This window comes from Pseudomonas sp. B21-053, from assembly GCF_026016365.1.
Lineage (GTDB): Bacteria > Pseudomonadota > Gammaproteobacteria > Pseudomonadales > Pseudomonadaceae > Aquipseudomonas > Aquipseudomonas nunensis.
Genome location: NZ_CP087205.1, coordinates 5,849,700 through 5,904,839, shown reverse-complemented (window position 1 = coordinate 5,904,839; position 55,140 = coordinate 5,849,700). Strand labels below are relative to the sequence as shown.

The window sequence follows — 55,140 nt, the reverse complement described above, 5'->3', positions numbered from 1 at the left end:
TTGGCGGCTTCGATCAGGCACTTGGTCAGTTCTGGCGAGGAGAACTTGGTCAGTACCCCGTTGGCGCCGGCCAAACGGGCTTTTTCGCTGTTCATCGCGCTGTCCAGCGAGGTATGCAGCAGCACGTAAAGGTGCGAGAAATCCGGGGTTTCGCGCAGGGTGCGGGTGAAGGCGTAGCCGTCCATCTCCGACATTTCGATGTCCGAGACGATCAGGTTGATCTGCTGCGCGGTGCCTTGCAGGTCCAGCAGGCAGTCGATGGCTTCCTTGGCACTGCGCGCGGTGTGGCATTGCAGGCCGAGGTTGCGCAGGGTGTGCACCGATTGTTGCAGCGCGGTCTGGCTGTCATCGACCACCAGGATTCGCGCGTTGCCCAGGACTTCGGCGTCTTCCATGCTCAGTTCGGTCGGGGCCATTTCGATCTGCGCCGGGGCGATGCCGTGGATGACTTTTTCGATATCCAGCACTTGCACCAGCACACCATCGACCGAGGTCACGCCGGTGATGTACGAACGCACACCGCCGGAGCCGAAGGGCGGCGGACGGATGTCGGTGGTCAGGCAGTGCACGATCTTGCTCACGGCCTGAACGTGCAGGCCCTGTTTGGAGCGGCTGACGTCGGTGACGATCAGGCAGCCACCGTTGGGATCTTCCAGCGGTCGCTCGCCGATGGCGCGGCTCAGGTCGATCACCGACAACGACGTGCCACGCAGGGTGGCGATGCCTTTGACGTGGGGATGCGACTCCGGCAGCTTGGTCAGCGGCGGGCAAGGGATGATTTCACTGACTTTCAGCAGGTTGATCGCCATCAGCTTGCCGCTGCGCAAGGTAAACAGAAGAAGCGAAAGTGAATCTGCGCGGGCTTTGGTGGAGGACATAAAAACCTTCTTTGGAGAAAGGTGATGGGCGAATAAAAAGTCGCCAAAAGCTATTGATGCCGGGTTATCGACTTGTTGGGGGCAGGCTTTAGCGCCAATAAATCTCGGGTAGATCAAAGATCGCAGCCTTCGGCAGCTCCTACAGGGGAATACGATCGGCGTAGGAGCTGCCGAAGGCTGCGATCTTTGCTTATTTCATCCCCAATCGCTTGGCCATGCGCCCCAGATTCGCTCGATCCAAGCCTAGCTCACGGGCCGCGCTCGCCCAATTGTTGTTGTGGCGTTCCAGACAGGCGTTGATCAGTTGCCGCTGATAATCCTCGGTCGCCGCCCGCAAGTCACCCGAGACTAAAGGCATAGGGCTGACAGTCGGTTGCTCGGCAGGGAGCTCGACGCTGTCATGGGGCAAATCCAGGTCCGCCGCACTCAAACTGAGAATCTTCGGCCGTTCCTTGCAGTTGCCCAGCGCCTTCAATGCGCTGCGGCCAATCAAGTGTTCCAGCTCTCGCACGTTCCCTGGCCATTGATAAGCCAATAGCGCTGCTTGGGCATCGCTGTTCAGGCGCAAGCTGTTGAGGCCCATGCGCGAGCGGTTCTGTTCGAGGAAGAAACCGCTGAGCAGCAACACATCCCGCCCGCGATCACGCAGCGCGGGCACCAGCAGCGGATACACGCTCAGTCGATGATAGAAGTCAGCGCGATAGCGACCGCTGCGCACTTCTTCAGCGAGGTCGCGGTTGGTGGCTGCGATCAGCCGCACGTCCACTTGATGTTCTTTGTCCGAGCCCAGGCGCTGCAACTGACCGCTTTGCAGCACCCGCAACAGCTTGGCCTGTACGGTCAGGGACAGTTCACCGACCTCATCGAGAAACAGCGTGCCGCCATTCGCCAGTTCGAATTTGCCACGTCGGTCGCTCGTCGCCCCGGTGAACGCGCCGCGCACATGGCCGAACAATTCACTCTCGACCAGCGTATCCGGCAGCGCGGCGCAGTTGAGGCTGATGATCGGTTTGTCGGCCCGGGGCGAGGCGGCGTGAATTGCCTGCGCCACCAGTTCCTTGCCGACCCCGGTTTCCCCGGTGATCAGCACGGTCAGGTCGCTGCCGCCCACCAGGCTGATCTCTTCCACCAGGCGTTTGTGAGATTTGCTCTGGCCGATCATTTCGCGGTTCTGCTGGCCACTGGCCTGACGGTAAACCTCGGCGCGCTGGTGTTCGTCTTCCGCGCGATTGGCCAGCCGTTCGATGCGCTCGGCGGCGTTGACGGTCGCAGCGGCGAGGCTGGCGAAGGCTTGCAGAGCATCGAGTTCGATCGGTTCGAAACGCTCCGGGTCCAGCGCGTCGAGGGTCAGCAGGCCCCACGGACGCTCGTCAATAAACAGTGGGCAACCCATGCAATCGTGGACTTCCAGATGCTCGTCGAGTCCATCAACCAGACCGTCGTAAGGGTCGGGCAACTCGCTGTCAGCGGCGAAACGGGTCGGGCCGGGACTGCTCAGCAATGCTTCGAAGCGCGGGTGTTCGCTGACCTTGAAGCGCCGTCCCAAGGTGTCAGTGCTCAAGCCGTCCACCGCCAGCGGCACCAGCCATTCGCCATCGAGGCGCAGCAGCGCGGCGGCGTCGCAGGGCAGCAGGGCGCGCATGGCTTCGAGCAAGCGCCGATAGCGCTCGCCTTCGGGCAGTTCGCGGGACAGGTCCGAGACCAGCGGGAGCAGGGCAGTAAGCAGGGATTTTGCAGTCATAGTGACTCCGTGTAGTCGGTGTGACTATAAAGCAGCCTGTGTCGATATGACTACGTTGAATTCAACTATTTGATTTTTAAGCTTTTAATTGTTGGCATGGAAACTGATAAGCCTAAGGCATTCAAATCGAAGCTCAGGAGTCGCCCTAATGCTTAGCGTTCAAGACCGTGCCATCGTCAAATCCACCGTGCCGTTGCTGGAAAGCGGTGGCGAAGCGCTGATCACTCACTTCTACCGCATGATGCTCTCCGAATACCCGGAAGTCCGCCCGCTGTTCAACCAGGCCCACCAGGCCAGCGGTGACCAACCCCGCGCCTTGGCCAATGGTGTATTGATGTATGCGCGGCACATCGATCAGCTCGACCAGTTGGGCGATCTGGTGGCCAAGATCATCAACAAACACGTGGCCCTGCAGATTCTGCCGGAGCACTACCCGATTGTCGGCACCTGCCTGTTGCGTGCGATTGCCGAAGTGCTGGGCGAAGAAATCGCTACCCCGGAAGTCATTGCGGCGTGGGGCGCGGCTTACGGTCAATTGGCTGACATCCTGATCGGCGCCGAAACCAGCATCTACGACCAGAAAGAACAGGCACCGGGTGGCTGGCGCGGGGCGCGGGAGTTCATCGTCGCGGCCAAGGTCGAGGAAAGCGCGGAAATCACCTCGTTCTACTTCGAACCTGCTGACAAAGGCCCGATCCTCGCTGCCGAGCCAGGCCAGTACATCGGTATGAAGCTGATCCTGGATGGCGAAGAAATTCGTCGTAATTACTCGCTGTCCTCCCTCTCGGACAAAGGCCAATACCGCATCAGCGTGAAGCGCGAAATCGGTGGCCGCGCCTCCAACCACTTGCACGATCAACTGCATGTCGGCTCGAGCATCCAACTGTTCCCGCCATCGGGCGAGTTCACCCTGACCGCCAGCGATAAACCGCTGGTGCTGATCAGCGGTGGTGTCGGCATCACTCCGACCCTGGCGATGCTCGAAGCAGCGTTGGCGACCGAGCGGCCGGTGCACTTTATTCACTGTGCGCGTAACGGCAGCGTCCATGCGTTCCGTGACTGGATCGATGGTTTGGCCGAACGTCATCCGCAGCTCAAGCGCTTCTATTGCTACGCCGAAGATGACGGCGTGAGCCCGGCGGCGGACAAGGTTGGGTTGTTGAGTCAGGAGCAGTTGGGCGAATGGTTGCCGCAGCAGCGCGATCTGGATGCTTATTTCCTGGGGCCTAAAGGCTTTATGGCGGCGATCAAGCGGCATTTGAAAGCGCTGGGTGTGCCGGAGAAGCAGAGTCGTTATGAGTTCTTTGGGCCGGCTTCGGCGCTTGAGTAACGATTAAATACCGAGTCGCCTGCTTCGCGAGCAAGCCCGCTCCCACATGGGATTTCGGTTGAGCACAGGATTTGTGTTCACACCGGTCCCTGTGGGAGCGAGCTTGCTCGCGAAAGGCCGCACCACGGTCCCAATTCTTGCAAATCACCCAAAAATTAATCCCTTCTTAACCGGCCTGTCGTCTATTCCCCGACATCTACCGGCGCGCGCCAGGCTCTCCAAGGTCCGGGCCAGCGTGTAGACTTCCGGCAATCGATATTTAGAAGGGAAACGCGATGAGTGACGAAACGATGCGGTTGGGCCGTGAGCGGCGTTATCTGGTGCTGCTGGGCATCATCTGTCTGGCACTGATCGGCGGCGCGCTGTACATGCAAGTGGTGCTGGAAGAGGCGCCGTGCCCGCTGTGCATCCTGCAGCGTTATGCGTTGTTGCTGATCGCCATCTTCGCGTTCATCGGCGCCGCCATGCGCACCCGTCGCAGCCTCACCGTGTTTGAGGTGCTGGTGGTGATCTGTGCGCTGGGTGGCGTCGCTGTGGCGGGGCATCACGTGTATACGCAGTTCTATCCGGCGGTCAGCTGTGGCGTCGATGTGCTGCAACCGATAGTCGACGGCCTGCCCCTGGCGAAGATCTTCCCGCTGGGCTTCCAGGTCGATGGCTTCTGTGACACGCCGTATCCGCCGATCCTCGGCCTGTCGCTGGCACAGTGGGCGCTGGTGTCGTTTGTGCTGGTGGTGATCCTCGTGCCGCTGCTGGTCTCGCGTAATCGCAAGGCGCTGCGCTAACCCGCTGTACGTAACAAAAAACGCCCCGGTCCTCGTATAGAGGGCCGGGGCGTTTTGCATTTCAGAGCTCAGGTAAACAGACCGTGATGTGCGACAGCCAAGGGTGCGCAACGTGTGCGACATGTTGTCACAGCCAGAGTGTCGCAGGGCATTTCAAAGAGCTGAATTGGTGCATAGCTATGCAACGAAATCACCTCGTTTGAGCCGCTACCCATTTGTTCATCTTCATGGTGTATCAGGCAGTTTTAACAGGCTTCGGCGAATCGCCAGACCCCTTGCTTATCGGGGCTTTGAAGGGGGTAGGGGAAGGCAAGTTGCCATGAAGGCTGTCTGAACTGCGGGTCTTAGCCCCACAAATTTTGGTGTTTTTGTTGAGAATTAATTTCGATACCATGCCGAACTTTTGCAAAATCCGTTAATGATTGTTGCTGGATCGGATAAAAATTATTTCGGGATGAGACATGGTTTATGGGCGGCGACGTATCTACAATCGCCCGCACTGAATTCCCGGCGCTGCTCTCGTCTGAGCAAAATAGGGTGTCGAGAGGCTTAGCGGCTTTATGCGACTCCCAGGTGTCGGTGCCTTTCCGACTATCCGCACCAAATGGAATTGGTCTGTAACAAGGCCTTTGACCACGAATTCGAATAAGAACTCACCGCTAGCCCAGGATTTGTCGAACAGCGTCTGACGCGCGACGGGCAGCCCTTATTCAATCCAAGAAAAATGCCAACCCTTGGCAGGGTGAAGTGTTGGCGATCAAAACCCAACTGCATTGCGCAAGCTGCTTTAGAGGTCGTGAGATGAGTAAAAACAGGTACCCCAGACTACTAGGCTTATTGCCGCTGCTCGGCACGTTGCTGCTGTCAGGCTGCAACATGACCTTGCTCGACCCCAAGGGCCAGGTCGGCCTGGATGAGCGAAACCTGATCATCACCGCAACGCTGCTGATGCTGTTGGTCGTTGTGCCGGTCATCGTCATGACGTTCCTGTTCGCCTGGAAATATCGCGCTACCAACCCGGACGCGGTGTACGCGCCTAAATGGTCGCACTCCACCAAGATTGAAATCGCGGTATGGGCTGTTCCGGTCCTGATCATCATTGCGCTGGGTTACGTGACCTACATTTCGACCCACGCACTGGACCCGTACAAGCCGCTCGAATCCGACGTCAAGCCGATCACCGTTGAAGTGGTCTCCATGGACTGGAAGTGGCTGTTCATCTACCCGGAACAAGGCATCGCCACCGTTAACAAACTGGTGTTCCCGGCCAACACGCCAATCAATTTCAAAATCACCTCCGACACCGTGATGAACTCGTTCTTCATCCCGGGCCTGGGTGGCCAGATCTACGCGATGGCGGGCATGGAAACCAAGCTGCACCTGATTGCCAACCAGAACGCTGAATTCGACGGTATCTCCGCCAACTACAGCGGCGCGGGTTTCACCGGCATGAAGTTCAAAGCTATCGCCACTTCCCAGGCGGATTTCGATGCCTGGGTCAGTGATGTCAAGAAGGCACCTAAACAGCTGGAAAAAGCTGAATACGAAGCCCTTTCCAAACCAAGCCAGAACAACCCAGTCGAGCTCTATTCCTCGTTCACGCCAAACCTGTTCCAGATCATCGTCGACAAGTACGAAGGCATGAAACCGGGCGCGCCAATGCATCACGAGAAAAAAGAGCACGAAATGGCCGCCATGGAAGGGATGGACATGAGTTCGCATTCAGCTGCCGGGGCAGAGGAGTAAACGATGTTTGGTAAATTAAGTTGGGAAGCGGTCCCGTTCCACGAACCGATCGTGATGATTACCATCGCCATGATCGCGCTCGGCGGTCTGGCGGTGTTCGCTGCAATCACCTACTTCAAGAAGTGGACCTACTTGTGGACCGAGTGGCTGACGTCGGTCGACCACAAGAAAATCGGCGTGATGTACATCATCGTCGCCATGATCATGCTGCTGCGCGGTTTTGCCGACGCCATCATGATGCGTTCCCAGCTGGCCCTGGCCACCGAGGGGTCGCCTGGCTACCTGCCACCTGAACACTATGACCAGATCTTCACCGCTCACGGTGTGATCATGATCATCTTCATGGCGATGCCATTCTTCACCGGCCTGATGAACCTTGCAGTGCCGCTGCAGATCGGCGCACGTGACGTTGCCTACCCGTTCCTGAACTCCCTGAGCTTCTGGCTGCTGGTGTCCGGCGTTGTGCTGGTAAACGTGTCCCTGGGTGTCGGCGAATTCGCCCGTACCGGTTGGGTTGCGTATCCACCGCTGTCGGAACTGGGCTACAGCCCGGGCGTTGGTGTGGACTACTACATCTGGGCCCTGCAGCTATCGGGTCTGGGGACAACGCTAACCGGGGTTAACTTCCTGGCGACCGTGCTGAAGATGCGTACTCCAGGCATGAAGATGATGGACATGCCGATCTTCACCTGGACCTGCACCTGGGCCAACGTCCTGATCGTGGCTTCGTTCCCGATCCTGACCGCTACCCTGGCACTGCTGACCCTCGACCGTTACATGGATTTCCACATTTTCACCAATGAACTTGGTGGCAATCCAATGATGTACGTCAACTTGTTCTGGGCCTGGGGTCACCCCGAGGTTTACATTCTGATTCTGCCGGCGTTCGGGGTCTTCTCCGAAGTCATCTCGACCTTCTCCGGCAAGCGTCTGTTCGGCCACCACTCGATGATCTACGCTTCCGGCGCGATCTCGATCCTGGGCTTCATGGTCTGGCTGCACCACTTCTTCACCATGGGGTCGGGTGCCAGCGTCAACGCCTTCTTCGGTCTGGCGACGATGCTGATCTCGATTCCGACGGGGGTGAAGCTATTCAACTGGCTGTTCACCATCTATCGCGGTCGTCTGCAGTTCACCAGCCAGGTTCTCTGGACCCTGGGCTTCATGGTGACCTTCGCCATCGGCGGCATGACCGGCGTATTGCTGGCCATCCCGGGTGCTGACTTCGTACTGCACAACAGCCTGTTCGTGATCGCTCACTTCCACAACGTGATCATCGGCGGCGCAGTATTTGGCTACATCGCTGGTTTCGCTTTCTTCTTCCCTAAAGCGTTCGGCTTCAAGCTGCACGAAGGTTGGGGCAAGGCAGCGTTCTGGTTCTGGATCTCGGGCTTCTTCGTCGCGTTCATGCCGCTCTATGCACTGGGCTTCATGGGCATGACCCGTCGTCTGAACGCCACCACCAACCCTGAGTGGGTGCCTTACCTGCACGTAGCAATGTTCGGCGCGGTCATGATCGCCGTCGGTATTGCCTGCCAGTTGATCCAGCTGTACGTCAGTGTGCGTGACCGCAAGAAGCCAGAGAACATGTGCGAACACGGCGATCCGTGGAATGCCCATACCCTGGAATGGTCGACCTCGTCGCCACCGCCGTTCTACAACTTCGCGGTACTGCCGAAAGCGCCAGGCATCGACCCGTTCACTGAAGCCAAGGAAAACGGTACTGCGTACCAGACTCCGGCCAAGTACGAACCGATCCACATGCCAAACAACACCGCGACCGGTCTGGTCATGGGTGCTCTGTTGACCGTGTTCGGTTTCGCGATGATCTGGCACATCTGGTGGATGGCCATCTTCGGCCTCGCCGGTACCGTGATCTACTTCGTTATCCATGCTGCCCGTGATGACCAGGGCTATATGGTGCCGGTCGACGTGATCGAGCGCATCGAAGCCGAGCAGCACAAGCGTCTGGTAGCGGCAGGGAAAATCCCGGCTGGCGCCACCCGTGTTGAAACCTCGTTGGAACAGGCTTAAACCATGTCGAACTTAGTGACCAATGCTGGACACACCCATGTCGATGAACATGGGCACGATGACCATCACCACGACTCGGGCGAGATGACCGTATTCGGTTTCTGGCTCTACCTGATGACCGACTGCATTTTGTTTGCGTCGATCTTCGCGGTGTACGCGGTACTGGTTAACAACGTAGCGGGTGGCCCGTCGGGCCACGACATCTTCGAGCTGCCATACGTGCTGGGCGAAACCGCCTGCCTGTTGCTCAGTTCGATCACCTACGGCTTCGCCATGCTGGCGTTGTTCAAGGGCAACAAGAAAGCAGTGTTGGGCTGGTTGGCCATCACTTTCCTGTTCGGCCTGGGCTTCATCGGCATGGAGATCAACGAGTTCCACATGCTGATCTCCGAAGGCTACGGTCCTAGCCGCAGCGGCTTCCTGTCCGGGTTCTTCACCCTGGTCGGCACCCACGGTCTGCACGTGACCAGCGGTCTGATCTGGATGGCGATCATGATGTATCAGGTCAACAAACATGGCCTGACGTCGACCAACAAGACCCGCCTGAGCTGCCTGAGCCTGTTCTGGCACTTCCTGGACGTGGTCTGGATCTGCGTATTCACCGTTGTTTACCTGATGGGGACTCTGTAATGGCTAACGCTCATTCCCACGACAGCCACGACGCCGGTCACGGCAGCGTAAAGTCCTACGCCATCGGCTTCATCCTGTCGGTGATCCTGACGATCATTCCGTTCGGCCTGGTGATGTACCCATCGCTGCCGAAAGTCTGGACGCTGTGGATCGTACTGGCCTTCGCAGTGATCCAGGTGCTCGTTCACCTGGTGTACTTCCTCCACCTGGACCGCTCCGCCGCCCAGCGTAACAACGTGATTGCGTTTGTGTTCGCTGCGATGGTGATCGTCCTGTTGGTTGGCTTGTCGCTGTGGATCATGTTCAGCATCCACACCGTCATGATGGCGCACTGAGGAAAGTCCGGATGTCCTTTAAGCACTTTATCCAAATCACCAAACCGGGGATCATTTTCGGTAACGTGCTTTCTGTGGCAGGCGGATTTTTCCTGGCCTCGAAAGGGCATGTCGATCTGGCCATCTTCCTGGCCGCCATGATCGGCACGTCCCTGGTGGTGGCTTCCGGTTGCGTGTTCAACAACTGCATCGACCGCGACATCGACCTGAAGATGGAACGCACCAAGAACCGGGTGCTGGTCCAGGGCTTGATCTCCCTGAAACTGGCCCTGGTCTACGCGACCGTCCTCGGTATCGCCGGCGTTGCACTGTTGTACAAGGTGGCGAATCCACTGGCTGCGCTGTTTGCGGTCATCGGTTTTGTGATCTACGTCGGCTTCTACAGCCTGTACCTCAAGCGCAAGTCGGTTCACGGCACGCTGGTGGGCAGTCTGTCGGGCGCGATGCCGCCGGTAATTGGTTACGTCGCCGTGACCAACAGCTTCGACATGGCTGCGCTGACCCTGCTGGTGATGTTCAGCCTGTGGCAGATGCCGCATTCCTACGCCATCGCGATCTTCCGCTTCAACGATTACCTGGCCGCATCGATTCCGGTGCTGCCAGTGAAGCGCGGGATCCAGGTCGCCAAGAAGCACATCCTGCTCTACATCCTGGCATTCCTGGTCGCGACCCTGATGCTGACCTTCAGCGGCTACGCCGGCATGAGCTACCTCGCCGTCGCCGCGGCCATGGGCATGTACTGGTTGTACATGGCCTGGACCGGCTACAAGGCAGTGGATGACACGGTCTGGGCACGCAAGCTGTTCGTGTTCTCGATCTTCACCATTACCGCGTTGAGCGTGATGATGTCGCTGGACTTCAAAGTGCCGAGTGAGCTGTTGCTGACTTACGCGCCTTAAGGTTTAGCTGCTGAACTGAAAAGCCCCGCCTTCGAAAGAAGAGCGGGGTTTTTTATTGGGTTTTTTTAGTAGACCGAGTCAGCCCTTTCGCGAGCAGGCTCACTCCCACATTGGATCGGTGTTGCCGCCAGCCTCATGCCCGGCGCCAAACCCATGTGGGAGCGGGCTTGCTCGCGAAGGCTGCGCCGCGATGTATCAGGAAAACTCAGCGATCAAGCAACCGGAAAAACCGCTCGCGAACCTGGGCGTTATCGCTGTGCGCCACGTTGAATCGCATGAACTGGCTCGCCTCAGGGGATTTGCTGAGCAGGGTTCCAGGCGCCAGCACGAGGTCGTTTTCCAGACCTTTGCGCGCCAGGGTTTCGGCGTGCAGGCCTTCGGGCAAACGCGTCCAGATAAACAGTCCTTCACCGGGCAGCGAGGATACGGAACAACCGGCCTCCACCAACCAGCGCGCCACGCGGCTACTCGATTCATACAACCGATCCACCGTGCGCCGCGTATGTTTGGCATAGCTGCCATTGCTGAGCATCGTGCAGGTAATCTGCTCGGCGAATTCCGAGGTGACGCCGCCGCAGGCCATTTTCAGAGTGATCAGGCGTGCCGCCAGTTGCGGCGACAGCACCGCATAGCTGACCCGGCTGTTGGCCGTCAGGGTCTTGGAGAACCCGGACACGTAACTCACATTGTCCACGCCGCTTGCCGCCAGACGCGGTGTGCGGCGTTGCTGCAGGTCGCCATATAAATCGTCCTCGACGATGTGGAAGCCGTAGCGGTGGCTCAGCTCCATCAATCGATACACCTGAGCCGGGGAGAACGAGTGCCCGGTCGGGTTATGCAGCGTGCTGTTGGTCAGGTACAGCACGGGTTTGTGGGCGATCAGCGCTTGCTCGAAGGCCTCCAGGTCCAGGCCTTCGCAGCTACGGGGAACGGTGATGACCTTGGCGCCATGCAGCGCGAGGTTGGTGTGCATGTTGAAGTAGCACGGATCGTCGAGCAGCACCGTGTCGCCAGGCTTGATCAGCAGACGCATCAGCAGGTCGACGGCCTGCATGGTATTGGCGGTAGTGATGATCTGTTCCACCGGCACATCGATGCCAAACGTCGACAGTTTGACCCGCAACGCCTGACGCAATGGCAAATAACCGCCCGTGACGCCGTATTCGCCCATGCGCAGAGCGGTGGCGCGCAGGGTGCCGCGCACGGCTTTGAGCAGCTCTTCGGCGGGCAGCCAGGACGAGGGCAGGAATCCGCAGCCGGGGCGCAGGGCGCCGTTATCCAGCAATACGGCACGGCGGACGATGCTGAGGGTGTCCTGGGGTTGCAGGTCCGGGCCGGGTTCCACCGGGATCGTGGTGGTGGAACGATGCACGTAATGCCCCGAACCCTGGCGCGAAACCACCAGACCCTTGGCCCGCAAGTGGTCGAGAGCATCGACCACCGTGGACTTGCCCACATTCAACAGCTCGGCGAGTTCGCGAATCGGCGGCAGTTTGGCACCGTGTGGTAGCCCACCCTGGCTGATGGCGATCGACAGTTGCTCGACGATCTGTTGCACCAGCGGCACGCCTGGCTGGAACTCGATGGCGGCGATGACCGCGCGTTGAGCCTGCATTTTACTGGTCTCCCTGGCAGTAAAGTTCGCTGGATTCTATACGAACTTGCTCTGCTCAAGGCAAGCGTCTGTGCCTACCCTCGAAGGCGTGTTTCGCATGATTGATCTAGAAGGTGCTGTCAATGAACAAGCCAACCACCCGCGACGAACGCTTTATCGAGCTGGCCAAGGAGCACGGTTTCGACATCTACGACGAGAACACCGCCGGCGGGCATTACTCCCTGCTGGTCTGGCATGGCAATGAACTGTACGTCAGCGGCCTGGTGCCGCGCATGAACGGCAAAATCCAGTACCCCGGCCGAGTAGGTCTGGAACTCAACCTGGCGGATGCCCAGGCCGCCGCGAGCATCAGTGCTATCCGCGCCTTGGCGTTGATCATGGATGCCGTCGGTTCACTGGATAAAATCAAATCACTGATTCGTATCACCGTGCATGTCAAATCCACCTTTGATTTCGTTGATCTCAGTGAAGTGGCCAACGGTGCGTCAGATGTCTTTACCCATGTGCTGGGCGATGCCGGTAAACATACTCGCACCACCGTCGGTGTGTATCAGTTGCCGAAGAATGCCCCGGTAGAAGTGGATATGATCGTGGCTCTGGAACCCTAGGCCCTCTAGCAATCCCGAATCAAAAAGCCCCGCCTTCGAAAGAAGTGTGGGGCGTTTTCATTCAAGGTCGTGGCGAAAGGCTACCTTGGGCTAATCTGTCAAAAATCAGGGTTGTTAATGGAACGTTACAGAGGTGGGGTGGGGGGAAATGACGGGCCACATGACTTGCGATGAACGCTTCATCGCCTTGGCAGAAGAACTTGATTACGACATCTATGGCGAGAGCACCATCGGTTGGCATTTCGAGCCGCTGGTGCGGCACGACAATGAACTGTATGTCAGTGGGCTGGTGCCGCGTAAGCACGGCAAAGTCCAATATCCGGGCCGGGTAGGGCTTGAACTGACACTGGCGGATGCTCAAGTCGCCGCCAGCATCAGTGCGATGCGTGGCCTGGCATTGATTGTCGACACCATTGGTTCGCTGGATAAAATCAAGACGCTGTTACGTATCACGGTGTATGTAAAGTCCACGGCGGACTTTGCTGACCTGAGCGAGGTGGCCAATGGTGCCTCCGATGTATTCAGGCATGTATTGGGTGATGCCGGGAAACATACGCGAACGACAATCGGCGTTTATCAACTACCGAAAAATGCCGCTGTCGAGATGGACATGATCGTGGCGTTACGTCCTTCGTCGCCGTAACGTTTTATGGCCGACAACAAAAAGCCCCGCGCTGACTCTCAGCACGGGGCTTTTGGTTTTGCAGTACCGCTAAGCCGTATTACTGCGCGGCGATGCTGTAACCGTCAAACGCGGTTTGCTGTTGCAGCGCGGTGATAATGTTCTTGCGGTTGACCGCTTGCTCCGTCCCGGCATTGTCCAGGAAGGTTTCGCTTTCCAGCTCCGCTTCTTCACCTTCGCCGACAAAAGTGAAGCCAAGGAACTCGAGGGCTTCACGGTCAACGTTCAGGCGCGAGCGTGGCGTGCGCAGGGGCAGGGTGACGTTCACGCCATCCTTGCTGATGGTGAACACTTCGACTTCTTTCTTCGCGCGAGCAACCTTGCTCTTGCCGCTGCTCGGGTTGCTGATGGCTTGATGCGTCTGGTTCAGCACCTTCAGCGCCAGGCCGTAGACGATTTCCTGAAACGCCGGGTCGTCCTTGAAGCTGGACAGGATGCGGCTGATCGGGAATTTGCTGCTCAGGTCTTCCAGGGCGGCAATGTCGGAGGCTTCGGCATCCTTGAGTTGCTTGAGTTCGCCCATCAGTTCATAGGCTTTATCGTCGTCGAAGCTGTCGTGCGCCTGGCGAATTGCGGCGCGCAGCTCGCGGATCTGATCGCTTTCCCGGGTGGACTGGAAAGCGTCCAGGACCATCTCGCTGATGGTCTTGGCCTGGGGCACGTGCTGTGAAAGATTGATGGAGTTTTCGTATTCCGCTTTGGACGACAAGGTGACTACGGATTCAGCGGTGTTGGAATCGGACATTGAAATTTCACTACTTCTTTTAACTTGAGTTGAGGCGAGAAAGCGCTTGGCCTTTTCAGGCCGCCTAATCTATTGGACCCGCGCAGAGTTGTCACGAATGAACAGGCGACGGGCAATCATTTTAGACCGAGGGCGTTCCGTTGGGGACCACCCTTGGAGGGTTGCGCCTGGAGGGCCAGCAGGGTGCGGTAATATTTAAATCCCCGGCCGCTGAAAAGCCCACTGAAAAACCCCAATGTTGACGCCTTTATCAATAGCATCTCCAGCGTTGCGGCGCGTTCCGGGTGAGCATCGTTCTGATAGCCAAAGTAATAGTCCACGGCAAAAAGTATCAGATAGATGATCAGGGGCTTGATTGAACCCGGCAGGATCAAGCCGGTTTCCGGATCATCCAGCACCACGCCGTTTCGTGAAAAAATCACCTGCGCCATGAGAGCGCCCAGGATGGCAGCGACCAACCAGCATGCAATCAACAGGGCTGGCTCAAGCGTCAGTGTCGTCAGCGAATACAGCGACAAACAGATGAAAGCCAGAGTGGTAAGAAGGAATGAAAACTTACCTTCGCGGGTTGGCGAAAGCGCTTTGATGCCGCTGTAACACAGCAGCACCAGGATTAAATAAGCCCACCACGGGGTGTTAAGCAGGATGTTTAACATTGCGCAGCGTCCTTGCCGAAATAGGTGACGGATAATACCGCCAGGGTTCGACAATTACCCTGGAGTATTGAGATTCATCGAGCGAAACACTCCTTTTTCTGCCGTTTGTTCGTCCACCGGCAACATGAAGCGAAAGGTTGCCCCGCGTCCCGGAACGTCGATCAACTGGATGTCACGGCCATGCAATTGCAGAATCCGATGCACGATCCGCAGTCCCAGCCCGCCATCACGCCGTGCGCCGCCAATGTTGAATGGCCGCAGGAACAGGCCTTCGCGCAGCTCGGTAGCGATGCCGGGGCCGGTGTCGCTGATGGTGACTTCGACGAATGAACCTTGAGGTCGCAGGCTGAGTTCGATTTCACCGCCCTGCGGGGTATGGCGCAGCGCATTGTCGAACAGGTTGGTCAGCACCCGTTCGATCAGGCCCAGGTCCGCGCAAGCGGCGGAAACGTTGGGGGCGAAGGTTGCCTTGAGTTCCACCTGACGTGCTTCGGCGGTGAGTTCGAATTTCTGGAAGATGTCCTGCACCAGATCGGTCATGGAGAAGCGTTCCAGTACCGGTTGCACAAAGCCGTGCTCCAGCCGCACCAGTTCCAACAGCGATTGCGCCAGGCCACCGACTTTGCGGCTTTGGTCCAGCGCGATGCCCAGGTAGCGGCGGCGGTCGGCGGGGGAGAGCGAGGCGTCCTTCAGCGACAGGGTCTCCAGGTAACCGTGCAGCGAGGCCAGGGGCGTGCGCAGGTCGTGGGAGATGTTCGCCACCAGTTCGCGGCGTTCTTGATCCTGGCGGGTCAGCGAGCGCCATTGTTCACTGAGGCGTGTCTGCATCTGCCGGAACGCGGCGTCGAGCACGGCAATCTCATCGTGGCTGGCGGCTTTTTCCACTGGCGCCGGCGGCGTGACCGGTACGCCGTCGATGTCGAATTGGCTGACGGTTTCGGTCAGGCGTCGCAACGGCCGGGTGATCAAGGCAAAGGCTGTGAGGCCGGCGATCAGGCACAACAGCGCCACCAGACCGATGGACAGTAAAGCCGTGTTGAGCGCGGCGCTGGTGGCGCCGCGTTCGGCGTAGCGGTCATGTTCTTCGCTGAGCAGCACCACGTACAGATAGCCGGCCGGTTTGCCGTCGACCTGCAACGGCGCGGCACTGAAGACCTTGCGGCCATCGACGCTACGCGGGTCGTCCCCGAGAATCGGCAGGGCATCGCCCTTGAGCAAATGCTGGATCGGCTGCAGATCGACTTGGTTGCGACGTATCCGTCCTTCCGGCGCGGCGCTACCGACAATGCGGCCCTGGCTGTCGAGCAGATAGACCTCGACACTCGGGTTGACCAGCATCAGTTGGCTGAACAGATCACGCACGGCATTCGGCATCAGACCCTTGGCGTCCATCAGCACAGTGTCGTGGGCGATGTGCTGGGCCAGATCCCGGGACAACCCTTGCACCACTTCCAGCTCATGCATCTGGTTGGCGCGCACCTGCATCCATGCCGAGGTGCCGCAGCACACCAGCAGCAACACGGCGAACACCAGGGACAGGCGCTGAGTCAGGGTCATTCTCATGGCTGGTCCTCGGATGCCGCGAATTTGTAACCGCGTCCCCACACCGTGAGGATGCGCACCGGTTGTGCCGGATCGGTTTCGATCTTGGCCCGCAGGCGATTGATGTGGGTGTTGACCGTGTGCTCGTAGCCTTCGTGGCTGTAGCCCCACACGGCGTTGAGCAGGTCCATGCGCGAAAACACCTTGCCGGGTTGGCGGGCGAAGAAATACAGCAAATCGAATTCCCTCGGCGTGAGGTCCAGGCGCCGACCGTCGAGGGACACTTCGCGGGTGATCGGGTCGATGGACAGGCCGTCGACGATCAGGCTGCCCGCGTCCATCTTCAGGTTGCGGGCCATGGCGTCGACCCGTCGCAGCAATGCCTTGACCCGCGCCACCAGCTCCAGCATGGAAAACGGCTTGGCCAGGTAATCGTCGGCACCCAGTTCCAGACCCAGGATGCGGTGCAGTTCGCTGGAGCGCGCGCTGGTGATAATGATCGGGGTGTAGCGGGCCATGGCCCGGGCGCGTTTGCAGATTTCCAGGCCGTCGACACCGGGCAACATCAGGTCGAGGATCAGCGCGTCCCAGCTTCCTTGCTGCAACAGGCGCATGCCTTCGTCCCCGTCGGCGCAATGCACCACCTCGAACTGCTCATCGCGTAGATGCAGGCAGATAAGGTCGGCGATATGCAGGTCGTCCTCGACCACCAGGACGCGTTTGGTCTGTTCCATAAAGCTCAATCCTTTGCTGCGAATGGGCACATTGTGCGGGTTTTCCTCGGGTGGAGTTATCACGAATTGTTTAACTCCCCGTGAGGATTTGGCGATCAACCCAAGCCTAGGCTGTGTTCCATGACAGGCACCTGGAATTTTGGAGACGGCCATGTTTTCACGCAGACAATTTCTTCTCACGAGCGGCGGGCTGGGGGCTGCAGCCCTGGTGATCGGTGTATTGCCAAAATTTGCGGCGAGTTCTGCACTGATCGGCGAGGCCAGCGCGGCGGAGGTTTTCGAAGTGACCCACACCGACAGCGAATGGCACACCCTGCTCAGCGCCGAGCAGTACGAAATCCTGCGTGAGGAAGGCACCGAACGGGCCTACAGCAGCCCATTGAACAACGAACATCGGGCGGGCACGTTTGCCTGCGCCGGGTGTGATCTGGCGTTGTTTTCATCGGACACCAAGTTCGACAGCCGCACCGGTTGGCCGAGCTTCTGGGCGCCGCTGGACAAGGCTGTGGCCACACGTCAGGACCGCTCGTTCGGCGTGTTGCGCGAAGAGGTTCACTGCCGGCGTTGCGGCGGGCACCTGGGCCATGTCTTCGACGATGGACCGAAACCGACCGGCCTGCGCTACTGCATGAATGGCCTGGCGATGACCTTCAAGCCACTGACAGCTTGATCCGAAGGCACTTACTTTCTCTCACTTGTTGCAGGTCGACGCTATGTGGCTTCTGGTTCTCTCTTATCTCGGTGGTGTGCTGACGATTGTCAGCCCGTGCATCCTGCCGGTATTACCGTTCGTCTTTGCACGCACCGGGCAGCCGTTTGTGAAAAGTGGCTTGCCGCTGTTGGTGGGGATGGCGATGACCTTCGCGCTCGTCGCCACGTTGGCGGCCGTGGGTGGCGGCTGGGTAGTGCAACTCAATCAGTACGGTCGCTGGCTCGCATTGGTGTTCGTCGCACTGTTCGGCCTGACACTGTTGCTGCCAAAACTGGCTGACCGTTTGACCCGTCCGCTGGTCGCGGCAGGCAGTCGGTTGTCGGAAGTCGCGGGTGCCGATTCCCGGCCGCGTCCCGGTGCTTCGTTCCTGATCGGCGTCGCCACGGGGCTGCTGTGGGCTCCGTGCGCCGGGCCGATTCTCGGGCTGGTGCTGACCGGTGCGGCGCTGCAAGGGGCGAGTATCGGCACCACGTTGTTGCTGCTGGCATACGCCGCCGGTGCCGCGACGTCTCTGGCCGTCGCGCTGTTGCTGGGCGGTAAGGTGTTCGCGGCGATGAAGCGCTCGATTGGCGCTGGTGAGTGGGTGCGTAAAGGGCTTGGCGCGATGATGCTGGCCGGTGTGGCAGTGATTGCGCTGGGGCTGGACACCGGGATCCTGGCACGGGTTTCGACGGCTTCCACCGGTGGCATCGAACAAGCGCTGGTCGGGCGACTGGCCGGTAAATCACCGAACAACAGCGAGCCGATTCCGGCTGCTGGCGGTGCAATGCAAGTCGCTGATAAAACCCCAGGCACATTGCCGGTTGAAGGCAATCTCCCGCCGCTGGACGGCGCCGTGCAATGGCTCAACTCGCCGCCGCTGACCGCCGAGGCGTTGAAGGGCAAAGTCGTGTTGGTGGATTTCTGGACCTACTCCTGCATCAACTGCCTGCGCACACTGCCGTATGTCAAAGCCTGGGCCGAGAAGTACCGCGATCAGGGACTGGTGGTGATCGGCGTGCATGCGCCGGAGTTTGCCTTCGAGCGCAATGTTGGCAACGTCACCAAAGCCATGAAAGACCTGGGCATCAATTACCCGGTGGCCATCGATAACGACTACAAAATCTGGCGTGCCTTCAACAACGAATACTGGCCGGCGCACTACTTTGCTGACGCCCAGGGTCGCATTCGTCATCACCACTTTGGTGAAGGCGAGTACGCCGAGTCGGAGCGGGTGATCCAGCAATTGCTGAAGGAAGCCGGGGCCACCAAGGTCGCGGACGGTCTGATCAATGCCAGCGCCGAAGGTGTGCAACTCGCCCCGGATATGGGCGAAGTCCAGTCCCCGGAAACCTACGTCGGCTATCAGCGTGCGGAGAACTTCGTCCCTGAAAAAAGTTTCGTGGCGGACAAAGTGACGACGTACAACCCTCCAGCTCAACTGGCCCTGAATAACTGGAGCCTGGGCGGCCAATGGAATGTCGGGGCGGAGCGAGCCACGGCCAGCGCGCCGGCCAGCCGCATCGTCTACCGCTTCCATGCGCGTGATCTGCATCTGGTGCTGGGGCCTGGCGCTGACGGTAAACCGGTGCGTTTCAAAGTGCTGATCGACGGCAAGGCACCGGCTGACGCCCACGGCACTGACGTCGCCCCCGACGGCAGCGGCAGTGTGACCGAACAACGCTTGTATCAACTGGTGCGCCAGTCCGGCGATGTCTCGGACCGCACCTTCAGCATCGAATTTCTCGACCCGGGCGTCTCGGCGTATGCCTTCACGTTTGGTTGATAGCGACCTCATTTTCCAAGGAGTCAGCCCCATGAAAACTCTCTTCACCTGGCGCCGTACTTTACTGGGCCTGGCGGCGGCCAGCGTTATCGGCCAATGCTCGGCATTCTCTTTGGGTGGCTCTGAAGACGCCGTGATCATCCCGCCACCAACCCTTGACGAAACCACCCAGGCCCACAGCGAAACGGCAGTCTTCGCGGGCGGTTGTTTCTGGGGCGTCCAGGGTGTGTTCCAGCATGTCAAAGGCGTGAAGAAAGCCGTGTCAGGTTATGCCGGCGGTGCGGCCAATACGGCTGAATACGAGAAGGTCAGCGAAGGCGATACCGGGCATGCCGAGTCCGTCGAAGTCACCTTCGACCCGACTCAAGTTACCTACGGCACACTGCTGCAAATCTACTTCTCGGTGGCGCATAACCCTACAGAACTTAACCGTCAGGGCCCGGACAGCGGCACCCAATATCGCTCGGCGATTTTCCCGGAAAATCAGGAACAGCAACGCGTCGCCCAGGCCTACATCGCCCAACTCGACGCCGCGCATTTGTTCAACAAACCCATCGTCACCAAACTGGAAAGCTACAACGGTTTCTACCCGGCCGAGGACTACCACCAGGACTTCCTCACCGAGCACCCGACGTACCCGTACATCGTGATCAACGACATGCCGAAAGTCGCGCAGCTGAAGCAGTTGTACCCGGATCGGTATCAGGAGAAAGCGGTGTTGGTGAAGGCGGGGTTATAAGCCTCGGGCCAGTCACAAACCACTGTGGGAGCGGGCTTGCTCGCGAAGAGGCCGTGTCAGTCAACATCTGTATCGACTGACACGCCGCCTTCGCGAGCAAGCCCGCTCCCACATTTGATCGGTGTTGTCTCGGTTTTGGTTAACTGCTCCGGCGACGTTCCATGGCAATGGTCGATACCTCAAAACCCAGGCCGGCGAAAAACTCCGAAGCACCTTCCCGACCGGCGCGCAGCACCCAGGTGATGTCGGAATTTTCCCCCATCACATGCTCAACCAGCGCACGGCCTACACCTTCACGTCGATGTTGCCCACACACGACCACCATCGACAGATACCCGTTGGACAGTCCGTCGGTAATGCCTCGGGCAAATCCGACGATCCGCGAGTCCTTCACTGCAATCGCGGTGCGCTGGGAATTGGCAATCAACTGCGCGAAATGCTCGGCTGAACCGGTCCGATGGCTCCAGCCGTTCTGCCCAAGAAACAGCCTCACGGATTCAACGTCCGAAGGCTGCACATCTCGGATTTCCAGGACCGTACTCATCCCGAAATCACATTCTTGCCCATCACTTTCGAGCGATACAGCGCCTGATCAGCCCGCGCCAGCAGGCCGGTTTGTTGTTCCTCTTCAAAGCGCTGCACCACGCCAAAACTCATGGTCACCTGGAAGTCTCCCACCGGCAGCAGGTTCGTCAGTTTGTGGCGGATTGTTTGCGCGATGTCCCGGGCATCGGTCAGCGGGGTATTGGGCAGGATCAGGATGAATTCGTCACCGCCCCAGCGCGACAGCAAGTCACCGTCGCGCCCACAGCTTTTCAGGCATTCGACCACCTGCACCAACGCTGCATCGCCCAATGCATGGCCGTAGTGATCGTTGATAATCTTGAAGTCGTCGATGTCCATCGCAATCAGCGACAGCGGTTGGCGAAAGCGCTGGGCTCGGTCGCATTCCTGGGGCAGGGTTTTTTCCAGGCGATAGCGATTGGCGACCGAGGTCAGGGCATCGGTTTCCGCGAGTTTGCGGTTTTCTTCGAGCTGGATTTGCAGTTGCTGATTGACCCGGGACAGCTCCCGGGTGCGTTCCTCGACAAGGGCTTCGAGGGAGTGATTACGCCGCTCCAGTTGTTCGAGCAGGCGTTTTTTGTCTTCGATGCTGCGGTGCGCCCCGACCATCCGCGCCACCGAACCATCGGCATTGCGCGCCAGTATGTAACCGCGATCTTCGATCCAGATGTAGGTGCCATCCTGTCGGCGGCAGCGATATTCGGCCTGATAGCCGGGCGCACGCTGATTCAGATAGTCATCGAACAACGCCATGACCCGCGAATAATCGTCGGGGTGCATCACGGTTTCCCAGGTCAGCACGTTGTTGTGCAGCGAGTGCGGCGTGTAGCCGAGCATCTCGTACCAACCGGGGTTGCGGTAGACGAACCCGGTGTTGGCGTTCCAGTCCCAGATGCCGTCGCTGACCAGTTCCATAATGGTGTGCAGCATGTCTTCGTTGAAGTCCGACAGATTGAACTTCAACGGCTCGATATCCGTTGCGTCGCCCATCACCGCTCTCCTTGCCGCCCCTATATCGATGTGACTCGCCCGTCGAGCAGATTAGTCCATGGGGCATTGGCGCCGCTAGTGCTTGCCCCACATCTGCATGGCGAAGTCGACGAAGCTACGCAGTTTCGGCAAACGGTAGCGATCCTGGGTGTACACCAGGTTCATTGGCCGGCTCGGCAGTTGGTAATCCTGCATCAACGCCACCAGTTTTCCGTCCTTGAGGTCTTGTTCGACCAGCGCGTCGGGCACCATGACGATGCCCATGCCGGTGCGCGCCGCTTGGTGCAGGCCGGCCGAGCTGTTGATCAGCATCGGTCCGCTGACCGCGACCATCACTTCGCCTTCCGGCCCGGTCAGGCGCCATTGTTTTTCCACCGAACGCCAGTCATCGCCTTCTGGGTAGGCGAAGGCCAGGCAGTCGTGGTGTTGCAGGTCTTCAGGTTTTTGCGGGGTGCCCCGGCGCGCCAGATACGCCTTCGAGGCGCACATGGTCAGGGTGTAATCGATGAGTGGGCGGGCTATCAGGTTGGACGGTTCGATAGCGCCCAGGCGAATCGCCGCATCGAAACCGTTTTCCAACAGGTCCGGACGGCCGTTGGTGAGCACCACGTCCAACTTGACCTGTGGACAACGCAAAGAGAACTCACTGAGTGCCGGCGCCAGCCGTTCTGTGCCGAAGGTCAACGGCGCGGTGATGCGCAGCGTGCCACTCGGTTCATCGAGGGCCTGTTCCGCCAGCCGTTCGGAATCGGCCACCAGCCCCAGCACTTCGAGGCAGCGTTGGTAATACGCGGTGCCAAACTCCGTCAGACGCTGGCGCCGGGTCGTGCGGTTGAGCAAGCGTACGCCGAGCCGTTGCTCCAGGGCGCGCAAGTGATTGCCGACCATGGTCGTGGACATTTCACACTGCAACGCGGCGGCGGTCATGCTGCCGGTTTCCACCACGCGGACGTAAACGGTCATTGCCTGAAACAAATCCATTATCAAGTCCAGCTTTTAAATGATTGAAGTATTGCGGCGTTTATCCAGCTCAGGTGGCTAACCATACTGCAAAAACACCGACAATTGATGGAGCTTGATGTCATGACCGCCGCCTGCCTGATGAGCACTTACCAACCCTTGGCCCTGAGCTTCAGCAAAGGCTTGGGCACGCGCCTATGGGATCAGGCCGGTCGCGAATATCTGGATGCAGTGGCGGGCGTGGCGGTGACCAATGTCGGCCACTCTCACCCCAAGATTGTCGCGGCCATTAGCGAACAGGCCGGTTTGCTGCTGCACACATCGAACCTCTACAGCATCGACTGGCAACAACAACTGGCGCAAAAACTGACCCGGCTCTCGGGCATGGACCGGGCATTTTTCAACAACTCCGGTGCCGAGGCCAACGAGACGGCATTGAAACTCGCACGGCTTTACGGCTGGCACAAAGGCATCGAGCAACCGCTGGTGGTGGTCATGGAGAACGCCTTTCACGGCCGCACCCTCGGCACCTTGTCCGCCAGCGACGGCCCGGCGGTACGCCTGGGTTTCAATGAGCTGCCGGGGGATTTCGTCAAAGTACCGTTTGGCGACCTCAAGGCACTGGACAAAATCCAGCAGGCCCACGGTCCGCGTATCGTGGCAGTCCTGATGGAGCCGATCCAGGGCGAAAGCGGCGTGCAACTGGCACCGCCCGGTTACCTCAAGGCCCTGCGCGAACTGTGCAACCGGCGTTCGTGGCTGCTGATGCTCGACGAAATCCAGACCGGCATCGGCCGCACCGGCCAGTGGTTCGCGTTCCAGCACGAAGGCATCGTCCCGGACGTCATGACCCTGGCCAAAGGCCTGGGCAACGGTGTCCCCATCGGCGCCTGCCTGGCCCGGGGCCGCGCCGCCGAACTGTTCACCCCCGGCAGTCACGGCAGCACTTTCGGCGGCAATCCGCTCGCCTGTCGGGTCGGCTGCACCGTACTGGATATCATCGAAGAACAAGGCCTGCTGGAAAACGCCCGACTGCAAGGCGAACGCTTGCTCGCCAGATTACGCGTCGAACTGGCCGACGATCCAAACGTCCTGGCAATTCGTGGCCAGGGCTTGATGATCGGCATCGAACTCGCCCAACCAATCCGCGACCTGACCCTGATCGCCGCCCGGGATCACGGCCTGCTGATCAACGTGACACGCGGCAAAACCATACGCCTGCTGCCACCGCTGACGATTGATGAGCGGGAAGTGGAGATGATTGTCAGAGGGGTTTGCCGGGCGCTAAACGCAGCCTGACCAACACCATCCCCCGTAGGAGCTGCCGAAGGCTGCGATCTTTTGATCTTGATCTTTGGTAAATCCGAAATCGCTGAAGATCAAAAGATCGCAGCCTTCGGCAGCTCCTACGGGAGTGGGGTCAGATTATCGATATCAAGTCACCCAACATGACGCGCCTTCTGTTTCCTCCGCCAATGCCGAACCAGCGCAACCACCACCGCCAACACCAAAACCCCCAGCGCAATCGGCAGGCGATAAGGTTTCAAATTGCCCAACATTGTTTCCAGCGCCTCGCCAGCCCAATACCCGGCGCTGGCGAATACTGTGGCCCAGACCACCGCACCCAGGGCATTCAGAAGTGAGAACCGCAGCGGTGACAATCCGCTGGCCCCGATCACCACCGGCCCCACCAGACGCATGCCGTACAGAAAACGCACGGCAAATACCGAGGTCGATGGATAACGTGCGATAAGCCCCGTCACTCGATCGATTGCCGCTTGTTGTCGATGCAGGCGTGGCAGTAGCCGTCCGCCAAAATAACGGCCGCTCCAGAACAGCAATTGATCGCCCAACATCCCGCCGAGGCTGGCCCAGCCAATCACTGGCCACAGGTGCAACAAGTGTTGATGAGCCGCCATCCCGCCCAGAATCAGAATGGTTTCGCCCTCCAGCAAACAGCCGAAGAACACCGCCCAATAGCCGTATGTGCCGAGCAGGTAGTTGAGATCTATGTGTTCAAACACGGTCGCTCCCCCAGACTTTCCACCAACCGGACCAGATAGCCGTCCGGATCCTGTACCAGAAATTCCCGTTGGCCGACTTCAACCGCGTCCGCGCGATACCAGACATCGGCGCAGGGGCGAAACAACGGCCACTGAACTTCGGCCAGTCGCTGGAGGAGGGGTTCAACTGAATCGACGGTAATCTGAAAGTTGATGCCGCGACCCAGCGGTACTTCCAGCGGCCCGGTCAACCATTGGCCTTCGTCTGGATCGTATTGCTCTAGCATCAGTTGAACGCCATTTTGATCGAGGTAGGCAAAACCAACTTCGGGACGTTCATAGGCGATGTTGAAACCGATCAGTGACGTCCAGAAGTGCAGGCTTTTTTGAATGTCGGTGACCATTAACTCAGGGACTAACTTGCTCCGTGCAAACATGACGCTTCCTTGTTTAGCGGGGTGGTAACGCATTTATAAATGCCGTGATTTCAGCCCGGCTCGTCAGTTGCAATTTCGAACCGCTGTAACCTTGGAACAAACGCTGATGAGCCTTGAATCCGCTGGACCCATCACGACGACGATAGCTGCCAGCCCAGTCCAGTAACGCTATCAGCAATTCATCATTAGCGTCGCGCCGGGCTTCTCGCTGACGGATTTGGGCGCCGCAATCGTCGTCGCCCAGACTCAACCAGATCAATGTTGTAGCTTGCGGCAAGAGTTCGCTGATGATCCAGCCGTAAACCCCTTCGATCACCCAATGTTCTTCACTGGCGGCCACCCGTGCTATTTCCAGGGCTTCATTTCGAGGTCGGGCGATGCTGTGTTCATCCGAAATCCAGTGAATCCGGTCAAGATCAATCCACGGCACATGCCGCCGTTTGGCCATGTGCCTGGCCAGCCAACTCTTGCCCGAACCGGAATTACCGATGATCAAGGTTCGGGTGAGGCTCAAGGGCGTTGTGTTCATTGGCCATTAACTTCAGCGAAGATTAAGTGTGGGAGCCCCCACCACTGTAGGAGCGAGGCTTGCCCGCGAAGAGGCCCGCCCATTCAGTATGGATGTCGACTGACAAACCACTTTCTCAAATCAATGATTACTCCGGCGCAACCATCCGCGTACGCGGCGAGCCATCGGCATTGTGCTGATAAATCTCCCGCGGCTGGCCCTTGTCATTAAACAGCACCTGCCCGATCCCCGCCGAGTTCCACAACCGCTCGCCCGCTTCAGCATGTTCGGGAATGTGCGGGACGATGCGCATGCGGCGGCGTTTGGTCAGCCAGTTCAGTGGCGAACGCGGCGAGTAGAGCCAGCGGTTGAGGCGGTCAAACCATTCAAGCAAGGCCCGGGGGAATTCATTCTTGATGCCGCTACTGGTGATCTGCCAGATGCGCGGGCCAGCCTTGCGATGTCGGATCAATACTTCGTAGACGAAGGAATAATGCACATCACCTGACAGCACCACGTAGTTCCCGGGTGTGCGTGAGTGTCGGAAAATGTTCAGGATGACTTGCGCCGCGCCGCGATGGGCCATCCAGTTTTCGGCGTCCACCAACAGTGGAAAACCGCACCAACTGAAGACCCGCTGCACCGTTTCGATCAGCTTGACGCCGAAGATCGGCGCGGGCGAAACGATGATCGCCGACGGGTGATCCAGCAGTTCCTGTTGCAACTCGCTGAGGGCTTCCCAGTCGAGCAGGCCCGAGGGTTGCTTGAGGTTCATCTCGCTGCGCCAGCGCCGCGTGCGTGTGTCGAGCACCACCAGGGCCGGGGTGGTCGGCAACACGTAATGCCAGTTCTGAAAGCTCAGCAAGTCATTGATCAAGTCGTCCTGGAGCGTGCTGTCGAGGTAGCGCTCGGTGGTGCTCAATGTGCGGGTTTTCTCCAGCACACCGCCGAACGCATCCGGGTTGTTGCCCCAGCCCTGGCACAACAGATAAGCGAGCAGCGCGTTGCCGATGATGCGCTTGGAGAACGGATGCCCGTAGGCCGTTTCCTCCCATTGCGCGGAAAGATTCCAGTCATCGGTAATATCGTGGTCGTCGAAAATCATCAGGCACGGCAAGTGCGCCATCGCCCGGCCCACACCGCCGAGGCCGGCCTTGAAGGCATCGATGCGAGTCTGTTCGAGGGCATAGCGCTCGCGTCTTTCAGGCGTCAGCGTCGGTGGCTTCGGATCGATCAGCGTCCAGGCGGTGGGCGACCAGACCAGCAGGTACATGGCCATGACTTCGGCGAAAGTCACCAGATGATTGTCGGCACTGCTGCTGGTGAAAATTGGCTTACGGGCACCGCCGAAAAATCGCTCGCGCAGGGTTTCATTGCTCTCAAGCGCCGGTAACAAATCCGCGCGATGGTAGTAACTGGCCGGGTGTTCGTAGAGCTTGGCACTGTCGCTGACCACCGCGCCTTCGAGGTGCTCCTCGAACAAACCGAGACGCTGGATCAACGCATGGATCGCCCGCAGCATCGGCCCGGCGACATCGTCGGCGTAGACCTGATCGCCGCTCATCATCAACAGGGCCGGGCGCTCGACCGCTTCGTGTTCCCCCGCCAACAGCCGATCGACACACAACAAACCGTCGGCTGCCGGGTGATGCGGTTTACGGCAGGAGCCGTGCAGCACTTGATCAATTTTTGAGCGCAGGACGAAGTTTGGAGTTTGGGCTTCTCCGTAGAGCAGATGCGGCGCCCAGTCGGCGATGCCCGCGTCGTCGATCAGCAAGTCGTACTCGATCAACGTGTCCCAGGGCAGGGCGGTGTCCAGCGGCACGTCGATCAAGTGAATAAAGGCATGAGTGCCGACAGGGATGACCGTGCACTGGCCGTCATCCAGACTGATATCGCCGATACCTTGCAGACGAATCGTCAGCGACAACGCCCGGGATCCTACAAGCCACATCACCAGCCGCGCAGGCTCCAGACGCCGCAACAACGGTCCGACCAGCACGGGAGGCAGGGATTGGTGATCGTCAGGCAGTGGCAAAGGCATGGACATCCGGATTCAGGCTACAAAGATGCGCGGGATAATAGCGCAGCGGATGTCAATGAATTGCAATTAGGCCTCCGACCTGATGACCCCTCGCTCACCATTCGCCACCAACCACCGAAACAAATCACTCACCGACACCGTATGACTGCGTTCCATCCAGCGCACCAGCGCCGGGCCGTAATGTTCGGTGTAGCGACTCAGCACCAGCTCGCGACAGTCCGCCGACAAGCGCAGGGTAATCTCCCGGCAGTGCAGATTGGTCGAGTCGTTCTGAGTCACCCGCTGCTGCAGAATCAGACTTTTGCTTTCAGAAACCATCAGCTGGTGCTCCTGTGCATTGAGATTGGGTGGTCTGCGGTGACCCCTGTTTGCCATCAGCCACGTAAGCCGCGCGATGTTCGGCCACCACGTTGCGTAACGCGCTGTAATAGTCCGGCAGTTTTTGCAGGCTGTCGGTCAGCGGCAACACTTCTGCGCGGCCATCGACGATGCCGCCGACGGTGTTGATGGTTTTGAGCGTGTCCACGGTGTCGCTGTTGCTGCCAAACGGGTCGACCACAAAACTCAGCACGCGCCCGGCGGCGTCGCGGCTGTTGGAGGTGCCGAACAGCGGCAGTTCGACGATCGGGCCGTTGCCGATGCCCCACACGCCGAAGGTCTGGCCGAAGTCCGCATCGTGACGCGGGATGCCGACTTTGCCGGAGACGTCGATCAAACCCACCACGCCGACGGTGGTGTTGAGCACGAACCGTCCCACGGTATTGACCGAACGCCTCGGGTTGCCTTGCAGCAGGTCATTGATAAAGACCTTGGGCTCGCCGAAGTTGGCCACGAAGTTATGCACACCCGCCTGGAAAAAATCCGGCAGGTAGCGATAGCCACGCGCGACCGGCGCCAGGGCATAGTCGTCGAGCACCCGGTTGAAGGCGAAGACGCCGCGATTGAGCGGTTCCGCCGGGTCATACACCGAGTAGTTGATTTCGGCGCAGGTCACACTGGCGGTGGACGGCGGTTGGCTGCTGCAACCCGCCAGCCCGGCGGCCAGCACGGCAATCGAAGTATTGCGGGCCAGCCAGGGAGCACATTTGAAAGGCAACATGGATGCAAGTCTCGGGAGGAATTCGCCGAGATGCTGAGCCCCAAGCCTTGCGCAAAGATGTCTGGTTTATTGCCGCGCTGACGCTTTATTGCACGATTGAAATATATGACGGGCCGGCGTGAATGGTTTTAGATGGCGGTTCCATTCGGCCTTTAAGTGACCTGCGGTGAACAGCCTGTTAATTGTGGACGACGACCTTGAGGTCCTCGATCTGCTGAAAAAATTCTTCGTGCAGCACGGTTACAGCGTCGAGGTCGCCACCGACGGCGCGTCGCTGTGGGCGGCCATCGAGCGCCAGGCGCCGGACCTGATCATTCTCGACGTGATGTTACCGGGCGACAGCGGGTTGATCCTGTGCCAGCAACTGCGGATTCGCTACGCCACGCCGGTGATCATGCTGACCGCCATGGGCGAACTCAGTGATCGGGTGGTCGGGCTGGAGCTGGGCGCTGATGATTACCTGACCAAACCCTTCGACGCCCGCGAACTGCTGGCGAGAGTGCGCGCCGTGTTGCGCCGGGTAGACGAACGCCAACCGGTATTGCAGGACCGTCCACGGCCGCTGATCGACTTCGCCGACTGGCATCTGGACGTCACACGCCGGGAACTGCGCTCGCCGGACAACGTGATGATCCCACTGTCGGCCGGCGAGTTTGATTTGCTGCTGGTCTTCGTCGAACACCCGCAACGCATTCTCACTCGCGAGCAGTTGCTGGACCTCGCGCGAGGGCATAGCCATGAGGCGTTCGATCGCAGCATCGACGTTCAGGTCAGCCGCCTGCGACGCAAACTCGAATCCGACACCAAGCGCCCGGCGATGATTCGCACCGTGCGCAATGGCGGTTACCTGTTCACTCCCAGCGTGACGCGGCGATGAACTGGCTGAAGCGGATTCGCCGGGATACGGTGGCGCGCTGGATCGCTTTGACCATCATCCTCGCCATGCTGATTTCATTGGCGCTCAACGGATTGTTTATCCAGTTGGCCGGCGTGTGGGCGCGGCCGCCGCTGACTGAAATCGGCTTGCTGGAAAAAGCCGCGGCCGTCACCCGCGTGATTGAGGCCGCGCCAGCCCCACTGCGCAGCCAATTGGCTCAGGCCGTCAGCGATGAAGGTTTAACCATCAGCTGGCATCTTGAGCGGCAGGAAATGAATTTGCCTGCTGTGGAAGATCCCATTTCCGACACCGGCATGAGCATCCTGCAACCGCTGTTCAAATCCGTGGAGCGGCGCATCGAAGCCTATGAGCCGTCCGACTGGACGGAGAATCCGGCGCAGGCGCATTACGCGCTGGTGATCGAGTTGCCGGACGCGTCGTGGCTGATGTTCTCCGCGCCCTCGCGCAGCTGGGGCCTCGACGAAATGCCGCGTTATTTGATTGTCGTGCTGCTGGCGCTGATCTCGACGGCCCTGGTCGCGCTGATCGCCACTCGCCGCCTCGCCACCCCTTTGCAACGCTTCGCCGAGGGCGCCCGACGCTTCGGCGCGGACTTCCGCGCACCGCCCATCGAACCGATCGGCCCGCAGGAAATCCGCCAGGCGATCCTCGCGTTCAATGCGATGCAGGCCCAGTTGCAACACTTCATCCGCGACCGCACACAAATGCTCGCCGCCATCTCCCACGACCTGCGCGCGCCCCTGACGCGGATGCGCTTGCGCGGTGAATTCATCGAAGACACCGAGCAACAGCAACGATTGTTTCGGGATGTGGATGAAATGCAGGCGATGATCAATTCAGCGCTGGAGTTCTTTCGCGACGATGCACGACTTGAGCCGGCGACTCAGTTTGACCTCGCGGAATTGCTGCAAACATTGCTGGATGATTATCGCGATCAGCAGATCGATATCGCGTTTAACGGACCGGCGCGGCTGGTGTATTTCGGACGGCCGTTAGGGCTTAAACGGGTGATGACCAATTTGCTGGATAACGCGATCAAGTACGCGAGTGAGCCGGCGATTGAGTTGATCGCCGATGATGGGCAAGTGCGGATCAAGGTGTTGGATCGTGGGCCGGGTATTCCAGAGGCCAGTCTTGAGCAGGTGTTTGTGCCGTTCTTTCGCATGGAAGGTTCGCGCAATAAAAGCACCGGCGGCGTTGGCCTGGGGTTATCGGCGGCGCGGGCGATTGTGTTGGAACATGGCGGGGAGTTGAAGCTGCGCAATAGAACCAAGGGTGGGTTGGCGGCGTTGGTGGTATTGCCGGTGCAGGCGGGGTAGGGCGTACACCGGCGCGGTGCGTCTACTGCATCGGGACGACAGACAGCGTAATGGACAACACCACAAGCCCGACAATGAACCCGGAGACGGCCCCGGCAATGTTGCCGAAAATCATCCCCCACGTGCCACGATTGATCACCACCCAGCGCCACATGAATCCCCAGGCTGCCGCAAATATCACAAACCGTAGAAATTCCATCCGATCCCTTCCTTGCCCGCCGTTGATTTGAAACCGCGCCCGACTGTTGGATGAGCGCTGAAGATGGACGGCACGATATCAAAATAGTCAGGCTGCGCCACTGTCCGGGCCGGCACAGACAAAACCAATCAGGGAATTAGGTAGCCTTTTGTTTCATGTCCGTTATCGTGACGGGAAATTTAACGGGCGTCGGGATCTCGTGACTCAATGTGAGTTTCAATCCCAGTCGATATTCATTCAGGAGCGTAAACGTGATCTGGTTTCTCGAAGGTCAATCCAGCCAGCGCGATATTCTTATTGGCGCGCGCGAAGCACTGTCGGCGAACGTCAGGATCTTTGCTTCCCATCGTCAGGACCGACCTGAAATCACCGCTCAGGCCGACGTCAGCTTTCAGGAACCCCTGGATAACGAGACTCGAATCGACTGGGTGATCGCCACCGCGCTTGAGCACGGCATCAAGGTGATTCTTGCCGGCCGTATCGGCAGTTACTACGAAGCAGCCCGTGAGCGCTTCGACGCCGCCGGTTTGCAGCTTGTGACGGGCGGGATGTCCATGGAGACCTTCGACAACGTGGACGACAAGAGTCGGTTCACCGCAGAGGCCGAGCGAGCGGGGCTGGCCTGCATTCCCGCCGTGACGGTCAACAATGCCCGGGAACTGGCCGCCGCCTACGAGACGTTGTCGAGCCAGGGGGAGGTTTGCATCAAGCCTGTCGTTGGCATCTACGGGCAAGGCTTCTGGCGGTTCAAGGCGGATGTCGACCCGTTCCGCTGTCTGGAAAACCCGGACGCACGAGAAGTCGATTTTGAAACCTACCTGAACATCTATAAGTCCGGCATGGAGCGAGCGCCGATGCTCGTCATGCCTTACTTGCCGGGTAGCGAGTGCTCCGTCGACATGGTTTGCGAAGCGGGTAAGCCAGTGGCGTTCGTCGGCAGAAGAAAGCAGGGGGTTCACCAGACATTCGAGCGCGAGTCCGCAGCCGTAGAACTTGCCCTCAAGGCCGCTGCACACTTCAAGTGCGATGGGCTGGTCAATGTCCAGACGCGAGACGACCAGGACGGTGTTCCCCACCTGTTGGAGATCAATCCGCGCTATTCCGGCGGAATCGGATACACGCGGGCGACCGGGGTGAACCTGGCCGGAATATTCGCCGCTCGTCGGCTGGGCCTGCCTGAACCTGCGATTCAATGGGTGAACGACGTCCGAGTGAAGCCAATCACAGTTGCCGTTATAGCGCCTTCCTGATATTACAAAGCCACATAGACAGTGAATGATTGTAGCTGTCTTGGCATAATTGCCAGCATACCGATCAAGGAACGACAGGATGAAGGCGCTTACGCCTGGAGCGAACGCCGCTATATCGGGCGTAAAATGTGCTTGGACGCTGAATTGCAGCCACTCTTCCGCATTTGGGGAATACGCAGCCGTCGCGCTGCTGCCCGTCACTGAAAAGCGTCTACCGACAGGCGACCCGGCTCTGTTTCAAGTCACTCAACAGTGGATGGAATGGAGCGGCACGCCGTCGTCTATTGGCTGTTCCCTGGACTTGTCCCGTCTTCCTGGCGGCAGCGAACGTCTGCTGCTGGTCGTTTATACCTTCTCGGCGGCTGGCCCCGTCAGCGAACTCAAAGATTTGCGCCTGCAAGTCGACAATCAAGTCGAACTGTTCCTTGATCTGAACGGTAATGGCGAATCAGCGATCGTCATTGGCGAGTTCTACAGCCGCAATGACCAATGGAAATTCCGCGCGCTGGCTGAAGGATCAGCTTATGGACTGGCCGCGATGGGCCGTCGCATGGGCATCACGATTGATGATGCGCACCCCACGCGCCGTCCGTACTCGGGTGATTCATCGAGCAGTCGTACCTCGGCAACGGGAACCGGATTCGCCGTTTCACCCGGTCAAGTCATGACCTGCGCGCATGTGATCGAGGGCATGCAGGAGCTGCACATTTCCTCCTTTGCCGGACGCTACCGCGCCGAAGTGGTGGTGGTCGATGAACGCAATGATATGGCCTTGCTGCGCATTCAGGATTGCCCGCCGCTGTCGCCCGTCGTCTTCAAGGACGGCGCCGGTTGTGCACTGGGCGAGTCGGTGATTGCCCTGGGCTTTCCGATGGCAGGCCTGGCGGGTGGCGGCGTTCATGTGACACAGGGCGGGGTGTCCGGTCTGTTCGGGCTGCACAACGATTCAAGTCTGCTCCAATTCACCGCGGCCATTCAGCCAGGCTCCAGCGGTAGTCCATTGTTTGATAGCAGTGGGGCGGTCATCGGGATGGTGACGTCGTCGCTGCCGGACGCGCAAAACATGAACTTCGCGGTCAAGGCCGGGTTGTTGCTGGGCTTTCTGGACGCCTGTCATGTCTCGCCGCCCAAATCTCCAACCGGTCGAATTTTCTCGACCGCCGAAATGGCTCGTGAAGCCCAGTCGTCACTCTGGCGGATCGAAGCCCGAAATCCGTAGAGGCACCCTGCTTTAAAAAATAGTGATTCGTTCACTACCTCGCCTCTTTTAGGAATGTTGCAAATGGAATTCGCAGTAGAAAAAACCTCGACCACTCGACTCAGCGCGCAGCTCAAACGCGGGCTGATGGAAGTCGACGTCGATGAATCCTCCATCGAACCCCACTCGTTGTTCGGGTTCGCCGAGCGCCGTAATCCTAAACGTGCGTTCCTGTTTGTGTCCCGCGTTCTGGGCCGACATATTCCTGTTCGCCCATCGATCATGCAGGTCAGCTACGAGCACCTCGCGGCAAAGATTCCCGATGACCTGCCAGGCCCCGTACTCGTCATCGGTATGGCAGAGACCGCCGTAGGCCTGGGCGCCGGCGTGCACCGCGCTTACAGCAAGACCCGCCCGGACACCGTTTATATGGTCAGCACTCGCCATCCGGTCGGCACCGAGTTGTTCACTCGTTTTGAAGAAGAACACAGTCACGCCAGCGCGCACCTGATTCACCAGCCCGTCGATCCCGATGTCCGGGAAATGATGCTGAACGCACGTTCCCTGGTGCTGGTTGACGATGAAGCCTCCACCGGCAAGACGTTCATCAATTTGCATCGCGCCCTCGTGGATGCCGGGCTGAGCAAGGTAGAACGGGTCGTGACCTGTGTGCTCACTGACTGGTCCCGTGGCGCAGTGCGCAACGTTCTGGGCGAGACCGCCACTCAGGTGTCCCTGCTGCAGGGCGCTTATCGCTTCTCTGAAGATCAAGACGCGCCCTTGCCTGAAATGCCTGACGTGGGCGCGGTCGCCGTAGGTGAATGGCCGATTGATCCGCGTAATGACTGGGGACGCTTGGGCGTTCGTCATGTCGAAGACACATTGGCCCCGGATATTCAGGTCAAGCCAGGCGAGCGCGTGATGGTCGTGGGCACCAGTGAATTCGTGTGGCGTCCGTTCCTGCTGGCCGAGCGTCTTGAGCGGGCCGGGGCTGACGTGCATTTCAGCTCCACCAGTCGCTCGCCGATTGCCTTGGGCCATGAGATCGGGCACGCCTTGTCGTTCTCCGACAACTACGGTCTCGGTATCCCGAATTTTCTCTACAACGTGCGTCCGGGTCAGTTTGACCGGGTGTTGATCTGCACCGAAACGCCTGCGCAAGCGGTTTCCCGGTCGCTGATTGATGCATTGAACGCAGAGGTGATTGTCGATGAGCAATAAGCGTCCCCTGATACTCATCGATCTCGATGACACCCTGTTTCAGACCGCCCGCAAGATGCCGCAAGGCGCTGAACGGCACACCGCGACGCTGGACGTCGATGGTCAGCCCAATGGCTACATGAGCGCCGTGCAGAAAAGTTTTGTGGAATGGTTGCTGGCATCGGCTGATGTCGTGCCGGTCACGGCGCGTAGTGTCGAAGCCTACAGCCGCGTGCAATTGCCCTTCGTTGCGGGCGCCGTGTGTTCTCACGGTGGTGTGATCCTCCAGCCCGATGGCTCGCTGGATCGCGATTGGCATGGGCAGATGACCGACGCGCTGGCGGCGTATCAGAACCGCCTTCCGGCACTGAGTGCTGAAACGTTGGCCATCGGTGAGGAAATGGGTATTTCCCTGCGCGGATGGGTAGTGGAAGAGCAGGGCCTGTTGAATTACGTCGTGACCAAGCACAACGAGTCGGATGATTCGGTGCTGCAAAAGGTTCTGGCCGAGGTCCAGGCCCGGGGTCTGCTGGACGACATGCATATCCACGGTAACGGCAACAATCTGGCCTTCCTGCCGAACGGCTTGTCCAAGCGTCTGGCGGTTCAGGAACTGCTTCGCCGTGATCGCGCCGCCAATGGCGAACGTCCGGTGCTGGGGTTTGGTGACAGCGTTACCGACCTGGGCTTCATGAACGAATGCAACTTCTGGGCGACCCCTGCCCATAGCCAGTTGGCCAAGGTTGTGGAGGCGATGATCAATGGTTAATGCCTTTGCCCACCTGAGCACTGTTGGCAGTGGCAGTTACGCGCCGGATGACGTGCATTTCCTTCTGCAGCCGGTCGACATCGAAGTGACGGATGTTGAAGAGAAAGAGCGCCTGATCCAGACGCGGCAGAAGCATTACTCCGAGATGATCAGCCTGGAATCGGCCCCGACCGAGGTCCACAAAGGGCTGTACCAGCGCGCCATGCTGCAGAATTCGGCCCGGATGGCCCGGGATGTCCAATCCCTGGCATTGGCGTTGGATAAGGCCTGTGACGGCCCTTCGATCGCGCTGGTTTCGTTTGTGCGCGCAGGGCTGCCCTTGGGCGTATTGCTGCGCCGGGCGCTCCTGGATCTGGGGCGAGACGCTCATCATTACGGGATCAGCATCGTGCGTGACCGGGGCATCGACATGATTGCCCTGGAAGCGGTGATCGCCGCTCACGGCGCTGAAAACATTGTTTTCGTGGATGGCTGGACCGGCAAGGGCGCCATCTCTGGAGAGATCCAGCGCAGCCTCAAGGGCGACACGCGCTTTCCCGAACAGCCACGCCTTGTGGTGCTGGCCGACCCTTGCGGTCGCGCCTGGCTGGCGGCCTCGGCCGAAGACTGGGTAATCCCGTCGGGCATCCTCGGTGCCACGGTTTCCGGGCTGGTCTCGCGTTCCATCTGGCCCGCCAACGGTGGCCTGCATGGCTGCGTGGTGTACGACCATTTGCATGAACACGACGTGACCCGAGACTTCATCGATCAGATCGAAGCCGTGCGTCAGGCACAGTCTGCGGTCGAGGCCGCTGCCCCGTGGACCGAGGCGCAACGCAGTGAACTGCAGGCTTCGGCGCTGGGTGTGATTGACGCGATTGCCGCGCAATTTGGCATTACCAATCTGAACCGGGTGAAACCCGGCATTGCCGAGGCAACGCGGGCCGTCCTGCGCCGTGTCCCGGATCACGTTCTGGTGCGCGATCGCAGCGATCCGGACGTGCAACTGCTGATGCACCTGACCGAGCGAGCAAACGTGACGGTTGAAGAAGTGGGGGCAGCCCTGGGTCCTTATCGTGCAGTGACCGTCATCCGGAGTTTGAGCTGATGAAAACACTATCGCCCTACGCCCTCGGTGCAACGCTCTACATGCCGGCAACCCGTGAGGACATCCTCGACGTGGTCCTGCACAAAAAGTTGCCTGAACTGCGCTCGATGGTGGTGTGCCTTGAAGATGCGGTCGCGGACATTGATGTCGAGACAGCGTTGGCCAATCTGCACAAGTTGCTGCTCTCGATTGAGCAACAGGGCGGTCGCTCGGTCGATGGCCCCATGTTGTTCGTGCGACCGCGTGATTCGCAGATGGCCGCCGTGCTCAACGAATGGCCGTTGATGGCGCATGTGGATGGTTTTGTGTTGCCGAAACTGAGTCTGTCCAATCTGCGCTCATGGGAGTTGGCGGTCACCAATCCCGACATCTTTCTGATGCCGACTCTGGAAACCCGGGAAGTCTTCAATCCGGTGGCGATGGTCGAGTTGGGTGAGGCGCTCAAGCAGACGCTGAACCATCGCATCATTGCGCTGCGGATCGGCGGGAATGACCTGCTGGGTTGTCTGGGCCTTCGACGCAATCCGGCGACAACGCTTTACAGCACTCCCATGGGTTACGTGATCCAGATGTTGGCCGGGGTCATGGGCTCGCAGGGGTTTGCCTTGACCGCCCCAGTGTTCGAGCGTTTAGCGACGCCGCATCTGCTGCTGGAAGAGCTGAGCCTCGACATTGCCCATGGTTTGGTGGGCAAAACGGCGATTCACCCAAGCCAGATCAGCAGTATTCAGGACAGTCTGCGCGTCAGCCTTGAAGATCTAAATTGTGCCAAATTGATGCTGAACGAGGTCGCGCCGGCCGTCTTCAATCACAATGACACGATGTGTGAACCAGCAACTCACTTCAAATGGGCCACCAACATTCTTGAACGTGCCAAATGGCATGGCGTCAGGCATGCGGAGCCGAGCCAAACCGATCAATCGATTCGTCTTGCAGAGGCGGGCCGATGACTCAGGAAATGCTCGAAATGGGCCCGGCCGGGGCCAAGGTACTGTCGGTCTTTGACTTCGACGGCACGTTGACCCGGCACGACAGCTTCGTCCCCTTTCTGAAATATGCGTTTGGCAAACTTGAGTTCGCCAAGCGCTTGCGCCTGCTCGCCGGGCCGGGGGTGCGTTACCTGACGCGCCGCTTGTCTCGAGACGAACTCAAGGCACGGCTGATCGCCGCTTTCCTGACCGACGCCAAAGAAGAGTGGGTCCGGCACAAGGCTGCAGAATTCTGCGGCTTGCACTGGACTCGCCTGATGCGTCCTGCCGGCCTGGCCTCTGTGGCCGCCGAAAGACAGGCAGGCAGTGAGGTCACGCTGTGCTCGGCCTCTCCAGCGCTGGTCCTGAAACCGTTTGCCGATCGGCTCAACATCAAGCTGATCGCGACTGAACTGGAAGTCGTCGATGGACGCCTCACGGGGCGCATATCGGGCGACAACTGCCGCTGTGAAGCAAAGGTCCGACGACTAGAAGCGGTTTATGGAGATTTGACGCAATACCGATTGCGCGCCTGGGGCGACACCCGCGGCGACCACGAACTTTTGGCCGCTGCGCAAGACGCGCACTGGCGACATTTCCACCCCGCATGGCGTCGAGGACGCCTTCGGGTCACCAAGACCTTGGCTCGAGACGCAGGCGTTGTGCCGACGGCGACTCATCCGGTTGAGGGCAGCAGCGAAAACCACGAGCAACCGACGATCAACAAGGAGCGTACCGATGGCCCTAACTCTGACTAAAAACCAAACAATTTCCCTGGAAAAAACTGCTGGCGGTGGCCTCACCGCTATCACGCTTGGCCTGGGCTGGGATCCGGAAAAAGCCGGGTTCATGGGGCGGTTGATGGGGAGCGGTGGTGATGTCGACCTGGATGCTTCCTGCATTCTTTTCGATGCAGATCTAAAACCAGTGGACCTGGTGTGGTTCCGTCAACTGACTTCCCGCGATGGTTCGATCCAGCATTCGGGTGACAACCGCACTGGCGAAGGCGATGGCGACGACGAAACGATCCGGGTTGATCTGCAGCGTCTGCCGGCCACCGTCAAATCCCTGGTGTTTACTGTGAACAGCTTCACCGGCCAGACCTTCGAAAAGATTGCCAACGCCTATTGCCGCATCGTTAACGCGAGCAACAAGACCGAACTGGCGCGCTTCAATCTTTCCGAGAAGGGTCGTCACACCGGTGTCGTCATGGCCAGTCTGGTACGTGAAAACGGCGGCTGGGAATTCAAGGCGATCGGTCAGGTGACCAATGGCCGTACCGCTGACGACCTGGTCAATCTGGCTGTGCAGGCGGTGCGTGCATGACAACCCTGGTGCCTGGCGGAAACGCGCCGGTAGCCACCGGACAGGTACGGATCGATATCAGCTACTCGGCCATCCCGGGTGCAGATATCGACGTATCTGCATTCGTCCTGGGGGCCGCGGGGAAAGTCCGCGGCGACACCGATATGTGCTTCTACGGCCAGACCAACGTGCTGGGCGGAACGGTGCAGATGACCGAGTCCTCGGCCGGTCGCGCGGTCTTCACCCTTGATTTGTCGCGCCTGGATGCGGCGGTCGAAAAGGTGGCGCTGACGGCGACGATTTACGAGAACAAAGCCAGTTTTGACCGCGTGTCTCAGCTTTCGCTGGCCGTCACTGGCGGCATCGAAGCGCAGATTCCCACGGGCGGAATGAAGGAAACAGCCCTGATCCTCGGCGAGTTTTACCGCCGCCAGGGTGAGTGGAAGTTCCGTTGTGTCGCCCAGGGTTTCGCCGGTGGCCTGGAACCGTTGGCCAAGTACTTCGGCGTTGAAATTGCCGCGCCGGCTCCAGCTCCGGTTGCTGCTCCTGCGCCTGCTCCTGTTGCGGCGTCTGCCGCGCCAGCACCGGCGGCAGCGAAGTCTTCGGTCAGCCTCAGCAAAATCACCCTCGACAAGACCCGCTCCTCCATCAGCCTGGAGAAAACGGCGGGAGGCTTTGGCGAGATCAAGGTCAACCTCAACTGGAACAAAGGCAAGTCCGGTGGCTTCTTCTCGCGAAACAACGCCATCGACCTCGACGTCGGTTGCCTGTTTGAGTTGCAGGACGGGTCCAAGGGCGTTGTTCAGGCGCTGGGCAATTGCTTCGGCGAGCTCAATCACGATCCCTACATTCAGTTGATGGGCGACGACCGTACCGGTGCCGTCAGCGATGGCGAATGGCTCCATATCAACGGTAAGCATTGGGGGGAAATCCGCCGGGTGCTGGTGTTTGCCTTCATCTATGAAGGTGCACCGAACTGGCGTGAGACCGATGGCGTCGTGACCATTTATGTCCCGGGCCAGCCACCTATCGAAGTTCGCCTGAATGAAGAGGGCGGTCGCCTTGGCATGTGTGCAATCGCTCTGCTGGAAAATGAGGGTGGCGGCGTCAAGGTGAGTCGACGCGTCGACTTCCACAAAGGGCATTCGTTCATGGACAAGGCTTACGGCTGGGGCATGCGCTGGGCGGCTGGCTCCAAGTAATTATTTGAATACGGCGGGCCGGTCCGGCCCGCCCTTGAGGTGAACAACATGTTGTCATGGTTGAAAACGAACGCGGCACTTGCCCGCGAAAAACTGACCACCGAAGTGGCCAAGTTCAAGAACAAAGAGTTCATGGAAGCGGTCGCCAATAGCTGTGCCATGGTCGCGGCGGCCGACGGTGAAGTCACCTCGGCAGAAAAAATGAAGATGACCGGGTTCATCAACAACTCGCCAGAGTTGAAGGTGTTCAACCTGACCGACGTCATCAAAGTCTTCAACGACGCGTGTGGCAAGTTCGAGTTTGACTTCCAGATCGGTCAAGCCGAAGCCCTGAAGAACATCAGCAAGATCAAGGGCAAGGACGGCGCAGGTCGCCTGCTCGTGCGCGTTGCATGCGCCATCGGCGCGTCGGACGGAAATTTCGACGACAAGGAAAAAGCCGTTTGCCGCCTGATTTGCCTCGAGCTGGGTCTACCCCCAGCTGACTTTGAACTGTAAGGAAACAAAACTGTGGAAGTTACTCACCTGGGTTTCCCCCCGCTGACCATCGCTGTGTTTGTGGCGCTGGCGCTCGGCGCGATGATCCTCGACATGTTCACCCATCGCGGTGACCAGCCGATCAGCCTCGCCAAAGCGTCGGCCTGGTCGGTGTTCTGGATTCTCATCTCGTTCGGCTTTGCAGGGTTTCTGTACGTCGAACACGGTCCGGATGTCGCGACCCTGTTCATCACCGGCTATGCGCTGGAAAAAGTCCTGAGCGTGGACAACCTGTTCGTGTTCATGGCGATCTTCGCCTGGTTCAAAGTGCCGAATGGCTTGCGCCACCGTGTCCTGTACTGGGGCATCATCGGCGCGATCGTTTTCCGCCTGATCTTCGTGGCTATCGGTACTGGCTTGCTGGCGCTGGGGCCGTGGGTCGAAGTGGTCTTTGCCCTGATCGTGGCCTGGACGGCAGTCATGATGCTCAGAGGCGGCGGTGACGAAGAAGAAGAAGAGGATTACTCCACGCACATGGCTTACCGCTTCGCGAAGAAGCTGTTCCCGGTGTGGCCGAAACTGCATGGTCATGACTTCTTCGTGCGCCGCAAGACGTTGGAAGCCGAACTGACCAAACCGGAAAACAAGGGCATGTCGCTGGCGGCCAAGGGCGGTCTGTTCGCCACGCCGCTGTTCCTGTGCCTGGTGGTCATGGAAGTGTCCGATGTGTTGTTTGCCTTCGACTCCGTCCCGGCAGTTATCGCGGTCAGCCGCGAACCGCTGATCGTGTTCTCGGCGATGCTCTTCGCGATCCTCGGCCTGCGGACCATGTACTTCGTACTCGAAGCCCTCAAGCGCTACCTGGTTCACCTGGAAAAAGCCGTCATCGCGCTGCTGTTCTTCATTGCGGTGAAGCTTGGCCTGAATGCGACTGACCACCTGTTCCATCACGGTTACAACATCGACCCGAACACCAGTCTGCTCATCGTTGTTGTGGTGCTGGCCATCGGCATCTTCGCCAGTGTGATCTTCCCGGAAAAGGAAGTTGCCCCGGCTGATAACCAGTAATTCAAAACGCATTAACCACAAGGAGCTGTACTCATGGCATTGACTCTTCAAAAAGGCGGCAATCTGTCCCTATCGAAGACCGATCCTTCGCTGACCAAGATTCTGGTCGGTCTGGGTTGGGATCCTCGCGCAACTGACGGCACGGAGTTTGACCTGGACGCGAGCGCGTTCCTGCTGGGTGCCAACGGCAAAGTGCGTGGTGACGCCGACTTTATTTTCTACAACCAGCTCAAAAGCGCTGACGGTTCCATCGAGCACACCGGTGACAACCGCACCGGTGCTGGCGATGGCGACGACGAAGTGCTGAAAATCGATTTGAGCCGCGTTCCGGCCGATATCGACAAGATCGCGTTCACCGTCACCATCCACGACGCTGATGCACGCAAGCAAAACTTCGGTCAGGTCGGTGGTTCGTTCATTCGTGTAGTCAACGAAATCACCGGTGCCGAGATCGTTCGTTACGACCTGGCAGAAGACGCTTCAACTGAAACCGCGATGATCTTCGCCGAGCTGTACCGCAACAACGGCGAATGGAAATTCCGTGCCGTTGGTTCGGGCTATGCCGGCGGCCTGAAGGCACTGGCTAACTCGTACGGCATGAACTTCTAAAACCCCTCGGTCTACTGAATAAGGAATTTATCCATGGCTGTAAGTCTTTCCAAAGGCGGCAACGTATCCCTCTCCAAAGAAGCGCCAGGCCTGAGCGAAGTGCTCGTGGGTCTGGGCTGGGATCCTCGTGTTACCGACGGCACCGAGTTCGACCTCGATGCGTCGATTTTCATCGTCGGTGAAAACGGCAAAGTGCTCGACGACAACAGCTTCATTTTCTACAACAACAAAAAGTCCACTGACGGCTCCGTTGAACACATGGGCGACAACCGCTCCGGTACCGGCGAAGGCGACGATGAGCAAGTAACCGTCAAACTGACTTCCCTGGCTCCGCTGGTGAAGAAGTTGGTATTCGCAGTCACCATCCACGACTCCGATGCACGCAAACAAAACTTCGGCCAGGTTTCCAACGGCTACATCCGCGTTGTGAACAAGGCTGACGGTAAGGAACTGGCACGTTTCGACCTGAGCGAAGACGCTTCGACCGAAACCGCCATGATCTTTGGCGAGCTGTATCGCAGCGGTGAAGAGTTCAAGTTCAAGGCGATCGGCCAGGGTTTTGCTGGCGGCCTGAAGCCTCTGGCTGAGTCCCACGGTGTCAGCATCGGCTAACCCTTACGGGTTAAAAAAGCCCCGCTTTCGAGCGGGGCTTTTTCTTGTTTGTCGATTGTGTTCAACACTGGTGTCATCAGGTTTGTTTAACGGAAAAAGGATTCAGGGATATGAAAAAACGGGTCTTCCTGGCAAGTGCCGCGATCACGTTGTTGGCAGGGTGTGGAGCGTATAACGAGTTCAAGCTGAACAATGCAGTTCAGGAATACAAAGAGACCTGCTTTGGCAACTACACCAATGAATGCGAAAGCAAGTTGGTCGACACCAACATCATCACGCTGGAGTTCATGAAGACGCAGATGAGCCGTCAGAAAGACGAGATGGTGAAGGCGTTCGGTGATGAGGGATACGCGATGTATCTGGACGTCAGCGAAAAAGTGCTCGATCAAGCGATAGCCCGTCAGGAAAACATGCGACCCGGCTGGTTTGCACGATGGTTTCTGGGTGAGGGCCAGCCATTCTCGAGTTCAAGAAACCTGTTGCTTGGCTATGAAGATCTTCAGGAAATCCGCAACGCTATTACTGGCAGGTTTGTAGCCGAGGCCAAATCCAAAGGCATGACGCCAAAGGTGGCCAGTGCCGAAGCCGCGCCTGTTGCCCGGGCCCCGGTTGTGGCTCCCGCTCCGATACCGGTTCAAGCGCCCGTGCCGCAGGCAGTAGCCGCGCCAACGACCGGATCACTGGATAGCGCCATTGCCAATGCGCTGAGCGCCGCGACCCGCGAAGACGGTGGGGACGAATACCCCGACGGCCGAAAAATTCTCCGGGCGGACCTCAACGGTGACGGCCAGGACGACGCCTTGGTGATCTATGTCATTGAAGGGCAGGGCGGCAGCAACAGCTCATTTTCGACCCTCGGCGTTTTCTATGCGAACAACGGCGCCTTCGATTTCAAGGGCAGCGCAGTGGTCAGCGGCGCCGTCACCGCACTTCAGTTGCAAGACGACAAAACCATCCGCGTCAGTTCACTGGAAGTCGGCCCTGAAGACGCCTTTTGCTGCCCGACGCTCGAGTCGGAACAAAAGTACCGTTGGGACGGCAATCACCTCGAAGAACTGCGCGAAGCGCCTCTTAAACAGGGTTAAGTAGCTCGGTTCGTATCTGGCCCGGCTTATTGTTGCTGAGCGATCGTTCCGCCCGGTTCCGGGAAATTACGCCGTTTAACCTGTCCGATCTGGATTGAAAACGCCACTCCCGCGCCGCGAAGCAATGCGGTGCGGGAGACGGTGGTATCTAGATTAAAAGACAATCCCTTGAGCCTTCGCATCCTTCAGCCATTGCGGGAATTCTTCCATCAGCTTGTCGTAAAGCTGCTCTTCGCTGATGTCGTGCAGGTCATCCAGCGCGAAGAAACCACAGTTGTCGACGACTCGGCCGGTCATGGTGTCGAGTTTTTCCAGGATGCCGTAGTTGTGCCCGCCAATCCCGACGAACTGCCAGAAGATCGGCAGTTTGGCCGCTTCTATCATCAGCTTTTTGATCGCGCCACTGGCTGACACACCTCCATCACTGATGAACAGGATGTAGATCGGAGTGGTGTCCCGGGACTGCTTGTAAAAGTCGATCACCTTCTTGATGGCTTTGGGTTCGTCGTTATAACGAGCGCCGATCTTCCAGTCTTTCCAGCCATGGCTATCGGTGTTGATGAAGTCTTTGTGGTTGGCCAGTGTCACGGCAGACAACTGCAATGTTTCGGCGCCAAAGGCCCAGCAATCGAGAGTGCCATCGTCGTCAAAGTGCAGCGCCAGCGGCAGCAGCCGATTGACCACTTCCTGAACGCGACCGGTTTGGTATTGGTTGTTCATGGAACCGGACGCGTCCAGCACCAGGCCGACCCGCGCCTTAACATCCGTCAGCTTGGCTTTTTCGAGGCTGACTTGGGCTTTCTTCGCCAGGCTGATCAGGTGAGGCGCAGCATCGCCGATCTTCTTCTCAAGGGAAATTTTGCTTGTAACGGGGGCCGTTACAGGGGCAGGAGCGGGTGCCGGGGCCGGCTCATCAGCCACATCGCCGCCGAAATGTTTCACCAGCGCTTCCAGACCCGCGTTGAACCCTTGCAGATTGGATGACAGGCGCCATTCGCCCGACTTGCGATAAAGCTCGACGATCATGATTGCCTTTTCGTCGGCGAAGGTCGCTCCCGAAAACGCGCATTGCGCCAAGACATCGCCCGACAGGCTCTTGATGCTGAAACTGCTGGCCTGGATATCGCGCATCGCACCGGCACCGTCGATCGAGGTGGTGAAGACCAGGCGATCAATCGTGACGGGCAGTTTTGAAAGGTCGAGGGTGAAATCACCGCCGTTCGACATGCTCACGCCATTGCACGGCGTCGTCGGCTGATTGAAAAACACCATGTAGCGATCATCGGACAGTTTGCCCTGGGCATCGATGCCGAAGCATACAAAGTCGAGCACATGGGGCGACTGGACGTTGATCGAGAGCGTAAGTTGCGAGCCCGGCATAAGGCTGGACAAGGGTAAACGTTGTCCTTGGCTGATTTGCATATTGCGTCCTTGTAATGGTTGCACCGTGGTACTGGCATTCATGGGAAGTGCAGGTGCGCGATTATGCGGGAGTAAGGGATCGATGGGGGCGAAGTTTACGAGCTGGGCTTTGCCCTGATTGTCTGCCCTGCGCGACCACGCTACCCTTCGCAGCGCTCGGTATATCGACTTATCAACAGGGAAAAATAATATGGACGTTAAGCACTCTCCTTCAGTGCGTCGCTTGATACAGGTTCCAGCGATCCTCTTGCTTCTCATCACACCGCTATTTGCTCATGCCGATGTTACGGAAGAAGAGGCGACCGCCAATTGCCTCAAGATCAGTGAGTATTCCGCCGAGGGCGGGAAGTATTACAAGCTCAAGCAATATGCCAAGGCCCGGGAGCAGTACGAGCGGCAGGCTGGCTGGTCGGAGAGTTGTCAGCTGGACGAAGATAAAATCGCGATGGCCTACAACAACGTTGCGCTCACCTACATACACGAAGGCAATTACCTCAAGGCCCGTGCGTGGCTGAGCATTTTACCGAATGACAAAAAGTCGATCTTCAACCTTGGCAAGATCAGCGGCGATATCAAAAACTCGCTGGCGAAAGTGTCGAGTAAACCGGACGGGCAGTATTGGCAATATGCCGGGGCTGCGTTGTGGAACAGCATGACGATCAAGCCACAAGGTTCGCAGTTCCAAGTTGATTTTCAGGGTTATTACGCTGGCCTGATGGCGATGTATAACGGTCCCAATATCGGGGAGTTTTCCACGGTACTAGCGATTAACAACGGCAAGGCTCATTACGCCATGACCGGCGATGATGTTGGCGACTGTGCCTACGACTTCGAGATCAAAAAAGATCTGCTCACAGTAAAGCGCACGGCCGGTGAGTGGTGTGGTTTTGGCCACAACGTCAGCGCTGAAGGGAGTTACAACCGGGTCGAGCTGTAGTTTAAAGCCGGGGAAAGCCCCGAAAAACTCGGGGCTCACTCCAGGGGATCGTTAACCTAAGCCTCCCATCCCGCCCCACTGACCGCTGCCTGCGCCAGCGGGTGCATGTCCGCTCCTTGATGTTCCGTTTGCCAAGCCAGCAGTTCCTTGCGCATGCCCGGCGTCCAGTACATCTGCAGGTGATTGCGCACACCGAGCACGGCCAATTGCTGATCCGGTTCGGTGGCGAAGTACTGGGCGATCTGGTTGGCCATCTTGATCAGATTGTCCGTGCTCATCGGCGCACCTCGGCTTTGGCACCGCGTGCATGCCGGCGGTCTTTCAGCAAACGATCCTGTTCATCGCTGAAAGCCTGATAGCGTTTTTGCCATTCCGAAGGATGGTAAACGCGGCTGACTTCCACCGCCGTGACCTTGTACTCCGGACAGTTGGTGGCCCAGTCGGAGTTGTCGGTGGTGATCACGTTGGCCCCGGATTCCGGGAAGTGGAACGTGGTGTACACCACGCCCGGCGCGACCCGTTCGGTGACCCGCGCACGCAGTACGGTCTGGCCGGCGCGGCTGCCGATGCCGACCCAATCGCCTTCGTTGATGCCACGGCTCTCGGCGTCGGTTGGGTGGATTTCCAGGCGATCCTCATCGTGCCAGGCGACGTTCTCGGTACGCCGGGTCTGAGCGCCGACGTTGTACTGGCTAAGGATGCGTCCGGTGGTCAGCAGCAGCGGATAGCGATTGTTGACCTTCTCCTCGGTGGGCACGTAGCCGGTGAGCATGAAACGCCCCTTGCCGCGCACGAATTGCTCGATGTGCATGGTCGGCGTGCCATCCGGCGCATCGGCGTTGCATGGCCATTGCAGGCTGCCGTGGCCGTCCAGTGCGGCGTAGCTGACGTTGGTGAAGGTCGGCGTCAGGCTGGCGATTTCATCCATGATTTCTGACGGATGTTGGTAGTTCATTGGATAGCCCAACGCGTTGGCCAACGCCACCGTGCCTTCCCAATCGGCCTTGCCGCCCAGCGGTTCCATGACCTTGCGCACGCGAGAGATACGGCGCTCGGCGTTGGTGAAGGTGCCGTCCTTTTCCAGGAACGAACTGCCCGGGAGGAACACATGGGCAAACTTCGCGGTTTCGTTGAGGAAAATGTCCTGCACCACCACGCATTCCATGGCCGACAGGGCGGCGGTGACGTGCTGGGTGTTCGGGTCGCTTTGCGCGATGTCTTCGCCCTGGCAGTACAAACCTTTGAAACTGCCGGCCAGCGCCGCTTCAAACATGTTCGGAATGCGCAGGCCCGGATCGGGTTGCAAGGTGACGTTCCACGCCTGTTCGAACTGCGTGCGCACCACTTCGTTGGAGATGTGGCGGTAGCCGGGCAGCTCGTGAGGGAAGGAACCCATGTCGCACGAACCCTGGACGTTGTTCTGTCCACGCAGCGGGTTCACGCCGACGCCTTCGCGACCGATATTGCCGGTGGCCATGGCCAGGTTGGCGATGCCCATCACGGCGGTGCTGCCCTGGCTGTGTTCGGTGATGCCCAGGCCGTAGTAAATCGCGGCATTGCCGGCGTTCGCATACAAGCGGGCGGCGGCACGGATGTCGCCAGCGTCTACGCCGCAAATGGCGCCAAGCACTTCTGGCGAGTTTTCCGGACGGCTGACAAATTCGCTCCAGCGTGCAAAATCGCTGCCCTCGCAACGTTCATCGATAAATGCCTGGTTGAGCAAGCCTTCGGTGACGATGGTGTGCGCCAGCGCGTTGAGTATGGCGACGTTGGTGCCCGGACGCAGGGCCAGGTGCAGTTCGGCGCGGGCGTGCACCGAGTCCACCAGATCAATGCGCCGAGGGTCGATGACGATCAACTGCGCGCCTTCACGCAAGCGGCGTTTGAGCTGGGAGGCGAATACCGGGTGGGCGTCGCTCGGGTTGGCGCCCATCACCAGGATCACGTCGGCCTTCATGATTGAATCGAAACTTTGGGTGCCGGCAGATTCGCCCAACGTTTGTTTCAAGCCATAACCGGTCGGCGAGTGGCAGACCCGCGCACACGTATCGACGTTGTTGTTGCCGAACGCGGCGCGCACCAGTTTTTGGACGAGGTAGGTTTCTTCGTTGGTGCAGCGGCTGGAAGTGATGCCGCCAATGGAATCGCGACCGTACTTTTGCTGCAACCGGCGGAATTCGCTGGCGGCGTAGGTCACCGCTTCATCCCAACTGACTTCCTGCCACGGATCGTTGATGTGATTGCGGATCATTGGTTTGGTGATGCGATCCGGGTGAGTGGCGTAGCCCCAGGCAAAGCGTCCTTTGACGCAAGAGTGGCCGTGGTTGGCCTGACCGTTTTTGTCCGGAACCATGCGCACCAGTTTGTCGCCTTTCATCTCGGCGCGGAACGAGCAACCGACGCCGCAATAGGCGCAGGTTGTGATCACGCTGCGCTCCGGCTGACCCAGTTCGACCACACTTTTTTCCATCAGCGTCGCGGTGGGGCAGGCTTGCACACAGGCGCCGCAGGACACGCATTCCGAGTCGAGGAAGTTATCGCCTCCGGCCGCCGCGACCCGGGATTCGAAACCGCGTCCGGTAATGGTCAGGGCAAACGTGCCCTGGGTTTCTTCGCAGGCACGTACGCAGCGGTTGCAGACGATGCACTTGCTCGGGTCGTAGTCGAAGTAGGGGTTGGACGTGTCCTTCACATCGGCCAGATGGTTGTCGCCTTCATAGCCATAACGCACTTCCCGCAAGCCAACCTGGCCGGCCACGGTTTGCAGTTCGCAATTGCCGTTGGCCGAGCAGGTCAGGCAGTCCAGCGGGTGATCGGAGATGTACAACTCCATCACGTTGCGGCGCAGGGTCGCGAGCTTCGGCGTCTGGGTGTGCACGGTCATGCCTTCAGTGACCGGCGTGGTGCAGGACGCCGGGTAACCGCGCATGCCGTCGATTTCCACCAGGCACATGCGGCACGAGCCGAAGGCTTCCAGGCTGTCAGTGGCGCAAAGTTTCGGAATCGTAGTGCCGAGCAGCGCCGCGGCGCGCATCACCGACGTGCCTTCGGGCACGCTGATGCTGCGACCGTCGATGTTCAGGGTGACTTGCACCTGGCTTTCGCGGGCCGGAGTGCCCAGATCGATATCGGTTTTCGGGTCGAAGAGGGTGATCATTGGTCGGCCTCCGAGGGCTGCAGACCGAAGTCGGCGGGGAAGTACTTGAGGGCGCTGGCCACCGGGAATGGGGCCATGCCGCCCAACGCGCACAGCGAACCGTATTGCATCGTGTCGCACAGGTCCTTGAGGATGATCGCCTGTTCATCGCGACCGCTTTGGTCCGGCGCGGCGAGCAGGCGATCGATCACCTCCACGCCGCGAGTCGAGCCGATGCGGCAAGGCGTGCATTTGCCACAGGATTCCTCGGCGCAGAACTGCATCGCGAAGCGGGCCATGTGCGCCATGTCCAGCGTGTCGTCCGCCACCACTACACCACCGTGACCGAGCATCGCGCCCATGGCGGCGAAGGCTTCGTAATCCAGCGGCGTGTCGAATTGCGACGGCGGCACCCACGTGCCGAGCGGTCCACCGACTTGTGCGGCTTTCAGCGGCCGGCCAGTCGCAGTGCCGCCACCGTAGTCGTCCACCAGTTCGCGCAGGGTCAGGCCAAACGCCCGTTCCACCAGGCCGCCGCGAAGAATATTGCCCGCCAACTGGAAAGGCATGGTGCCCAGGGATCGGCCCATGCCGTAATCGCGATAGAACTGCGCACCCTTGGCCAGAATCAGCGGCACCGAGGCCAACGTCAGCACGTTGTGCACCAGCGTCGGCAGACCGAACAGGCCCTGCAACGCCGGGATCGGTGGCTTGGCGCGGACGATCCCGCGCTTGCCTTCGAGGGAATCCAGCAGCGCGGTTTCTTCACCGCAGATATAAGCGCCGGCCCCGACTCGCACTTCCATGTCGAACGCCTGACCGCTGCCGCCGACATTGGCGCCGAGGTAGCCATTCGACCGGGCAATCTCCAGCGCTTCGCGCAAGGTCGCCACCGCTTGTGGATATTCCGAACGCACATAGATGTAGCCGTAACTGGCGCCGACGGTGATGCCGGCAATCGCCATGCCTTCGATCAGCAGGAACGGGTCGCCTTCCATCAACATGCGGTCGGCGAAAGTGCCGGAGTCGCCTTCGTCGGCGTTGCACACAATGTATTTCTGCTCGGCTTGGGTGGCGCGCACCGTGCGCCATTTGATCCCAGCCGGGAACGCTGCGCCGCCACGCCCACGCAGGCCAGAGTCGAACACTTCCGTCGCGCTCTGCTCGCCGCCAATGCTGACGGCCCTATTCAAACCCTCAAAACCACTGTGCGCCCGGTAATCGTCCAGGGACAGCGGCCGGGTAATGCCGGCGCGGGCGAACAGCAGGCGTTGCTGGGTTTTCAGATACGGCAATTCTTCCACCAGGCCCAAGGCCAGTGGATGCGCGGACGGCTCGCCTTGCAGCGCATCGAGCACGGACGGCACGTCGGCAGCGGTCAGCGGGCCAAAGCCGATTCGGCCTTGCGGGGTGTCGACTTCCAGCAGCGGTTCCAGCCAATAGAGGCCACGAGAACTGGTGCGTTGCAGATCCTGACCGGCAAGGGCCAACGCCACGTCATCGGCACCCACGGCGCGGGCCAGGGAATCACTCGGCAAATAGAGGCTCATACGTCCTCCCGGCAAGCGTCTAGCAAGGCGTCCAGACGCTCGGCACTCAGCCGCGCATGCACCTTGCCATCCAGCTCCAGGGCCGGCGAACAGGCGCAGGCACCGAGGCAATACACCGGGCGCAAACTGATGCTGCCATCGGCGCTGCTGCCGTGGTCGTCCAGTTGCAGACGGTCGCGCAATTGCGCCGCAAGCTGCTCGGCGCCGCGACTCTTGCACGACTCGGCGCGGCACAGCCGCAGGATATGCCGGGCGGGCGGCGCGGTGCGGAAGTCATGGTAAAAGCTGATCACCCCACGAATCTCGGCCTGACTCTGGTTGAGGGCGTGGGCAATCTCGGGAATGGCAACATCGGGGATGTAACCGATGCCCTCCTGAATCTCATGGAGGATCGGCAACAGGGCGCCAGGGGCGCGTTTGTGGCGCTCCAGCAAGCTGTTGACCATCGGCAGGTGCAACAACATCTCATCAGGCATACAGCATTCCTCACGGTCACGGACAAACCAGAAGGTCGTCGGTTGTCCGAAAGTGTCGGCTGCGGCATTCACACCACGTCACGGTATCGTGGCATTTTCAGGCCGTTGGCCAGGCACCCTGAGCGGGCATCTTGTTGGGCCCGGTGCGATCTTCGTCGCACCTCTTCAGGGCATAAATTGCAGCTTGCCACGCCGGCATTGATTCAACGGTACAAAAGCGACGTGCTCGGTTCTTTCCACGACCACCCGTTAAGTCTAGAAGAGCACTGACAAAGGCGCGCGCTGTCTGAAATGTTTTGTGGCACAAGCACTGCGCACCCATCCACTACAGTGAACGTACGATGCCGTTCGGCGCGAACTGATCGCCAAGGAGTCAACATGAAGAAAGCCATCCTGCCGGCGCTGATCCTCCTGATCGCCGCCCAATCCCCGGCCTACGCCATCAACGACAAATACCGCAAACAACTGGAGCAATCCGGCTGCACCCAAGTCAGCGAAACCCAAGGCTGCGACATCCACAAAACCAAGGCCGAAAACGCCAAGGCCGGCTTCACCAACCCCGCCGCCGACAACCCAGGCACCCAGACCCCTTACGCCGGGCAGTGGGTGGCCAAGAGTGAAGCGGGCGCGACCGTCGCCACCATCCGCATCGATGCCAAGGAGCAGGTGTGGGTCAACGGAAAACGGGTCAACGCCAAACGCACCGACGGCACATTGCAGTTTCGCGAGGGTAAGATCGTTTTCACCATTCAGGGTGATCGGCGATTGCAGAATCAGGACTACTGGACCGACAGCGATGCAGGGACCAAGGGCCCGATTCAGATTGAATAGTGCAGCAAATGGGTGCTGGCCCCTTGGCTGCAAGTGGACGGCAGGATGGCAAAATAGTAGCGTCGCACCACTTTCTTCATCTACGTAACGGACTACGCATGCTCACTGTCGCTCAAGCCTCACGCCTGTTCTGCGCAATCACTTTCACCGTCGTGATGACCCCGGCGCTTGCCGACTGGGACTGGGATGAAACCCCGGAATACGCCTGGAAGACTTACCTCTCCGATTGCCAGCGATTACAGCAAGCAGTGACCAATGTGCAGAACGGGAGCCATACGGCCAAGGATGTCACGCCCTCTATTGAGAGTTCTCTGCGAACCCTTACCGTACACCGCAAGAACCTCGCCCAGACAAGCCACAGCTCCCCCGATTACGCCCGCTGTGAAAGCATCATCCCCCAAGCGAAAGAAATAGCGGCCAAGGGCAACGCTGAAAACGATGAGGCGTTGGATCAGCATTTTCGGCAAGCCCAGACCGAGCACCTGAACTCCCCGGAATACAAGCGCGCTCGCTCGATGGGCTTCAGCGACGTCGGCGAAATCGGAGCTCTCGACCAGCACGCTGAGCTGGATGGCGAAGCGAATCTGAAGACCTTGATGATCAAAGTCGATGCTGGCTGCGGCCGCTATTTCCGCGCCGCGCAATACGTCAAACCCTACGTGATCTACACCGCTCATCGTTCGGATGGCAGATGCGCCGTGCATAAGCGCGTCGCAGTGCTGGGCGGTGAAATGGTGGAGCGAGGCGACGAAATTGATGAGGACGGGATTTTTCAGTACGTGGGGTGGAAGACATTGAACGGAGCGGATGGATTTCCCATCGAAATTCGAGTCGTAAAGGCGCAGAAGTAACCCGCAGGATTTTTCTTCAACGGAAGGATGAACAGATGATCGACTTCAACAACAAAGGCTTCTTCAAACTCAAGCAAAACGAAGAATACGCCGAGCGCGTTGCCGATCTTTTGCTCAACGGGGAGCAAGTCATCGACTCGTACAAATCCATGCGCGACGGCGTGGTCTTCACCAACAAACGCATCATCGCCGTCAACGTCCAGGGCATCACCGGCAGCAAGAAGGACTTCACCTCACTGCCGTACAAAAACATCGTCGCGTACTCGGTGGAAACGTCCGGCACGTTCGACCTGGACTCCGAACTGGAGATCTACTTCTCGTCGCTGGGCAAAGTGAAATTCGAATTCACCGGCAGGACATCAATGGTGGAAATCTCAAAACTGATCTCCCAACACGTCCTCTGACCTGAGCTTAAAAGCCCCGAAACACCGGGGCTCCAACTAACTAAACACAATCCAAAATGTGGGAGCGGGCTTGCTCGCGAAGACGCCAGCCCAGCCACCATCAATGCTGAACCGACCACCACCCTCCCAAACAACCCGCCCCCCCATTTCTACCCCTAAGCCTTCTCCGCCGCCCGCTTAGGCGGCACAGTAGAATCCCGCCCCCGCGTCAACACCTTCACCGCATCATCCACCAACGCCTTACTCATCGACGTCAAATAATGCGCAGCCCAGGCATGACGGTCAGTGTCCCTGTCAAAGGCAGCCTCTTCGGTAAGCGACTTAGCCAAACGCAGAAAGTCAGAAGCCATGGACAACGCATCACCCAGCGGCACATCGCGAGTGACGTGGAACAGCGGTTGGTCAGCACAGTAAATGGCCGGGGTCAGGCCGATGGTTTTGAGTTCGGTAGGATCGATCATTGGGCTTCTCCGGTGATGGAGAGGCGATGGGGCAGGGTGGAAGCGTTACGCGATTGGGAATTGCGTAGAGGGGAAAGGCAAAATTTGTACGGATTGCTGGTGGTAGTCATGGTTAACGTCCTTGATATGAGGAGCTGCCACGTTCGTTACCACACGAATGGGTGACAGCTGTACGCAGGGTGGTAAACCGGGAATCAAGGAAACCGGCACGTCCGAAGACGTCCCACGCACAGCTGCCATAACTCACGCTTGCTGGCATAAAAAAAGCGCCGGTAGACGTGATGGGGGCGCTGTAGCGCCTTGAATAACACGGGTTACCACACCCGGTCGCTGAATTGGCAGCGACGGTGGGGAGGGTATCGCGGAGATCTCTTTCTTGCAACCTCTGAACGTCTACCAATAAATCATTTTTCCCGAATTACGACGCACTTAGCGAATTTTTCACAAATATAATGAAGTTGTATAAGTAGTTAAGGCTTCGTCTGACTTTTGTTCATAGTTCGCTATATTTAGTGATGTACAAAAATATGTGAGTAAGTGGGATTTTGGTTTTGCAGGTTTAAAGTAGATATTATTACAGTGTTGTTTTTGGAGCCTGATTTGCAATTAAGCTTGCGCATGCAGGCGAGCTGGTTGCGGGTGTTGATAAGAGGGTTTTTATGAGCAAAACCCTCTTGCTTTCATTTTGAACGAATTCTTGTTGCGTTTTGAATCGCTATTTTTGTACTTATTTCGTTATATATGTTTGCTTTTAAGGTTGTCGCTACTTCGAATGTAATTATTATGGCGTAGGGGATTATTGGTAATGCTTGGGTGCCTTGAGTCCTGCACTCAACTCGTACTCTAAGAGTGTCATCGTCGCCAATAGGAATTGCGTCTTGGCCCTCAAATATCTCATGTACCAAAGTACCTCTTCGTGAGGTATCGGCAGGAGGTTGATTTGATGAGAATCGACTTACCCCAATCGCATAGCCGCCTTTGTCTTCAGGGACGAAGTCGAGTAATGCATCTCTATACATTTGCTCCCCCGGTTTGGTAGGAGTCA

General features: G+C 58.8%; 57 protein-coding genes (2 of these 57 running past the window's edge). 33 read left to right on the top strand and 24 right to left on the bottom strand.

The window, feature by feature from the left end; all coding sequences use genetic code 11:
• Together LOY68_RS26370 and norR are read right to left on the bottom strand one after the other, a co-directional pair.
• A protein-coding gene (locus tag LOY68_RS26370; RefSeq protein ID WP_054045519.1) for a chemotaxis protein CheV crosses the window boundary here: on the bottom strand, nucleotides 1-878 show its 5' portion. 25 nt of this gene lie to the left of the window's left edge; the window shows 878 of its 903 coding nt (coding positions 1-878); its start codon is at nucleotides 876-878; its stop codon lies off the left edge, out of view.
• A 190-nt stretch (nucleotides 879-1,068) separates the two neighbouring features.
• A complete protein-coding gene (norR, locus tag LOY68_RS26365; RefSeq protein WP_163912087.1) occupies nucleotides 1,069-2,619 on the bottom strand; it encodes a nitric oxide reductase transcriptional regulator NorR in 1,551 nt (516 codons plus the stop codon).
• A 148-nt stretch (nucleotides 2,620-2,767) separates the two neighbouring features.
• Between norR and hmpA the strand changes: the two genes are divergently transcribed.
• From hmpA to cyoE, 7 genes are all read left to right on the top strand, one after another.
• Complete coding sequence (hmpA, locus tag LOY68_RS26360; RefSeq protein ID WP_265040827.1) at nucleotides 2,768-3,949, top strand: NO-inducible flavohemoprotein; 1,182 nt, start codon at nucleotides 2,768-2,770, stop codon at nucleotides 3,947-3,949.
• A gap of 275 nt (nucleotides 3,950-4,224) precedes the next feature.
• Nucleotides 4,225-4,734, top strand: a complete 510-nt coding sequence (locus LOY68_RS26355; protein ID WP_163912094.1) for a disulfide bond formation protein B — start codon at nucleotides 4,225-4,227, stop codon at nucleotides 4,732-4,734.
• A gap of 801 nt (nucleotides 4,735-5,535) precedes the next feature.
• Complete coding sequence (cyoA, locus tag LOY68_RS26350; protein WP_054613569.1) at nucleotides 5,536-6,480, top strand: ubiquinol oxidase subunit II; 945 nt, start codon at nucleotides 5,536-5,538, stop codon at nucleotides 6,478-6,480.
• Nucleotides 6,481-6,483: 3 nt separating this feature from the next.
• Entirely contained in the window at nucleotides 6,484-8,514 is a 2,031-nt protein-coding gene (cyoB, locus tag LOY68_RS26345; RefSeq protein WP_265040826.1) for a cytochrome o ubiquinol oxidase subunit I, read from the top strand.
• Nucleotides 8,515-8,517: 3 nt separating this feature from the next.
• Nucleotides 8,518-9,144, top strand: a complete 627-nt coding sequence (locus LOY68_RS26340) for a cytochrome o ubiquinol oxidase subunit III (RefSeq protein ID WP_163912099.1) — start codon at nucleotides 8,518-8,520, stop codon at nucleotides 9,142-9,144.
• Nucleotides 9,144-9,479, top strand: a complete 336-nt coding sequence (gene cyoD / locus LOY68_RS26335) for a cytochrome o ubiquinol oxidase subunit IV (protein ID WP_054045505.1) — start codon at nucleotides 9,144-9,146, stop codon at nucleotides 9,477-9,479. Before LOY68_RS26340 ends, cyoD begins: the two co-directional genes overlap by 1 nt.
• Nucleotides 9,480-9,490: 11 nt before the next feature.
• A complete protein-coding gene (gene cyoE, locus LOY68_RS26330) occupies nucleotides 9,491-10,378 on the top strand; it encodes a heme o synthase (protein ID WP_054045503.1) in 888 nt (295 codons plus the stop codon).
• Between the two features lie 205 nt (nucleotides 10,379-10,583).
• On the opposite strand, the gene LOY68_RS26325 is transcribed toward cyoE, so the two are convergent.
• Nucleotides 10,584-11,993: a PLP-dependent aminotransferase family protein gene (locus LOY68_RS26325; RefSeq protein ID WP_265040822.1), complete on the bottom strand. Its 1,410-nt coding sequence runs from the start codon at nucleotides 11,991-11,993 to the stop codon at nucleotides 10,584-10,586.
• Between the two features lie 122 nt (nucleotides 11,994-12,115).
• On the opposite strand from LOY68_RS26325, the gene LOY68_RS26320 reads away from it, so the two are divergent.
• Entirely contained in the window at nucleotides 12,116-12,601 is a 486-nt protein-coding gene (locus LOY68_RS26320) for a RidA family protein (protein ID WP_054613572.1), read from the top strand.
• A gap of 148 nt (nucleotides 12,602-12,749) precedes the next feature.
• Nucleotides 12,750-13,244: a RidA family protein gene (locus LOY68_RS26315; protein WP_054045495.1), complete on the top strand. Its 495-nt coding sequence runs from the start codon at nucleotides 12,750-12,752 to the stop codon at nucleotides 13,242-13,244.
• A gap of 79 nt (nucleotides 13,245-13,323) precedes the next feature.
• Here the strand turns inward: LOY68_RS26315 and LOY68_RS26310 are convergent, their stop codons facing one another.
• From LOY68_RS26310 to LOY68_RS26295, 4 genes are all read right to left on the bottom strand, one after another.
• Nucleotides 13,324-14,028: a hypothetical protein gene (locus LOY68_RS26310; RefSeq protein WP_265040821.1), complete on the bottom strand. Its 705-nt coding sequence runs from the start codon at nucleotides 14,026-14,028 to the stop codon at nucleotides 13,324-13,326.
• A gap of 116 nt (nucleotides 14,029-14,144) precedes the next feature.
• On the bottom strand, nucleotides 14,145-14,684 hold the full coding sequence (locus LOY68_RS26305) for a DUF6622 family protein (RefSeq protein ID WP_265040819.1): 540 nt from the start codon (nucleotides 14,682-14,684) through the stop codon (nucleotides 14,145-14,147).
• A gap of 54 nt (nucleotides 14,685-14,738) precedes the next feature.
• Nucleotides 14,739-16,247, bottom strand: coding sequence for a sensor histidine kinase (locus tag LOY68_RS26300; RefSeq protein ID WP_265040818.1), 1,509 nt, complete (start codon nucleotides 16,245-16,247; stop codon nucleotides 14,739-14,741).
• Nucleotides 16,244-16,960, bottom strand: a complete 717-nt coding sequence (locus LOY68_RS26295; RefSeq protein WP_054613578.1) for a response regulator transcription factor — start codon at nucleotides 16,958-16,960, stop codon at nucleotides 16,244-16,246. Before LOY68_RS26295 ends, LOY68_RS26300 begins: the two co-directional genes overlap by 4 nt.
• Nucleotides 16,961-17,111: 151 nt before the next feature.
• Here LOY68_RS26295 and msrB point away from each other — a divergent pair, with 151 nt between their 5' ends.
• The 3 genes from msrB to msrA are packed head-to-tail and all read left to right on the top strand — an operon-like array spanning nucleotide 17,112 to nucleotide 20,176.
• On the top strand, nucleotides 17,112-17,630 hold the full coding sequence (gene msrB / locus LOY68_RS26290; RefSeq protein WP_265040816.1) for a peptide-methionine (R)-S-oxide reductase MsrB: 519 nt from the start codon (nucleotides 17,112-17,114) through the stop codon (nucleotides 17,628-17,630).
• A gap of 43 nt (nucleotides 17,631-17,673) precedes the next feature.
• Complete coding sequence (locus LOY68_RS26285) at nucleotides 17,674-19,437, top strand: cytochrome c biogenesis protein DipZ (protein WP_265040815.1); 1,764 nt, start codon at nucleotides 17,674-17,676, stop codon at nucleotides 19,435-19,437.
• Nucleotides 19,438-19,468: 31 nt separating this feature from the next.
• Nucleotides 19,469-20,176, top strand: a complete 708-nt coding sequence (gene msrA, locus LOY68_RS26280) for a peptide-methionine (S)-S-oxide reductase MsrA (RefSeq protein ID WP_265040813.1) — start codon at nucleotides 19,469-19,471, stop codon at nucleotides 20,174-20,176.
• A gap of 139 nt (nucleotides 20,177-20,315) precedes the next feature.
• On the opposite strand, the gene LOY68_RS26275 is transcribed toward msrA, so the two are convergent.
• The 3 genes from LOY68_RS26275 to LOY68_RS26265 all read right to left on the bottom strand — a co-directional run bounded on the left by LOY68_RS26275 (nucleotide 20,316) and on the right by LOY68_RS26265 (nucleotide 22,711).
• Nucleotides 20,316-20,720 (bottom strand): GNAT family N-acetyltransferase, encoded by a 405-nt coding sequence (locus LOY68_RS26275; protein ID WP_265040811.1) that lies wholly within the window; start codon nucleotides 20,718-20,720, stop codon nucleotides 20,316-20,318.
• Complete coding sequence (locus LOY68_RS26270; protein WP_265040809.1) at nucleotides 20,717-21,730, bottom strand: sensor domain-containing diguanylate cyclase; 1,014 nt, start codon at nucleotides 21,728-21,730, stop codon at nucleotides 20,717-20,719. Before LOY68_RS26270 ends, LOY68_RS26275 begins: the two co-directional genes overlap by 4 nt.
• 75 nt (nucleotides 21,731-21,805) lie before the next feature.
• Nucleotides 21,806-22,711 (bottom strand): LysR family transcriptional regulator, encoded by a 906-nt coding sequence (locus LOY68_RS26265; RefSeq protein WP_163912141.1) that lies wholly within the window; start codon nucleotides 22,709-22,711, stop codon nucleotides 21,806-21,808.
• A gap of 102 nt (nucleotides 22,712-22,813) precedes the next feature.
• On the opposite strand from LOY68_RS26265, the gene LOY68_RS26260 reads away from it, so the two are divergent.
• On the top strand, nucleotides 22,814-23,989 hold the full coding sequence (locus LOY68_RS26260; RefSeq protein WP_265040807.1) for an aspartate aminotransferase family protein: 1,176 nt from the start codon (nucleotides 22,814-22,816) through the stop codon (nucleotides 23,987-23,989).
• A 140-nt stretch (nucleotides 23,990-24,129) separates the two neighbouring features.
• Here LOY68_RS26260 and LOY68_RS26255 read toward each other — a convergent pair whose 3' ends face one another.
• From LOY68_RS26255 to LOY68_RS26230, 6 genes are all read right to left on the bottom strand, one after another.
• Complete coding sequence (locus LOY68_RS26255; protein ID WP_265040806.1) at nucleotides 24,130-24,714, bottom strand: DedA family protein; 585 nt, start codon at nucleotides 24,712-24,714, stop codon at nucleotides 24,130-24,132.
• Nucleotides 24,699-25,130 (bottom strand): bleomycin resistance protein, encoded by a 432-nt coding sequence (locus LOY68_RS26250; protein ID WP_265040804.1) that lies wholly within the window; start codon nucleotides 25,128-25,130, stop codon nucleotides 24,699-24,701. Before LOY68_RS26250 ends, LOY68_RS26255 begins: the two co-directional genes overlap by 16 nt.
• A 13-nt stretch (nucleotides 25,131-25,143) precedes the next feature.
• Nucleotides 25,144-25,659 carry an adenylate kinase gene (locus LOY68_RS26245; RefSeq protein WP_265040803.1) on the bottom strand — a complete coding sequence of 172 codons (516 nt, stop codon included), beginning with the start codon at nucleotides 25,657-25,659 and terminating at the stop codon, nucleotides 25,144-25,146.
• Between the two features lie 127 nt (nucleotides 25,660-25,786).
• Nucleotides 25,787-27,688: an alkaline phosphatase D family protein gene (locus tag LOY68_RS26240; RefSeq protein ID WP_265040802.1), complete on the bottom strand. Its 1,902-nt coding sequence runs from the start codon at nucleotides 27,686-27,688 to the stop codon at nucleotides 25,787-25,789.
• Between the two features lie 60 nt (nucleotides 27,689-27,748).
• The gene (locus LOY68_RS26235; RefSeq protein ID WP_265040800.1) at nucleotides 27,749-28,000 is read right to left on the bottom strand and encodes a hypothetical protein; all 252 of its coding nucleotides are present in this window, start codon (nucleotides 27,998-28,000) and stop codon (nucleotides 27,749-27,751) included.
• Complete coding sequence (locus tag LOY68_RS26230; protein WP_265040798.1) at nucleotides 27,990-28,781, bottom strand: VacJ family lipoprotein; 792 nt, start codon at nucleotides 28,779-28,781, stop codon at nucleotides 27,990-27,992. The genes LOY68_RS26235 and LOY68_RS26230 overlap by 11 nt, the downstream gene beginning before the upstream one ends.
• A gap of 166 nt (nucleotides 28,782-28,947) precedes the next feature.
• On the opposite strand from LOY68_RS26230, the gene LOY68_RS26225 reads away from it, so the two are divergent.
• Together LOY68_RS26225 and LOY68_RS26220 are read left to right on the top strand one after the other, a co-directional pair.
• Nucleotides 28,948-29,658, top strand: a complete 711-nt coding sequence (locus LOY68_RS26225) for a response regulator (protein WP_265040796.1) — start codon at nucleotides 28,948-28,950, stop codon at nucleotides 29,656-29,658.
• Nucleotides 29,655-30,998 carry an ATP-binding protein gene (locus LOY68_RS26220; RefSeq protein ID WP_265040794.1) on the top strand — a complete coding sequence of 448 codons (1,344 nt, stop codon included), beginning with the start codon at nucleotides 29,655-29,657 and terminating at the stop codon, nucleotides 30,996-30,998. Before LOY68_RS26225 ends, LOY68_RS26220 begins: the two co-directional genes overlap by 4 nt.
• Nucleotides 30,999-31,020: 22 nt before the next feature.
• On the opposite strand, the gene LOY68_RS26215 is transcribed toward LOY68_RS26220, so the two are convergent.
• Nucleotides 31,021-31,197: a hypothetical protein gene (locus tag LOY68_RS26215; protein WP_156339444.1), complete on the bottom strand. Its 177-nt coding sequence runs from the start codon at nucleotides 31,195-31,197 to the stop codon at nucleotides 31,021-31,023.
• Between the two features lie 251 nt (nucleotides 31,198-31,448).
• On the opposite strand from LOY68_RS26215, the gene LOY68_RS26210 reads away from it, so the two are divergent.
• The 14 genes from LOY68_RS26210 (at nucleotide 31,449) to LOY68_RS26145 (ending at nucleotide 44,027) form a co-directional block, all read left to right on the top strand.
• Nucleotides 31,449-32,447: an ATP-grasp domain-containing protein gene (locus LOY68_RS26210; RefSeq protein WP_265040792.1), complete on the top strand. Its 999-nt coding sequence runs from the start codon at nucleotides 31,449-31,451 to the stop codon at nucleotides 32,445-32,447.
• A 79-nt stretch (nucleotides 32,448-32,526) separates the two neighbouring features.
• Nucleotides 32,527-33,666 (top strand): trypsin-like peptidase domain-containing protein, encoded by a 1,140-nt coding sequence (locus LOY68_RS26205; protein WP_163912172.1) that lies wholly within the window; start codon nucleotides 32,527-32,529, stop codon nucleotides 33,664-33,666.
• Between the two features lie 63 nt (nucleotides 33,667-33,729).
• Nucleotides 33,730-34,866, top strand: coding sequence for a phosphoribosyltransferase domain-containing protein (locus LOY68_RS26200; protein ID WP_265040791.1), 1,137 nt, complete (start codon nucleotides 33,730-33,732; stop codon nucleotides 34,864-34,866).
• Nucleotides 34,856-35,614 (top strand): trehalose phosphatase, encoded by a 759-nt coding sequence (locus LOY68_RS26195; protein WP_265040789.1) that lies wholly within the window; start codon nucleotides 34,856-34,858, stop codon nucleotides 35,612-35,614. Before LOY68_RS26200 ends, LOY68_RS26195 begins: the two co-directional genes overlap by 11 nt.
• Complete coding sequence (locus LOY68_RS26190; RefSeq protein ID WP_265040787.1) at nucleotides 35,607-36,701, top strand: cysteine protease StiP family protein; 1,095 nt, start codon at nucleotides 35,607-35,609, stop codon at nucleotides 36,699-36,701. Before LOY68_RS26195 ends, LOY68_RS26190 begins: the two co-directional genes overlap by 8 nt.
• Nucleotides 36,701-37,651 carry an HpcH/HpaI aldolase/citrate lyase family protein gene (locus tag LOY68_RS26185; RefSeq protein WP_054045438.1) on the top strand — a complete coding sequence of 317 codons (951 nt, stop codon included), beginning with the start codon at nucleotides 36,701-36,703 and terminating at the stop codon, nucleotides 37,649-37,651. The genes LOY68_RS26190 and LOY68_RS26185 overlap by 1 nt, the downstream gene beginning before the upstream one ends.
• On the top strand, nucleotides 37,648-38,427 hold the full coding sequence (locus tag LOY68_RS26180) for an HAD-IB family hydrolase (protein WP_083471268.1): 780 nt from the start codon (nucleotides 37,648-37,650) through the stop codon (nucleotides 38,425-38,427). Before LOY68_RS26185 ends, LOY68_RS26180 begins: the two co-directional genes overlap by 4 nt.
• Complete coding sequence (locus tag LOY68_RS26175) at nucleotides 38,408-38,995, top strand: TerD family protein (RefSeq protein WP_265040785.1); 588 nt, start codon at nucleotides 38,408-38,410, stop codon at nucleotides 38,993-38,995. Before LOY68_RS26180 ends, LOY68_RS26175 begins: the two co-directional genes overlap by 20 nt.
• Nucleotides 38,992-40,176, top strand: a complete 1,185-nt coding sequence (locus tag LOY68_RS26170) for a TerD family protein (protein WP_265040783.1) — start codon at nucleotides 38,992-38,994, stop codon at nucleotides 40,174-40,176. Before LOY68_RS26175 ends, LOY68_RS26170 begins: the two co-directional genes overlap by 4 nt.
• A gap of 48 nt (nucleotides 40,177-40,224) precedes the next feature.
• Nucleotides 40,225-40,674: a tellurite resistance TerB family protein gene (locus tag LOY68_RS26165; RefSeq protein WP_054045432.1), complete on the top strand. Its 450-nt coding sequence runs from the start codon at nucleotides 40,225-40,227 to the stop codon at nucleotides 40,672-40,674.
• A 12-nt stretch (nucleotides 40,675-40,686) separates the two neighbouring features.
• The gene (locus tag LOY68_RS26160) at nucleotides 40,687-41,721 is read left to right on the top strand and encodes a TerC/Alx family metal homeostasis membrane protein (RefSeq protein WP_265040782.1); all 1,035 of its coding nucleotides are present in this window, start codon (nucleotides 40,687-40,689) and stop codon (nucleotides 41,719-41,721) included.
• Between the two features lie 33 nt (nucleotides 41,722-41,754).
• Complete coding sequence (locus LOY68_RS26155; RefSeq protein ID WP_054045429.1) at nucleotides 41,755-42,330, top strand: TerD family protein; 576 nt, start codon at nucleotides 41,755-41,757, stop codon at nucleotides 42,328-42,330.
• Between the two features lie 33 nt (nucleotides 42,331-42,363).
• Entirely contained in the window at nucleotides 42,364-42,942 is a 579-nt protein-coding gene (locus tag LOY68_RS26150; RefSeq protein ID WP_163912190.1) for a TerD family protein, read from the top strand.
• Nucleotides 42,943-43,052: 110 nt separating this feature from the next.
• Nucleotides 43,053-44,027 (top strand): LppP/LprE family lipoprotein, encoded by a 975-nt coding sequence (locus LOY68_RS26145; RefSeq protein ID WP_265040779.1) that lies wholly within the window; start codon nucleotides 43,053-43,055, stop codon nucleotides 44,025-44,027.
• A gap of 153 nt (nucleotides 44,028-44,180) precedes the next feature.
• Here the strand turns inward: LOY68_RS26145 and LOY68_RS26140 are convergent, their stop codons facing one another.
• Nucleotides 44,181-45,449 (bottom strand): VWA domain-containing protein, encoded by a 1,269-nt coding sequence (locus LOY68_RS26140; RefSeq protein WP_265040777.1) that lies wholly within the window; start codon nucleotides 45,447-45,449, stop codon nucleotides 44,181-44,183.
• A 190-nt stretch (nucleotides 45,450-45,639) separates the two neighbouring features.
• Here LOY68_RS26140 and LOY68_RS26135 point away from each other — a divergent pair, with 190 nt between their 5' ends.
• Nucleotides 45,640-46,386, top strand: a complete 747-nt coding sequence (locus tag LOY68_RS26135; protein ID WP_265040775.1) for a tetratricopeptide repeat protein — start codon at nucleotides 45,640-45,642, stop codon at nucleotides 46,384-46,386.
• Nucleotides 46,387-46,442: 56 nt separating this feature from the next.
• On the opposite strand, the gene LOY68_RS26130 is transcribed toward LOY68_RS26135, so the two are convergent.
• From LOY68_RS26130 to LOY68_RS26115, 4 genes are read right to left on the bottom strand one after another with little or no spacing between them, the layout of a single operon-like run.
• The gene (locus LOY68_RS26130; protein ID WP_054045421.1) at nucleotides 46,443-46,664 is read right to left on the bottom strand and encodes a formate dehydrogenase subunit delta; all 222 of its coding nucleotides are present in this window, start codon (nucleotides 46,662-46,664) and stop codon (nucleotides 46,443-46,445) included.
• Nucleotides 46,661-49,543: a formate dehydrogenase subunit alpha gene (gene fdhF, locus LOY68_RS26125; RefSeq protein WP_265040774.1), complete on the bottom strand. Its 2,883-nt coding sequence runs from the start codon at nucleotides 49,541-49,543 to the stop codon at nucleotides 46,661-46,663. Before fdhF ends, LOY68_RS26130 begins: the two co-directional genes overlap by 4 nt.
• A complete protein-coding gene (locus LOY68_RS26120; RefSeq protein ID WP_265040773.1) occupies nucleotides 49,540-51,072 on the bottom strand; it encodes a formate dehydrogenase beta subunit in 1,533 nt (510 codons plus the stop codon). The genes fdhF and LOY68_RS26120 overlap by 4 nt, the downstream gene beginning before the upstream one ends.
• Nucleotides 51,069-51,548 (bottom strand): formate dehydrogenase subunit gamma, encoded by a 480-nt coding sequence (locus LOY68_RS26115; protein ID WP_265040771.1) that lies wholly within the window; start codon nucleotides 51,546-51,548, stop codon nucleotides 51,069-51,071. The genes LOY68_RS26120 and LOY68_RS26115 overlap by 4 nt, the downstream gene beginning before the upstream one ends.
• A 378-nt stretch (nucleotides 51,549-51,926) precedes the next feature.
• On the opposite strand from LOY68_RS26115, the gene LOY68_RS26110 reads away from it, so the two are divergent.
• The 3 genes from LOY68_RS26110 (at nucleotide 51,927) to LOY68_RS26100 (ending at nucleotide 53,634) form a co-directional block, all read left to right on the top strand.
• A complete protein-coding gene (locus LOY68_RS26110) occupies nucleotides 51,927-52,379 on the top strand; it encodes a hypothetical protein (RefSeq protein WP_265040769.1) in 453 nt (150 codons plus the stop codon).
• A 98-nt stretch (nucleotides 52,380-52,477) separates the two neighbouring features.
• Nucleotides 52,478-53,230, top strand: a complete 753-nt coding sequence (locus LOY68_RS26105) for a hypothetical protein (protein ID WP_265040768.1) — start codon at nucleotides 52,478-52,480, stop codon at nucleotides 53,228-53,230.
• 35 nt (nucleotides 53,231-53,265) lie between these two features.
• A complete protein-coding gene (locus tag LOY68_RS26100) occupies nucleotides 53,266-53,634 on the top strand; it encodes a PH domain-containing protein (RefSeq protein ID WP_163912214.1) in 369 nt (122 codons plus the stop codon).
• Nucleotides 53,635-53,789: 155 nt separating this feature from the next.
• Here LOY68_RS26100 and LOY68_RS26095 read toward each other — a convergent pair whose 3' ends face one another.
• Together LOY68_RS26095 and LOY68_RS26090 are read right to left on the bottom strand one after the other, a co-directional pair.
• The gene (locus tag LOY68_RS26095; RefSeq protein WP_265040767.1) at nucleotides 53,790-54,095 is read right to left on the bottom strand and encodes a DUF3077 domain-containing protein; all 306 of its coding nucleotides are present in this window, start codon (nucleotides 54,093-54,095) and stop codon (nucleotides 53,790-53,792) included.
• 680 nt (nucleotides 54,096-54,775) lie between these two features.
• Nucleotides 54,776-55,140, bottom strand: partial view of a S8 family peptidase gene (locus LOY68_RS26090; protein WP_265040766.1) — the 3' end only. 2,185 nt of this gene lie beyond the right edge of the window; 365 of the gene's 2,550 nt are visible here — the last part of the coding sequence; the start codon falls outside the window, past its right edge — the gene reads right to left on this strand; it ends in the stop codon at nucleotides 54,776-54,778.

Coding starts and splice junctions, on each gene's coding strand:
- LOY68_RS26180 (WP_083471268.1), top strand. CDS start 37,648: ATGACTCAGGAAATGCTCGAAATGGGCCCGGCCGGGGCCAAGGTACTG.
- LOY68_RS26300 (WP_265040818.1), bottom strand. CDS start 16,247: ATGAGAATGACCCTGACTCAGCGCCTGTCCCTGGTGTTCGCCGTGTTG.
- LOY68_RS26105 (WP_265040768.1), top strand. CDS start 52,478: ATGCTCACTGTCGCTCAAGCCTCACGCCTGTTCTGCGCAATCACTTTC.
- LOY68_RS26275 (WP_265040811.1), bottom strand. CDS start 20,720: ATGAGTACGGTCCTGGAAATCCGAGATGTGCAGCCTTCGGACGTTGAA.
- LOY68_RS26305 (WP_265040819.1), bottom strand. CDS start 14,684: ATGTTAAACATCCTGCTTAACACCCCGTGGTGGGCTTATTTAATCCTG.
- LOY68_RS26310 (WP_265040821.1), bottom strand. CDS start 14,028: ATGTCCGATTCCAACACCGCTGAATCCGTAGTCACCTTGTCGTCCAAA.
- LOY68_RS26235 (WP_265040800.1), bottom strand. CDS start 28,000: ATGGTTTCTGAAAGCAAAAGTCTGATTCTGCAGCAGCGGGTGACTCAG.
- cyoE (WP_054045503.1), top strand. CDS start 9,491: ATGTCCTTTAAGCACTTTATCCAAATCACCAAACCGGGGATCATTTTC.
- LOY68_RS26250 (WP_265040804.1), bottom strand. CDS start 25,130: ATGTTTGCACGGAGCAAGTTAGTCCCTGAGTTAATGGTCACCGACATT.
- LOY68_RS26165 (WP_054045432.1), top strand. CDS start 40,225: ATGTTGTCATGGTTGAAAACGAACGCGGCACTTGCCCGCGAAAAACTG.
- norR (WP_163912087.1), bottom strand. CDS start 2,619: ATGACTGCAAAATCCCTGCTTACTGCCCTGCTCCCGCTGGTCTCGGAC.
- LOY68_RS26195 (WP_265040789.1), top strand. CDS start 34,856: ATGAGCAATAAGCGTCCCCTGATACTCATCGATCTCGATGACACCCTG.
- LOY68_RS26205 (WP_163912172.1), top strand. CDS start 32,527: ATGAAGGCGCTTACGCCTGGAGCGAACGCCGCTATATCGGGCGTAAAA.
- LOY68_RS26270 (WP_265040809.1), bottom strand. CDS start 21,730: ATGGGCGACGCAACGGATATCGAGCCGTTGAAGTTCAATCTGTCGGAC.
- cyoD (WP_054045505.1), top strand. CDS start 9,144: ATGGCTAACGCTCATTCCCACGACAGCCACGACGCCGGTCACGGCAGC.
- LOY68_RS26145 (WP_265040779.1), top strand. CDS start 43,053: ATGAAAAAACGGGTCTTCCTGGCAAGTGCCGCGATCACGTTGTTGGCA.
- LOY68_RS26320 (WP_054613572.1), top strand. CDS start 12,116: ATGAACAAGCCAACCACCCGCGACGAACGCTTTATCGAGCTGGCCAAG.
- LOY68_RS26135 (WP_265040775.1), top strand. CDS start 45,640: ATGGACGTTAAGCACTCTCCTTCAGTGCGTCGCTTGATACAGGTTCCA.
- LOY68_RS26265 (WP_163912141.1), bottom strand. CDS start 22,711: ATGGATTTGTTTCAGGCAATGACCGTTTACGTCCGCGTGGTGGAAACC.
- LOY68_RS26110 (WP_265040769.1), top strand. CDS start 51,927: ATGAAGAAAGCCATCCTGCCGGCGCTGATCCTCCTGATCGCCGCCCAA.
- LOY68_RS26240 (WP_265040802.1), bottom strand. CDS start 27,688: ATGTCCATGCCTTTGCCACTGCCTGACGATCACCAATCCCTGCCTCCC.
- LOY68_RS26155 (WP_054045429.1), top strand. CDS start 41,755: ATGGCATTGACTCTTCAAAAAGGCGGCAATCTGTCCCTATCGAAGACC.
- LOY68_RS26185 (WP_054045438.1), top strand. CDS start 36,701: ATGAAAACACTATCGCCCTACGCCCTCGGTGCAACGCTCTACATGCCG.
- LOY68_RS26120 (WP_265040773.1), bottom strand. CDS start 51,072: ATGAGCCTCTATTTGCCGAGTGATTCCCTGGCCCGCGCCGTGGGTGCC.
- LOY68_RS26220 (WP_265040794.1), top strand. CDS start 29,655: ATGAACTGGCTGAAGCGGATTCGCCGGGATACGGTGGCGCGCTGGATC.
- LOY68_RS26200 (WP_265040791.1), top strand. CDS start 33,730: ATGGAATTCGCAGTAGAAAAAACCTCGACCACTCGACTCAGCGCGCAG.
- LOY68_RS26230 (WP_265040798.1), bottom strand. CDS start 28,781: ATGTTGCCTTTCAAATGTGCTCCCTGGCTGGCCCGCAATACTTCGATT.
- LOY68_RS26150 (WP_163912190.1), top strand. CDS start 42,364: ATGGCTGTAAGTCTTTCCAAAGGCGGCAACGTATCCCTCTCCAAAGAA.
- LOY68_RS26115 (WP_265040771.1), bottom strand. CDS start 51,548: ATGCCTGATGAGATGTTGTTGCACCTGCCGATGGTCAACAGCTTGCTG.
- LOY68_RS26340 (WP_163912099.1), top strand. CDS start 8,518: ATGTCGAACTTAGTGACCAATGCTGGACACACCCATGTCGATGAACAT.
- LOY68_RS26170 (WP_265040783.1), top strand. CDS start 38,992: ATGACAACCCTGGTGCCTGGCGGAAACGCGCCGGTAGCCACCGGACAG.
- LOY68_RS26260 (WP_265040807.1), top strand. CDS start 22,814: ATGACCGCCGCCTGCCTGATGAGCACTTACCAACCCTTGGCCCTGAGC.
- LOY68_RS26245 (WP_265040803.1), bottom strand. CDS start 25,659: ATGAACACAACGCCCTTGAGCCTCACCCGAACCTTGATCATCGGTAAT.
- hmpA (WP_265040827.1), top strand. CDS start 2,768: ATGCTTAGCGTTCAAGACCGTGCCATCGTCAAATCCACCGTGCCGTTG.
- LOY68_RS26190 (WP_265040787.1), top strand. CDS start 35,607: ATGGTTAATGCCTTTGCCCACCTGAGCACTGTTGGCAGTGGCAGTTAC.
- LOY68_RS26140 (WP_265040777.1), bottom strand. CDS start 45,449: ATGCAAATCAGCCAAGGACAACGTTTACCCTTGTCCAGCCTTATGCCG.
- LOY68_RS26130 (WP_054045421.1), bottom strand. CDS start 46,664: ATGAGCACGGACAATCTGATCAAGATGGCCAACCAGATCGCCCAGTAC.
- LOY68_RS26325 (WP_265040822.1), bottom strand. CDS start 11,993: ATGCAGGCTCAACGCGCGGTCATCGCCGCCATCGAGTTCCAGCCAGGC.
- LOY68_RS26295 (WP_054613578.1), bottom strand. CDS start 16,960: ATGGAACAGACCAAACGCGTCCTGGTGGTCGAGGACGACCTGCATATC.
- msrB (WP_265040816.1), top strand. CDS start 17,112: ATGTTTTCACGCAGACAATTTCTTCTCACGAGCGGCGGGCTGGGGGCT.
- cyoA (WP_054613569.1), top strand. CDS start 5,536: ATGAGTAAAAACAGGTACCCCAGACTACTAGGCTTATTGCCGCTGCTC.
- LOY68_RS26095 (WP_265040767.1), bottom strand. CDS start 54,095: ATGATCGATCCTACCGAACTCAAAACCATCGGCCTGACCCCGGCCATT.
- LOY68_RS26100 (WP_163912214.1), top strand. CDS start 53,266: ATGATCGACTTCAACAACAAAGGCTTCTTCAAACTCAAGCAAAACGAA.
- LOY68_RS26215 (WP_156339444.1), bottom strand. CDS start 31,197: ATGGAATTTCTACGGTTTGTGATATTTGCGGCAGCCTGGGGATTCATG.
- msrA (WP_265040813.1), top strand. CDS start 19,469: ATGAAAACTCTCTTCACCTGGCGCCGTACTTTACTGGGCCTGGCGGCG.
- LOY68_RS26285 (WP_265040815.1), top strand. CDS start 17,674: ATGTGGCTTCTGGTTCTCTCTTATCTCGGTGGTGTGCTGACGATTGTC.
- LOY68_RS26175 (WP_265040785.1), top strand. CDS start 38,408: ATGGCCCTAACTCTGACTAAAAACCAAACAATTTCCCTGGAAAAAACT.
- LOY68_RS26355 (WP_163912094.1), top strand. CDS start 4,225: ATGAGTGACGAAACGATGCGGTTGGGCCGTGAGCGGCGTTATCTGGTG.
- cyoB (WP_265040826.1), top strand. CDS start 6,484: ATGTTTGGTAAATTAAGTTGGGAAGCGGTCCCGTTCCACGAACCGATC.
- fdhF (WP_265040774.1), bottom strand. CDS start 49,543: ATGATCACCCTCTTCGACCCGAAAACCGATATCGATCTGGGCACTCCG.
- LOY68_RS26315 (WP_054045495.1), top strand. CDS start 12,750: ATGACGGGCCACATGACTTGCGATGAACGCTTCATCGCCTTGGCAGAA.